At 43.9% G+C, this 57,671-nt stretch carries 47 protein-coding genes (2 of these 47 running past the window's edge); 21 read left to right on the top strand and 26 right to left on the bottom strand.

The window, feature by feature from the left end; all coding sequences use genetic code 11:
- Together G6R11_RS16995 and G6R11_RS16990 are read right to left on the bottom strand one after the other, a co-directional pair.
- On the bottom strand, positions 1–1,590 hold the 5' portion of the coding sequence (locus G6R11_RS16995) for an ABC transporter substrate-binding protein (protein WP_163134340.1). It extends 72 nt beyond the left edge of the window; the window shows 1,590 of its 1,662 coding nt (coding positions 1–1,590); the start codon lies at positions 1,588–1,590; its stop codon lies off the left edge, out of view.
- 102 nt (positions 1,591–1,692) lie between these two features.
- Complete coding sequence (locus tag G6R11_RS16990; RefSeq protein WP_163134263.1) at positions 1,693–2,589, bottom strand: acyltransferase; 897 nt, start codon at positions 2,587–2,589, stop codon at positions 1,693–1,695.
- A gap of 169 nt (positions 2,590–2,758) precedes the next feature.
- Here G6R11_RS16990 and G6R11_RS16985 point away from each other — a divergent pair, with 169 nt between their 5' ends.
- Positions 2,759–3,193: an HIT domain-containing protein gene (locus G6R11_RS16985; RefSeq protein WP_163134262.1), complete on the top strand. Its 435-nt coding sequence runs from the start codon at positions 2,759–2,761 to the stop codon at positions 3,191–3,193.
- A 37-nt stretch (positions 3,194–3,230) separates the two neighbouring features.
- Entirely contained in the window at positions 3,231–3,488 is a 258-nt protein-coding gene (locus G6R11_RS16980; RefSeq protein ID WP_163134261.1) for a hypothetical protein, read from the top strand.
- Between the two features lie 5 nt (positions 3,489–3,493).
- Here the strand turns inward: G6R11_RS16980 and G6R11_RS16975 are convergent, their stop codons facing one another.
- The 5 genes from G6R11_RS16975 to gmk form a co-directional block, all read right to left on the bottom strand.
- Positions 3,494–5,113 carry a methyl-accepting chemotaxis protein gene (locus G6R11_RS16975; protein ID WP_163134260.1) on the bottom strand — a complete coding sequence of 540 codons (1,620 nt, stop codon included), beginning with the start codon at positions 5,111–5,113 and terminating at the stop codon, positions 3,494–3,496.
- 122 nt (positions 5,114–5,235) lie between these two features.
- Positions 5,236–5,949, bottom strand: coding sequence for a tRNA (guanosine(18)-2'-O)-methyltransferase TrmH (trmH, locus tag G6R11_RS16970; RefSeq protein ID WP_163134259.1), 714 nt, complete (start codon positions 5,947–5,949; stop codon positions 5,236–5,238).
- 10 nt (positions 5,950–5,959) lie between these two features.
- Positions 5,960–8,074 carry a bifunctional GTP diphosphokinase/guanosine-3',5'-bis pyrophosphate 3'-pyrophosphohydrolase gene (gene spoT / locus G6R11_RS16965; protein ID WP_163134258.1) on the bottom strand — a complete coding sequence of 705 codons (2,115 nt, stop codon included), beginning with the start codon at positions 8,072–8,074 and terminating at the stop codon, positions 5,960–5,962.
- A 105-nt stretch (positions 8,075–8,179) separates the two neighbouring features.
- Positions 8,180–8,455 carry a DNA-directed RNA polymerase subunit omega gene (rpoZ, locus tag G6R11_RS16960; RefSeq protein ID WP_137673491.1) on the bottom strand — a complete coding sequence of 92 codons (276 nt, stop codon included), beginning with the start codon at positions 8,453–8,455 and terminating at the stop codon, positions 8,180–8,182.
- Positions 8,456–8,528: 73 nt separating this feature from the next.
- The gene (gene gmk / locus G6R11_RS16955) at positions 8,529–9,155 is read right to left on the bottom strand and encodes a guanylate kinase (protein WP_163134257.1); all 627 of its coding nucleotides are present in this window, start codon (positions 9,153–9,155) and stop codon (positions 8,529–8,531) included.
- Positions 9,156–9,409: 254 nt separating this feature from the next.
- On the opposite strand from gmk, the gene ppk2 reads away from it, so the two are divergent.
- Entirely contained in the window at positions 9,410–10,189 is a 780-nt protein-coding gene (gene ppk2, locus G6R11_RS16950) for a polyphosphate kinase 2 (RefSeq protein WP_163134256.1), read from the top strand.
- A 70-nt stretch (positions 10,190–10,259) separates the two neighbouring features.
- Positions 10,260–10,916, top strand: a complete 657-nt coding sequence (gene ung, locus G6R11_RS16945; protein ID WP_163134339.1) for a uracil-DNA glycosylase — start codon at positions 10,260–10,262, stop codon at positions 10,914–10,916.
- Here the strand turns inward: ung and G6R11_RS16940 are convergent.
- Positions 10,913–12,214 (bottom strand): GGDEF domain-containing protein, encoded by a 1,302-nt coding sequence (locus G6R11_RS16940; RefSeq protein WP_163134255.1) that lies wholly within the window; start codon positions 12,212–12,214, stop codon positions 10,913–10,915. The two genes, ung and G6R11_RS16940, sit on opposite strands and share 4 nt — an antisense overlap.
- A 185-nt stretch (positions 12,215–12,399) precedes the next feature.
- Between G6R11_RS16940 and G6R11_RS16935 the strand changes: the two genes are divergently transcribed.
- Entirely contained in the window at positions 12,400–12,687 is a 288-nt protein-coding gene (locus tag G6R11_RS16935) for a peptidylprolyl isomerase (RefSeq protein ID WP_163134254.1), read from the top strand.
- A gap of 29 nt (positions 12,688–12,716) precedes the next feature.
- On the opposite strand, the gene G6R11_RS16930 is transcribed toward G6R11_RS16935, so the two are convergent.
- The 4 genes from G6R11_RS16930 to G6R11_RS16915 form a co-directional block, all read right to left on the bottom strand.
- Positions 12,717–13,211: an LEA type 2 family protein gene (locus G6R11_RS16930; protein WP_163134253.1), complete on the bottom strand. Its 495-nt coding sequence runs from the start codon at positions 13,209–13,211 to the stop codon at positions 12,717–12,719.
- A 277-nt stretch (positions 13,212–13,488) separates the two neighbouring features.
- Entirely contained in the window at positions 13,489–13,959 is a 471-nt protein-coding gene (locus G6R11_RS16925; protein WP_163134252.1) for an NfeD family protein, read from the bottom strand.
- 4 nt (positions 13,960–13,963) lie between these two features.
- Complete coding sequence (locus tag G6R11_RS16920; protein WP_163134251.1) at positions 13,964–14,899, bottom strand: SPFH domain-containing protein; 936 nt, start codon at positions 14,897–14,899, stop codon at positions 13,964–13,966.
- A gap of 191 nt (positions 14,900–15,090) precedes the next feature.
- The gene (locus G6R11_RS16915; RefSeq protein WP_163134250.1) at positions 15,091–16,029 is read right to left on the bottom strand and encodes a LysR family transcriptional regulator; all 939 of its coding nucleotides are present in this window, start codon (positions 16,027–16,029) and stop codon (positions 15,091–15,093) included.
- Between the two features lie 142 nt (positions 16,030–16,171).
- On the opposite strand from G6R11_RS16915, the gene G6R11_RS16910 reads away from it, so the two are divergent.
- The 5 genes from G6R11_RS16910 (at position 16,172) to G6R11_RS16890 (ending at position 20,099) form a co-directional block, all read left to right on the top strand.
- A complete protein-coding gene (locus G6R11_RS16910) occupies positions 16,172–16,558 on the top strand; it encodes a DoxX family protein (protein ID WP_304503129.1) in 387 nt (128 codons plus the stop codon).
- Positions 16,559–16,566: 8 nt separating this feature from the next.
- Positions 16,567–17,406 (top strand): pirin family protein, encoded by an 840-nt coding sequence (locus G6R11_RS16905; RefSeq protein WP_163134249.1) that lies wholly within the window; start codon positions 16,567–16,569, stop codon positions 17,404–17,406.
- Between the two features lie 10 nt (positions 17,407–17,416).
- The gene (locus tag G6R11_RS16900) at positions 17,417–18,388 is read left to right on the top strand and encodes a glutathione S-transferase family protein (protein ID WP_163134248.1); all 972 of its coding nucleotides are present in this window, start codon (positions 17,417–17,419) and stop codon (positions 18,386–18,388) included.
- Between the two features lie 83 nt (positions 18,389–18,471).
- Complete coding sequence (locus G6R11_RS16895; protein ID WP_240352496.1) at positions 18,472–19,464, top strand: ABC transporter substrate-binding protein; 993 nt, start codon at positions 18,472–18,474, stop codon at positions 19,462–19,464.
- Positions 19,465–19,601: 137 nt separating this feature from the next.
- Positions 19,602–20,099 carry a DUF1456 family protein gene (locus G6R11_RS16890; protein WP_163134246.1) on the top strand — a complete coding sequence of 166 codons (498 nt, stop codon included), beginning with the start codon at positions 19,602–19,604 and terminating at the stop codon, positions 20,097–20,099.
- Between the two features lie 69 nt (positions 20,100–20,168).
- Here G6R11_RS16890 and G6R11_RS16885 read toward each other — a convergent pair whose 3' ends face one another.
- From G6R11_RS16885 to G6R11_RS16835, 11 genes are all read right to left on the bottom strand, one after another.
- Positions 20,169–22,418, bottom strand: a complete 2,250-nt coding sequence (locus G6R11_RS16885; RefSeq protein ID WP_163134245.1) for a glycosyltransferase — start codon at positions 22,416–22,418, stop codon at positions 20,169–20,171.
- A 4-nt stretch (positions 22,419–22,422) separates the two neighbouring features.
- Positions 22,423–23,652 carry a twitch domain-containing radical SAM protein gene (locus G6R11_RS16880; protein WP_163134244.1) on the bottom strand — a complete coding sequence of 410 codons (1,230 nt, stop codon included), beginning with the start codon at positions 23,650–23,652 and terminating at the stop codon, positions 22,423–22,425.
- Between the two features lie 17 nt (positions 23,653–23,669).
- Entirely contained in the window at positions 23,670–24,359 is a 690-nt protein-coding gene (locus tag G6R11_RS16875) for a hypothetical protein (protein ID WP_163134243.1), read from the bottom strand.
- A 14-nt stretch (positions 24,360–24,373) separates the two neighbouring features.
- Positions 24,374–26,446: a peptidase domain-containing ABC transporter gene (locus tag G6R11_RS16870; protein WP_163134242.1), complete on the bottom strand. Its 2,073-nt coding sequence runs from the start codon at positions 26,444–26,446 to the stop codon at positions 24,374–24,376.
- 6 nt (positions 26,447–26,452) lie between these two features.
- A complete protein-coding gene (locus G6R11_RS16865; protein ID WP_163134241.1) occupies positions 26,453–27,694 on the bottom strand; it encodes an HlyD family secretion protein in 1,242 nt (413 codons plus the stop codon).
- The gene (locus G6R11_RS16860; RefSeq protein ID WP_163134240.1) at positions 27,694–29,916 is read right to left on the bottom strand and encodes a glycosyltransferase; all 2,223 of its coding nucleotides are present in this window, start codon (positions 29,914–29,916) and stop codon (positions 27,694–27,696) included. The genes G6R11_RS16865 and G6R11_RS16860 overlap by 1 nt, the downstream gene beginning before the upstream one ends.
- A gap of 76 nt (positions 29,917–29,992) precedes the next feature.
- Positions 29,993–30,226 carry a hypothetical protein gene (locus tag G6R11_RS16855; RefSeq protein WP_163134239.1) on the bottom strand — a complete coding sequence of 78 codons (234 nt, stop codon included), beginning with the start codon at positions 30,224–30,226 and terminating at the stop codon, positions 29,993–29,995.
- Between the two features lie 265 nt (positions 30,227–30,491).
- Positions 30,492–31,991, bottom strand: coding sequence for a hypothetical protein (locus G6R11_RS16850; protein ID WP_163134238.1), 1,500 nt, complete (start codon positions 31,989–31,991; stop codon positions 30,492–30,494).
- Between the two features lie 32 nt (positions 31,992–32,023).
- Entirely contained in the window at positions 32,024–32,419 is a 396-nt protein-coding gene (locus tag G6R11_RS16845) for an SET domain-containing protein (protein WP_163134237.1), read from the bottom strand.
- Positions 32,420–32,542: 123 nt separating this feature from the next.
- Complete coding sequence (locus tag G6R11_RS16840) at positions 32,543–32,737, bottom strand: hypothetical protein (protein WP_163134236.1); 195 nt, start codon at positions 32,735–32,737, stop codon at positions 32,543–32,545.
- A 129-nt stretch (positions 32,738–32,866) separates the two neighbouring features.
- The gene (locus G6R11_RS16835) at positions 32,867–34,225 is read right to left on the bottom strand and encodes an MFS transporter (protein WP_163134235.1); all 1,359 of its coding nucleotides are present in this window, start codon (positions 34,223–34,225) and stop codon (positions 32,867–32,869) included.
- 358 nt (positions 34,226–34,583) lie between these two features.
- Here G6R11_RS16835 and G6R11_RS16830 point away from each other — a divergent pair, with 358 nt between their 5' ends.
- From G6R11_RS16830 to G6R11_RS16795, 8 genes are all read left to right on the top strand, one after another.
- Complete coding sequence (locus G6R11_RS16830) at positions 34,584–35,627, top strand: DUF2804 domain-containing protein (protein WP_163134234.1); 1,044 nt, start codon at positions 34,584–34,586, stop codon at positions 35,625–35,627.
- 18 nt (positions 35,628–35,645) lie between these two features.
- Positions 35,646–36,506 (top strand): sterol desaturase family protein, encoded by an 861-nt coding sequence (locus G6R11_RS16825; protein WP_163134233.1) that lies wholly within the window; start codon positions 35,646–35,648, stop codon positions 36,504–36,506.
- Between the two features lie 77 nt (positions 36,507–36,583).
- Complete coding sequence (locus tag G6R11_RS16820; RefSeq protein ID WP_163134232.1) at positions 36,584–37,348, top strand: DeoR/GlpR family DNA-binding transcription regulator; 765 nt, start codon at positions 36,584–36,586, stop codon at positions 37,346–37,348.
- A 22-nt stretch (positions 37,349–37,370) separates the two neighbouring features.
- Complete coding sequence (gene glmS, locus G6R11_RS16815) at positions 37,371–39,203, top strand: glutamine--fructose-6-phosphate transaminase (isomerizing) (RefSeq protein ID WP_163134231.1); 1,833 nt, start codon at positions 37,371–37,373, stop codon at positions 39,201–39,203.
- A gap of 684 nt (positions 39,204–39,887) precedes the next feature.
- Positions 39,888–45,272 (top strand): ImpA family metalloprotease, encoded by a 5,385-nt coding sequence (locus G6R11_RS16810; RefSeq protein WP_163134230.1) that lies wholly within the window; start codon positions 39,888–39,890, stop codon positions 45,270–45,272.
- A 296-nt stretch (positions 45,273–45,568) separates the two neighbouring features.
- Positions 45,569–46,315: a hypothetical protein gene (locus G6R11_RS16805; RefSeq protein WP_163134229.1), complete on the top strand. Its 747-nt coding sequence runs from the start codon at positions 45,569–45,571 to the stop codon at positions 46,313–46,315.
- Positions 46,316–46,429: 114 nt separating this feature from the next.
- A protein-coding gene (locus G6R11_RS16800; RefSeq protein ID WP_163134228.1) for an IS3 family transposase occupies positions 46,430–47,658 on the top strand; the annotation gives its coding sequence in 2 pieces (ribosomal slippage) (positions 46,430–46,781 and positions 46,781–47,658; 1,230 coding nt in all).
- 239 nt (positions 47,659–47,897) lie between these two features.
- Positions 47,898–48,365, top strand: a complete 468-nt coding sequence (locus G6R11_RS16795; RefSeq protein ID WP_163134227.1) for a carbohydrate-binding protein — start codon at positions 47,898–47,900, stop codon at positions 48,363–48,365.
- A 76-nt stretch (positions 48,366–48,441) separates the two neighbouring features.
- Here G6R11_RS16795 and G6R11_RS16790 read toward each other — a convergent pair whose 3' ends face one another.
- Together G6R11_RS16790 and G6R11_RS16785 are read right to left on the bottom strand one after the other, a co-directional pair.
- On the bottom strand, positions 48,442–49,476 hold the full coding sequence (locus G6R11_RS16790; protein WP_163134226.1) for a carbohydrate-binding protein: 1,035 nt from the start codon (positions 49,474–49,476) through the stop codon (positions 48,442–48,444).
- Positions 49,477–49,682: 206 nt separating this feature from the next.
- On the bottom strand, positions 49,683–51,443 hold the full coding sequence (locus G6R11_RS16785; RefSeq protein WP_163134225.1) for a diguanylate cyclase: 1,761 nt from the start codon (positions 51,441–51,443) through the stop codon (positions 49,683–49,685).
- Between the two features lie 554 nt (positions 51,444–51,997).
- Between G6R11_RS16785 and G6R11_RS16780 the strand changes: the two genes are divergently transcribed.
- From G6R11_RS16780 to G6R11_RS16770, 3 genes are all read left to right on the top strand, one after another.
- Positions 51,998–53,635 (top strand): methyl-accepting chemotaxis protein, encoded by a 1,638-nt coding sequence (locus tag G6R11_RS16780; RefSeq protein ID WP_163134224.1) that lies wholly within the window; start codon positions 51,998–52,000, stop codon positions 53,633–53,635.
- A gap of 205 nt (positions 53,636–53,840) precedes the next feature.
- On the top strand, positions 53,841–54,254 hold the full coding sequence (locus G6R11_RS16775; protein ID WP_163134223.1) for a glycine zipper 2TM domain-containing protein: 414 nt from the start codon (positions 53,841–53,843) through the stop codon (positions 54,252–54,254).
- A gap of 1,049 nt (positions 54,255–55,303) precedes the next feature.
- Positions 55,304–56,194: a hypothetical protein gene (locus G6R11_RS16770; protein ID WP_163134222.1), complete on the top strand. Its 891-nt coding sequence runs from the start codon at positions 55,304–55,306 to the stop codon at positions 56,192–56,194.
- Between the two features lie 372 nt (positions 56,195–56,566).
- Here G6R11_RS16770 and ilvC read toward each other — a convergent pair whose 3' ends face one another.
- Positions 56,567–57,671: the 3' portion of a ketol-acid reductoisomerase gene (gene ilvC / locus G6R11_RS16765; RefSeq protein ID WP_163134221.1), read on the bottom strand. The gene runs 377 nt beyond the window's last position; the window shows 1,105 of its 1,482 coding nt (coding positions 378–1,482); its start codon lies off the right edge, out of view; the stop codon is at positions 56,567–56,569.

Raw genomic sequence — 57,671 nt, 5'->3', positions numbered from 1 at the left:
TGGCTTGGGTGAACCTGGATGAGCCAGCCATAGATCAGCTTGCTGGGCAGAAATCAGTTTAGGACTACAAGGGCCGGGGCTTTCTTTACCAATTTTAGCTAGGGCTAAGTCCATGCTTTGTGCCAGTTCCTGCATAATTTGTGGTACTGCCTCACCATGATCGCTGGCGCGACCGATGTATTGCCACCATAAAGACGACAAGGCCGGATAGTTGGGCACATTTAGCCCAGTGGGGGTCCATTCATTGCGCGCATTGCTTTGATAGAACTCTACCAAGCCACCCAGCTCTTGTGAGCGCTGGCTAAAAGCTGGTGACATCACATCACTTTGGCGAATCGGCGTTAAACCTACCATGGTTTTGCGCAATGATACGGTTTTAGCCACATTGAATTGGGCATATAGCCAAGCGGCTTGTTGACGTTTTAAAGGCGTAGACTTTACCAGGGTCCAAGCGCCCACATCTTGATAACCAGATTTCATGCCAGGCTGCCAGTAAGCGCCGCGTGGTGACGGAGCCACTCGCCATAAGGGTAAGCCGTTTTCATCGGTAACTGCTAAATCAGGCTGGCTTAAATCGGCGATAAAGGCGGTATACCAAAAAATCTGTTGGGCGATGTGGCCTTTAGCTATTTCGGCACCTGCTTGGCTAAAGGTCATTTTTTGCGCCTCTGGAGGGGCATAGCGCTTTAGCCAATCAACATACTTTTGAATGGCGTAGATCGCCGCAGGAGAGTCCAGAGCGCCGCCCCGCCTCATACTTGCGCCAACGGGTCGGCAGCCGTGGCGGCGAATGCCCCATTCGTCTACCGGTACGCCATTGGGCAAACCTACATCGCCCATGCCTGCCATAGACAGCCAAGCATCAGATATTCGCCAACCGAGTGACGGGTCGCGCTTGCCATAATCCATATGTCCATAGACTTTTTGGCCATCTATTTCTTTTACGTGTTCGGTAAAGAACTCGGCAATGTCTTCGTAGGCCGACCAGTTAACTGGCACTGCTAAAGGATAGCCGTAAATGGCCTCAAATTGCTGTTTCAGCTCTGGGCGTTCAAACCAGTCTTGACGATACCAATATAAGTTGGCGAATTGCTGGTCAGGGAGTTGCAACAAATCGCCGTAAGGGTCGGTGGTAAAGGCCAGGCCAATAAAGTCTTGAATATCGAGAGTAGGCAAGGTGACATCTTTAGCTTGGTGTTGCATAAACTGGCTTAAATTGACGATCTTGCGAGAGCGAAAATGGCCACCGATTAAGTCACTGTCGCTGACATAAATATCGTAGTAATTTGTGCCTAGCTCCATTTGGCTTTGCAGCTTTTTTACTACGTCATCTTCGCCGCTGATTTCATGGATAACTTTGATGCCGGTGAGTTGGTAAAATAGCGGCGCTATAACTGTGGCTTCGTACCAGTGGGTATTAATTCGCTCTGAAATAGCGCGAATGGTCATGCCTTGATAGGGTTGTGCGGCTCGCTTGAACCAATTTAGCTCTTCTATTTGCTGCTGTTGGCTTAGGTTAGACGGCTGAAATTCTTCTAGCCAAGGGCTAAAATCTTCCGCCCAGCAGCAGCCTGCTAGCCAATAAAGTATCCAAAGCGATCCCCGCAACACATCTCTCCATCATTTTTGCTCCTATAAAAATAGCAGTAAAATCAGGCTGTCAGGATCTGGCCTTGGATATTGTGAACAGAGTTAGTCTTTTAGAACGCTTTGTAGATATTGATCTTTATTTTGCCAAGTGCCATCGAGCCAAAGCTTAAAGTGGCGCTTAAATTGTTTGTCTTGCAGATAGTCGCCGCGTAAGTCTTGGTTAATCGCTATGGTATCGATTTTCACCACCACTTTATCGAGCTTTCCAGATAATAAGGCTTTAAAAGGCGGCAGCGCTTCGGTGGTGCCTGGATAAGCCAAAGTAACATCAATAATCTGGTCAAACTGCTCACCCAGCGCTGAGAGGGTGTAAGCAATACCTAGCGCCTTTGGGGGTAATAGGTATTGATAGTTTGAGTGAGATTGTTGCTGCTTCTGTTGAGTGAAGCGGGTGCCTTCTACAAAATTGATGACGGTGGTGGGGTTGCTTTTAAACTTCTCACAAGAGCGCTTGGTAGATTCTAAGTCTTTTCCGCGTTTCTCTGGATGCTTGAGCAAGTATTGGCGCGAGTATCGGCGCATAAAAGGCATGTCTAAAGCCCAACAGGCTAAGCCAACAAAAGGCACGTACAATAGCTGCTGCTTTAGGAAAAATTTCGGCATGGGAATACGCGAGCCAAACAACATACACAGTAGTACTATGTCGGCCCAGCTTTGATGATTACAAATCATCAAGTACCAGCTTTTCTTGCTGAGTTGACTCTTATCTTCAATCACAAACTCGGTGTTGTTAACCAGCCTAAATATGGCGCGATTCATTTCGCTCCAGCACCACATTAAAAAGTTGGTTAATTTGCCTACCCAAGGATAAAGACCTTTAGGTAACAACAGCTTAATGATTCCACAAACAATGATTAAAGAGCCCACCATGGCGGTATTCAAAATGGCTAAACTGGCAGAAAGAATCATTAACAAGGGTGCTGGAAAAAAACGTAACATAGTGGTCGATATAGCTCTTTAAACAGCCAAAGGCTGGTAGTTATTGAGATTTAAATCAGCTTAAATTATGGTTGGCGCCATTCTAGCACTTTTTTTGATAAGCGAAACGCTGACCACTGTATAGTGTCTGTCACCGAGCTGCCAAATTATCACCGCAAGGAACAATACAATGAGTGAATTTAACTTACATCCACAACTTAAAAAGGATGGCATTTGGCTGGGAGACTTTGAGTTATCACGAGTATTGCTGATTAACGATAGCCAGTTTCCTTGGTTGGTGTTGGTGCCAATGCAAAATGATATTGGTGATATATATCAATTGGATAGTTGCCAACAAGCGCAGTTTTGGCGAGAATCTAAACGCTTAAGCGAAGCGGTAATGGCGCTTTATAAAGGCGATAAGCTAAACCTAGCTGCCATTGGTAATATGGTGCCACAGCTGCATGTGCATCACATTGTGCGTTTTCATGATGATGCTTTATGGCCGCAGCCTATTTGGGGCAAGTTAGCTGCCAAGCCCTATAGTGAACAACAAAAACAACAACAAATAGCTCAGCTACAACAGGCTTTACAGCCTTATTGGCAACATGTAGTTGAATATTAATCGGTAATTTAGTCGCAAATTTACAGTAGGAAAAACTATGGACGGTTTTTGGAAGTGGTTATTTATCATCGTTATGGTGATGGTAACCGTAAGGTGTGAAACCAACAGTTCACTTTACAAGGCAGAAGAAAACGGTATTCGTTTTGAAGCGCCGCGCTTTTTGGTTACCCCAATCATATGGGTGGATAAACAAGTGGGTGAATCGCTTGAATGGGGCTTCAACTCACCCTTTGCCGATGATTATGAGTTTAAGTTTGCTAAAGCCAGAGAGGAATCCCCTGCTCTGGCTGAATAGCTAGCTTAATTAAAGCGGAGGTTTTTGAGGTGAATGCTCAAAGCCTCTGCTACACCAGACAAGTGGCTATGTACTTGTTTTCCTTGCTCTGCTGCGCCTGCGTTTGCTTCGCTGCCATCACGTAGAGTGAGTACATTTTGGTTAATCTCATCACTGGCTAAGCGTTGTTGCTCGGTGGCTACCGCTGTTTGCTGGTTACGCTGCTCCAAATTGTTCACCATATTTTCAATGCTTTCAATTTGTTGAATGTTTTGCTGCGCTTGCTCAGCCTGCAGTGCTAAACCTTCGGTGGTACTAACAATTTCTGTTTCTACAGTGACCGATACTTGTTGAAGTTGCTCGATGGTTTGCATTATCTCTTCGGTAGACTGCTGGGTGCGCGAAGCTAGGCTGCGCACTTCGTCGGCCACCACGGCAAAGCCTCGACCTTGTTCCCCTGCTCGGGCGGCCTCAATAGCAGCATTTAACGCCAGTAAGTTAGTTTGTTCAGAAATCGAGTTAATTACGTCAACCACCGAACCGATGTTTTGGCTGCAATCGCGCAATTCGGCCACAGCTGGTTTTGCTGAAGCCATTTGCGCCGACAGGGCGCTCAAGCTTTTAACTGTGTTGAGCTGTTGCTGCAGGCTTGCACCAGCTAGCTCTAAGGCTTGCTTAGAAACCTTGGCAGTCTCTGCGCTATTGTTGGCCACTTCTTCTACAGTGCTGTTCATTTCGGTCATCGCAGAAGCAATTTGGTCAATTTCAGAAAACTGCCTTTGAGTATTGCCGTGAGTGGCATCAGTGGCTGATGCGAGCTCTTCATTGGCATCGAGTAGGTTATCACTCGAATGTTTTACGTCTTGCAGTAAGCCTTGAGTTTGCAGGCGCAGGCTTTCAAGTTGCTGGCCAATATTAGAAAACTCATTGTGGCCACTTACTTTAATTGTCTGTTGGTAGTTACCTTTGGCTAAGCCTTTAATGGCGCTATCAAGTTCTTGCATTTGGCTAGCCAAACTGCGACTAATTAGCCAAGTTACTAGGCCAAATAAACCGAAGGCTAAAGCCAAACGCAGCAATGTGTAGAAATAGATACTGTTAAGTTGGCTATCTATTTGGTCGATGTAAACGCCAGTTCCAATTATCCAATTCCAGCCTTCAACCTTTTTAACGTAAGACAGTTTGGCATGCATTACTTGGGTTTGTGGATGCAAAAAGTGATATTGCACAGCACCTTCGCCCTGCTGATTTACGGTATCGCGCATGGCTTGCCAATGCGCCAAGCCTTTTGCGTCACGCACCTGGCTCATATCTTTACCAATACTGCTAGGGCGGATGGGGTGCATTAGCAACTTAAGGTTTAAATCGTTTACCCAAAAGTATTCGTTACCTTGATAACGCAGTTCAGCTAAAGCCGCTAGCGCTTGTTGTTGGGCTTGTTCACTGCCCAGGGTTTGTTCTTGTTGTTGGTAGTGCTTAACTAAACTAGTGGCTAGATCCAGGTTGGCAGCCAATTGGGTTTGATAACCTTGGTACAAAGTCTCTTTGATTTGCTGGGTATTGTTCCAAGCCTGAATGCACACCACGATTAACACCAGTAGCGAACTTAACAGAAAGAGTTGCGGAATTTTGATTTTGTTGAACATAGTTTTATTTTTAAGATGGGGTAAAACTATGTTCAGTTAAGAATGAGGTTTTGAGCTTAATTAAGATCAAATATCTTGGAGGAAAAAACTCAAAATTAAAGCAATTGCTCTATTTTTGTCATTTATTCCTGATCTAGCTTGTCCCAAGCATCTTTGTTCATCTGCATTTTGGCCCACCACTCATCGCTTGCCACAATTTGCCCTTCATCATCTACTTGAGGAATGGGCAAACCTTTGCGCCTGCAGGCTTCAGCAAAAATTGGGTGACCACCTTCAAACAAAATGCGATTTTGCTCTGTTTTATCAACCATGCTTGGCGCTTGGTACATGCCGGCGATTTCGCGTTGGCGTTGTGCTTCATACAAAATTAGTGCGCTAGCTACCGATACATTTAGTGATTGCACCATGCCCACCATAGGAATAATGATGTCTTGGTCGGCCAAAGAAAGAGCTTGGTCGGAGATCCCGTACTTTTCTTGTCCCATCAAAATAGCTGTGGGTTTGGTATAGTCTATTTCACGAAAATCTACTGCGCTATCAGACAAGTTAGTCGCAAGAATTTGCATGCCGCTATTACGCATTGCCGCTACTGCGTCATCAATGTTCTCGTGATTATGTACTTTTACCCAGTTTTGGCTGCCAGTGGCGGTGCCGCGACGGATTTCATCTTGGTAGTTTTCCCATACTGCATGCACGTGGTCTACACCTACGGCATCACAAGTACGCACAATGGCCGACAAGTTATGTGGTTTGTGTACATTTTCCATGCACACGGTGAGGTCGGTTTGGCGAGCATCTAACATTGCACGAATGCGTTGATAGCGTTCAGGAGTCATGGTTTTCTCGTTATTTATTGCGTAAGCGAACGACACGTAATACTTCTGGCATTACGCGAATTTTTCGCATGATATCGGCAAGATGAATACGGCTATGAGTGGTTACCAGTAGGTCAACGGTGTATACCCGACCTTCTTTTTCTTCGGTAACAATATTCACAATGTTAGCGCCGGTGGAGGCTACCACACTGGTTAGGCTAGCAAGTATGCCTTGGTGGTTAACCATATCAATGCGCATTTCAGTTTTGTATTCAGCTACTTCGGCAGCATCTTTAGACCAATCAACATTGATGTAGCGATCAGGCTCTTTTTGATAGCCGCTAATGTTCTTACAGGCTTCCATGTGCACCACCAAGCCTTTACCTTGGCTTATGTGGGCAACTACTGGGTCACCAGGTAATGGGCGACAACAGTTAGCGTAAGTGAGCAACAAGCCTTCGGCGCCTTGAATAGCAATCTTGCCTTTGCCTTCGAGATTGCTTAGTTCGTCGGTATTACCTAATAAGCGGCGTGCCACTACGATGCTCATGGCATTGCCCAAGCCAATTTCAGCGAGTAAATCGTTGAGTGAGTCGGCTTTTAGATCTTTAAGCACCTGTTCTAGTGACTCTGGCTTAATTTCGTCTAACTTAACGCTGCCCAAGGCATGATTAAGCAAGCGGCGGCCAAGGTTAACTGATTCTTCGCGGCGCTGGTTTTTAAGTAGCTGGCGAATTTTGCCGCGAGCCTTACCGGTCACCACAAAGTTTAGCCATGCGGCGTTGGGGCGAGCCCCTGGCGCGGTAATAATTTCTACGGTTTTACCATTGCTTAGCGCTTTACTTAGCGGGAAGGGATGGCGGTTAACCCGCGCGCCTACACAGGCATGGCCTACATCGGTATGCACCGCGTAGGCAAAGTCTACCGGGGTGGCACCAGTGGGCAACTCAATAATTTTACCTTCAGGGGTAAATACATAAATTTCGTCTGGGAAAAGATCGGTTTTTACGTTTTCGATAAATTCGAAGGAAGAGCCGGCGCTTTGTTGTAGCTCTAACAAGCTTTGCATCCAGCGCTGAGCGCGAATTTGTGCGGTGGTGCCTGGGCTTTCGCCAGCCTGTTTATAAGACCAATGTGCGGCTACACCTTTGTCGGCCATTTGATCCATGTGTTCAGTACGAATTTGTACTTCCACAGGCACGCCATGTGGGCCCACTAAGGAGGTATGTAGGCTTTGGTAACCGTTAGCCTTAGGAATGGCGACATAGTCTTTAAATCGGCCGGGACGTGGCTTGTACAAGCTGTGGCTTAAGCCTAATACTCGGTAACAAGTATCGAGGCTGTCTACAATGATGCGGAAGGCATAAATATCCATTACTTCATGGAATTGCAGCTCTTTGTTCACCATCTTTTTGTAGATGCTATAGAGATTCTTTTCGCGGCCGGTTACCGAGGCCTCAATACCCGCTTCTTCAATACGTCCCTGCAGCTCTTGGTGTATACCGTTGATCAGTTCAGTGCGGTTACCACGGGCATTTTTTACCGATTCTTTGAGTACTCGGTAACGCATTGGGTACAAGGCTTCAAAGCCCAGCTCTTCCAATTCGTTTTTAATGCTGTGAATACCCAAGCGGTTGGCGATTGGCGCATAAATTTCTAGGGTTTCGCGAGCAATGCGGCGGCGTTTATCGGGGCGTAAAGAGCCTAGCGTGCGCATATTGTGAGTGCGGTCAGCCAGTTTGATGAGGATAACGCGAATATCTTGCACCATCGCCATCATCATTTTACGAAAGTTTTCTACCTGCGCTTCTTTTTTGTCGCGAAACTTAATTTTATCAAGTTTACTCACGCCTTCGACTAAATCGGCTATTTCGCTGCCAAACTGCTCTTGAAGCTGCTCGTAAGTTACTGGGGTATCTTCAATTGTGTCGTGCAGAACAGCCGCCACAAGTGTTTGATTATCAAGCTTTAGTTCGCCAAGGATACGGGCCACAGCTAAAGGGTGAGTGATATAAGGCTCACCGCTTGAACGGAATTGTCCCTCATGGGCGTCTTTGCCCAAAATATAGGCATCACGTAATAGGTTTACGTGTTCTTCACTTAGGTAGCTAGAGGCGACTTCACGCAGGCTTTCGAATAAATACAAACATTACCTCATCAGCGGAGGAGCGCAGAAATAGATATGATTGAATTATGGGAGTTTTACCGTGCAGAGTAAACCCAGCACGGTAATTTTATAGACGGGGACGAATTAGATGCGTTTATCGGCGATAGCGGCAACGGCTGCCAATTCGGCGGCTTCACGTTCCTGACGTTCCTGACGGTCTTGAGCATCCATTGTTTCGGTGGTGATCAAACCTTCTTCAATTTCACGCAAAGCGATAACGGTTGGTTTGTCGTTATCTACTTCAACTAGAGGGTCTTTGCCTTCTACTGCGATCTGACGCGCGCGACGTGCGGCGATAAGGACAAGATCAAAGCGATTGCCGACTTGTTCTACTGCATCTTCTACTGTTACTCGTGCCATGCACAGCTCCGTTGACTAAAAATGACGCAAGATCCTAGCCGATCTTATCAAGATTTACTAGGACTTAGCGTGATTATTTCGATAAAAGTTCATCTAACAAGCCGCGATGTTTAGCCGCTTGCTGGCGGGTTTGTAATCTTTGTCCGGTAATAATGGCAGTGAGCTCACTTAAGGCTTCGTCAAAATTACTGTTAATGATTAGGTAGTCGTACTCATTATAATGAGACATTTCACTTTCTGCTTCGTCCATGCGTTTCTTAATAACATCGGGGCTATCTTGACCACGCATGTGCAAACGGTTTTCTAATTCTTCGCGACTTGGCGGTAAAATAAATACCGATACCGCTTCAGGCATCATTTGTTTTACCTGGCGAGCGCCTTGCCAATCAATATCTAAAAATACATCAATGCCATCGGCAAGGGTTTTTTCGATCGTGTGGCGAGAGGTGCCGTAAAAGTTGCCAAATACTTCGGCATATTCAAAAAAAGCCTGTTCGCTGATTAGCCTTTTAAATTCATCATGGTCAACAAAGTGATAATGGTTACCGTCTATTTCACCGGGGCGTGATGCTCGGGTAGTGTGAGAAACCGATACTTGAGCAGGATAGGCACGATGGCGTGAAAGGTACGCATTAATCATGCTGGATTTGCCGGCGCCGCTGGGCGCTGAAACTATGTATAAAGTGCCGGTGATTGCCATGTTGAATTCTAAGCGAATGTATAAAGGCGCCTAAGGTTACCATTTTGTGGTTTTTTTTAAAGAGTCAGCGCTTGGAATTTACACCTGTAGTTTAGTAAATCTTGTTGTTTTTGCTCAAGTTTGCAGTTCAAGGCTACCGTTTTATGGCAACTTTGGGTTTTACTGCTACATTTAACTCATTGTATTGATTCGTTTTTGTTTTCAATTAGCACGCTGCTCAAGTGTGTTTATCAACATTAAAGGTGAGTTCGTTTATGGCAGGTAAAATTGATAAGAAAGCCTATGAAAAACGCTTAGAAGAATTGCAAACCGAGTTAGTAAAATTGCAGCAATGGGTAGTCGCTAAAGGCCTTAAGGTGGTGGTGATATTTGAAGGGCGCGATGCTGCCGGTAAAGGTGGGGTCATTAAACGTATTGCCGAAAAGCTTAACCCACGGGTATGTCGAATTGCGGCTCTACCCGCCCCTAACGAGCGTGAAAAAACTCAGTGGTACTTTCAGCGCTATGTGGCACATTTGCCTGCGGCCGGAGAGATTGTCTTATTTGACCGCTCTTGGTACAACCGAGCGGGAGTAGAAAAAGTGATGGGTTTTTGTAGTGATGAACAGCATCAAGATTTTCTACGCGCCTGCCCTGAGTTTGAAAAAATGCTGATCCGCTCTGGCACTATTTTGATTAAATATTGGTTTTCTGTGTCTGATGAAGAGCAAGAAAAACGCTTTTTAGAACGCATCAATAACCCGCTTAAGCGCTGGAAGTTTAGCCCAATGGACTTAGAATCACGCTCTCGTTGGGTGGCTTATTCACAAGCTAAAGATGAAATGTTTGCTTATACCGATACTAAGCATTCGCCTTGGTGGGTGGTGAATTCCGATAACAAAAAGGCGGCGCGACTTAATTGCATTAGCCACTTCTTATCGCAGATTGATTATCAAGATATTGAGCATGAAGAAATCATTTTGCCAGATATTGACAAGAAAGATTATGTGCGGGTACCGATTAACGAACAAAGCTTTGTGCCCGAACAATATTAGCCAACTCCAAATCGTCACGTTGTGGCTATAATAGCGGGCTACTGTGCCCGTTATTAGGTTTGATATTGTGATGAATTGGCAAAGCCTGTTTGCTGAACAGCAGCAGCTTGATTACTACCCGCGTTTAATCGACAAGGTAGCCGCTCAGCGCGCCGCATCCAAGGTGATTTACCCGCCTGAGTCTGAGGTATTTGCTGCCTTTGACAGCTGCCCATTGGAGCAAGTTAAAGTGGTGATTCTTGGACAAGATCCCTACCACGGTGCTGGTCAAGCCCATGGTTTAAGTTTTAGTGTGCCTGAGGGCGTAAAAATTCCCCCTTCACTGCGCAATATCTATAAAGAGATAGCTACCGACATCGAAGGTTTTAAGATTCCAGAGCATGGTAATTTAAGTGCTTGGGCTAAGCAGGGCGTATTGCTGCTGAACACCGTGCTAACCGTTGAGCAAGCGAAGGCGCATTCTCATGCCAAATATGGTTGGGAAACCTTTAGCGATGCAGTGATTGCTTACATCAGCCAGCACTGCAGTGGCGTGGTATTTTTGTTGTGGGGTGCGCATGCTCAAAAGAAAGGACAAGTTATAGATAAAAGCAAACACCTTGTTTTGCAGAGTGTTCATCCCTCACCGCTGTCAGCTCATCGAGGTTTTTTCGGCTGTGGGCATTTTTCGCAGGCCAACCAACTACTCGAACAGCAGGGGAAAACAGCTATAAATTGGCAAATTTAGCTGGCTAACTGGGTGCGGTTTCGGCCGCTGCCTTTGGCTTGATAAAGTGCACTGTCGGCTCGGTTAAAGGCGGTGTTAAAAGCTTCATCTTTATCAACTAGGGTTAAGCCGATGCTCATACTCAACTTAATGTGTTGTTGATTGCCCTCAAATGACAGCAAGAAGTCTTGTTGGTGAATCAGTTTACGCAAACGCTCGGCAAAATTATAAGCATCTACTTCATGCTGCTGCTCAGAGAGTAAAATAAACTCTTCACCACCCCAGCGGGCAAATAAATCTTGGCTGCGAATTACCGAGCTTAATTGGCGAGAGAAAAAACGCAGCACTGCATCACCGTTATTGTGGCCATAACTGTCGTTAATGTGTTTGAAGTGGTCGATATCAAAAACAAATAAGTAGTAGTTATTACTGGCGATCGGTTTCTTTTCCAGTGCTTCTAATAAACCTCGGCGATTAAGCACTCCCGTAAGTTGGTCGTTACTGGCGCTGTGTTTGAGTTCGTCAACGTCTTGCTCAAGAGTATGAATAGACTGGGTTAAGCTTCTCTTTTGGTGCAAAACATAACGCAGCAACTCGGCTGCAAAATAGCTTAGCCAGACAGCGATGATAGTGGCGTAAAGGGTTTCATTGCTGACCCATTTTCCTTCTGCCTCAACTTTATTGAGGGTTATGGTGTATTCGCCATCGGGCGAGGTTGAAGGGATATCAAAGGCGATTTCTTTAATCTTCGAAAAATCTAAGGTGAAGTCATCTCGTGATTGGTAATAACTGTTTAGCCACCAAGCGGGAATTGAGAACTGGTTAAACTGAGCTCTGGCTTGTTGCTCTGCCAGTTCTTGCTGCTCAAAATAGGTGAACATAAATTTTGCATCAGATAAATCGTGGCCACTGATCGCTTCTGTGCTGCGCATAAAAAAGCGTAGTTCGCTAGAAGGCCCTTCGAACTCTGCGTCCACAACCAACTGTTTATAGCCACTTAAGTCGAGGTTTTCTAGGGAAGAGTATTTGTCTGATGTGCTAGCTTCGCTTGGTTTATGGAATTTGATGCTGATTCCACAATACTTGGCCGGCAAATGGCTGCTTTCTATATGACATACAAATTTTTGGTTGCTGGTGAGCCAGTATGCACTGGAGTTGCCACCTTGACCTTTGTCTGAGTACAAATCCACCAGCATATTTTCGTTTGGAAAGATCTGTAGGCGCTTGGCTGGTATCCATTGGGCAGCTACCAGCACTAGCACGGTAAGGACTAACAGAAAATTGCGCAGCCATGCCCAAGGGAGCGAGTTTTGTTTCATTTATGCCTATGAAAGGTGAGTAAATACTTTTGTTTCTTGTTCAAATAGTAGCTCGCTTGGTGACAAATAAATGTGAGCTATTTGGGCATCTTTACTTTTGTCTTATGTTTTTTTGCTTATTTTAAGCAAAGGCTTTGGTTGGTTTGATGCTAGGTGTATAACAGGCAAAAACTCGAGAGGCAGCAATGGCAAAAGCACAAGCGCGAGCACAACACATTATCGTGAGTTCAGAAAAGAAAGCTTTAGAAATACTAGAGAAGCTTAACAAAGGTTCAAGTTTTGAGGCGATGGCATCTCGTTATTCGTCTTGCCCTTCTGCCAAGCAAGGAGGTGATTTAGGTGAGTTTGCTAAAGGCGATATGGTAAAAAGCTTTGATAAAGCCGTGTTTTCTGGCCCGCTTAATGAGGTATTAGGGCCAGTAAAAACTCAGTTTGGTTATCACTTAATTAAAGTGACAGAGCGTTGGAGCTAAAGCTTTTAATATCGCTATCAGCGCCTGTTTTAGAGAGACTGAACGCTTGAGCTTATCTGTTGGCCAAGATCTTCTAGCTTAAACGTGCCTTTCTCAGTCAGGTTTACCGCTGGCCACAAGCTTCCGATGTCCAGTTTTACATCTACTTTATAATCTAGTTCCGGGCTTTTTAAGGCCACAAAAGAGCTTAATAGGCGGAAGGTGGCAATTAAGTTGGCTTGGGCGGGCAGCGTGAAATTGGCTTCGCCATAGCCGGGCACTTCGGGTAAGTCGCTGGTGGCACCAGTAACTATTTCATGGCCGTTCAGTGACAAGGTATAAACCGCTCCAGCTAAGCTGAGCGCTTGTTTATTGGGGTTAACTACTCGCAGGTTAATATCAAAGCTCGGTGTCATGCTGTCACCCGCTGTAGGCACTACCGATACTAAGTTTACTTTAGGTGGGTCGTTGGGGACCATGCTGCTACAGGCTATCAGCCATAAACTGGCAGATAGAATAAAGGTGTTAATAAGTGCTTGCCGCATGATGAGAAACCTAAGCGAAGAAATAAACTACAGCTAGTTAAGCACAATCTGTAGGGCTTTGCATTGTTATACCAATCGAACTAAGTAAGTGCTTATTCTATCTGGTTAAAATACTCGATAACTGCGTTGTGATTTTTGATTGTAGAATAACTACTTATTGAAAATCCTGCCTTATTCTCGAGTATTTTTCCTGCGTTATTTCTGATCACTGACTCAGTGTGATTGGCATTAGAAAAATCAACAAGCCAGCAGAGCGCTGGCTTGTGAAACAACTATTTTAGCTATTGCTTGGTTCTACGGCTTCCACCCAAAAGGTGCCTACTTCGGCGCGTATCACCGTTACTTCGCTACCAGCAGTAATGGTTTGCTCGCTTTTTAGTGTCCAGCTAATGCCAGAATACTTATAGCTGCTTAAACCACGCTTATCGATGTCTTGTTCACAGAAAAAGCGATGGCCATCAAAGTCACTGCTTACTTGTTTATTGTCTGAGCTGTTTTGCAGCTTGCGCATCGGTTTCCACAATACGCCGGCGAGTAAACTACTGACGATGGCGTTAGCTAACAAAATGCTATTCCAGGTTTCGGGTAGCACATTTAGCCACACCAATGAGCCAGTAATGACTAAGGACAAGCCAATAAAAAACAAGATGAAAGTGGCAAAACCGATGATCACCACTTCAAAGGTAAGCAAGATGATGCCTAGGGCAATCATTAACTGTGGAATGTGGTTGGCAAACAGTTCCGCCATGGTATTAGCCCTTATTTAACGCATTAAGAATGGTGGTAGCTTGAGCCACTAATGAGCCCGCTTCGGTGCTGCTGTCGGGCAGCAATACCACACTCGACTCTTTAGCAATGGCGTGTTTAGCTTCAATTGCTTTAGTCGCAAGATCCAGCTGAACCGCTTTTTGACCTTCTGGCGTAGCAGCCGATTGACCCACTGTGGTTAAGGCTTTTGCTTGTGCATCGGCAACTGCAATAATCGCTTCTGCTTCACCTTCTGCGCTAAGTACTTGCTCGCGTTTTTCGGCTTCAGCTTGTAATACGCGGGCTTGTTTTTCACCTTCAGCAATGTTGATGGCCGCAGCTTTTTCACCCTCAGACTCTAGGATTTTAGCGCGACGTTCACGCTCGGCACGCATTTGCGATTCCATGGAATCCATAATCGATGCTGGAGGAGTAATATCTTTAATCTCATAACGCAATACAGCTACGCCCCAAGAGGCCGATGCTTCGTTAATTTGAGTAACAATTTTGGCATTAAGCGCATCACGTTCTTCAAAGGTTTTATCCAATTCAATTTTACCAATTTCAGAACGCATGGTGGTTTGCGCCAACTGAGTTACCGCAAATACGTAGTCTTCTACGCCGTAGGTGGCTTTGTATGGGTCTAATACACGGAAGTACAATACGCCATCTACTGATAAGGAGATGTTGTCTTTAGTAATTGCCGCTTGGCTTGGTACATCAAAGGCCTGTTCTTTTAGTGAACGGCGAGCCGATACTTGGTCAACAATGGGGATTAAAAAATTAATACCCGCTTCTTTGGTTGATTGGTATTTACCAAATCGCTCAACTACCCAAGCTGAGTTTTGTGGCACAAATTTAATCGAAGATTTAAGTACAAATACTGCAAAAATTAACAGCGCAACTTGTACGGTGAGTAGATAATCAAAAACCATAGGCATAACACTTTCCTTACCAGTTAAAAACGAATCTAAAACGCGAATATATCGTTACGCTGCAAAGCTTATGGGTCACCTATACAATTTGTTAGGGACCTTTTATTTAGCAGCAAGGTAATCATAAAAAGCCCAGAGAATACAGCGCTTTTTGACCAATAAGTGATTACTGTTGGCTGCTTACAATTAAATACTAATTAATTTGTTGGCTTAGTATTTAAGTGCTGGCTTAAGGCTTGATCCCAATAAGGGTTTAAACCGAAACGCTGGGCTAAAAAATCTATCATTACTCGGCTGCGGTGTGGCAAGTAGCGGGTATTGGGATAAACCGCCCAAGCGTGCAATGCTGGCAAACTATACTCTGGTAGCACTATTTCTAGCTCTCCTTTGGCAATGGCCTGCCAGGCTATAAAACTAGGCGTATGGGCAATGCCATGTCCGGCAATCGCTAAGTCTTGCAAAAAATCACCGTTGTTGGCGCTAATATGTGGTTGGTAGGCTACTTGATGAACGCGCCCTTTATTGTCACTTAGTTGCCAACTAGCACTACCACGTAAGCTGTAATGTAGTACTTGATGTTGGCTTAGTTGCTCAGGCTTGGTGGGGCGACCGTGTTTGTCGAGATAGCCCGGTGATGCCACTAAAGCAAAGTTGATCGGGGTAATTTTTTTGGCTTTAAGGCTAGAGTCTTTTAGCTCGGCAATGCGCAGCGCTAAGTCTATGCCTTCTGCCACTAAATCATGTTGGCTGTCGGCTAGGCTTACTTTAAGTTTAAGTTGTGGGTGCAGTTGCATAAAGGCAGCAAAAGCGCTGCTTAAGTGTGCCTGGCCAAAGGATAAGGGCACCGCAATATGTAAGCTGCCAGTTAAGGTTTGTTCTTGGCAACTGGCGTCTTGGTTAAGCTGATCAACTTCGTCGATTATGCCGAGGCTGCGTTGATAAAACTGCTGACCTGCATCACTTAAGCTAAGGCGACGCGTGGTGCGCTGCATTAGGTTGCTGCCTAGGCGCTTTTCCAAGGCACTTAAACGCCGACTCACCACCGATTTAGCCACCCCGAGTTGCTCAGCGGCTCGGCTAATACTGCCTGCCTCAACCACCCGCACAAAAATTTGCATCTCTTCCAGCTGTCCCATCACCGTATTCCATGTTCGCTAGCGACTATTGTTGCCATTATAGGAACAATGATTTGCCAAGTGCACGGTTTATCGTTCTTCATAACAACATTAATCTGTTCTTAAGCAAATGGCCTTAAGCCAAAATGAAATGGAGAACACAATGATGAATTTACTACAACAACTAAGCCAACCAACTGCACGAGTATTTTTAGCGCTGATTTTTATCCTCTCTGGTTACGGAAAAATTGCTGGCTACGCCGGAACTCAGGGTTATATGGAAGCCATGGGCGTTCCGGGTGCGCTATTACCCTTGGTGATTGCCTTAGAACTGCTCGGTGGTTTGGCGATTTTAGTGGGCTGGAAGACTCGCCCTGTGGCATTTCTATTAGCCGGTTTTAGTCTGCTGTCGGGTCTGTTATTCCACTTTAACCCAGGCGATCAAATGCAAATGATTATGTTGATGAAAAACATAGCCATTGCCGGTGGATTCTTATTATTAGTCGCTCATGGTGGCGGTGCATACTCGCTGGATAAACGCAGCGCATAGGACTAGAGATGACTAGCTTAAAACAACTACAACAAGTGGTGGCCGGTCAGGCCACCAGTGACGGCGCTGGCGTAAAACTTACCCGCATGCTGGGCAATAACCAGCTGCGCCACTTAGACCCTTTTTTGATGTTAGATTGCTTTGAGTCAGACAAACCCGATGATTACTTAGCGGGTTTTCCAGAGCATCCGCATCGCGGTTTTCAAACGGTCACCTATATTCTTAATGGCCGAATGCGCCATAAAGATAATGCTGGCCACGAAAGTGTGATTGAAGCCGGTGGCGTGCAATGGATGAATGCTGGACGTGGAGTGATTCACTCAGAAATGCCCGAGCAACAAGACGGCCTGCTTAAGGGTTTTCAACTATGGGTTAACTTAGCTGCAGAGCACAAAATGTCAGCGTCAGATTATCAAGAGCTGAGCGCCGAGCAAATACCACTGAGCCAAGATGAGCAAGGCAACGTAATAAGAGTGGTTGCCGGAGAGCTGCCTAACGGGACCGTTGGCGCAGTGCAAACTAGCCACACTGCCGCCAGTTTTTTTGATATTAGTTTGGTGGCAGGGGCAAAGCTAAGCCTCGACTTACCCGCTCACCATCACGGCTTTGTTTACGTGATTGAAGGCGAAGTGACGGTTGCTGGTAACCCGCAGGCCATTGCTGCCTATCACTTGGGTGTACTTAGCGAAGGTAAACAACTGGTGTTGCAAAGTCAGCACGCTAGCCGAGTGCTAGTGGTGACCGGAGAGCCGCTTAAGGAACCTATTGCTTGGGGCGGCCCATTTGTGATGAACACTCGCGAGCAAGTACTACAAGCATTTGAAGATTTTCAAAATAACAAATTTTAGGAGTAATACCATGGGACTGTTAGTCGATGGGAAGTGGCAAGACAAGTGGTACGACACCAAACAAAGTAAAGGTCGCTTTGTGCGCAGCGAATCGCAGTTTCGCAACTGGGTAACAGCAGACGGTAGCGCTGGGCCCAGCGGTAAAGCTGGGTTTAAAGCCGAAGCAGGGCGTTATCATCTTTATGTCTCTCACGCCTGCCCTTGGGCGAACCGCACAATGATATTTCGCAAGCTAAAAGGCTTGGAAGAGATGATTGATTATTCGGTGGTGCATTGGTTTATGGGCGAACATGGCTGGACCTTCGCTCCCGGCGAAGGCGTGGTGAGCGATCCCATCAATAGCGCTGAGTATTTGCATCAAGTCTACACCGCTGCCGATCCTAACTACTCTGGTCGAGTGACTGTGCCGATTTTGTGGGACAAGCAACAACAGACTATTGTTTCGAATGAGTCGGCCGACATTATTCGTATGTTTAATTCTGCTTTTGACCAACTTGGCGCTAAGCCTGGTGATTACTACCCGGAAGCATTGCGCGAAGACATTGATGTGATTAATCAGCGCGTTTACAACAACGTAAACAATGGTGTGTATAAGGCGGGTTTTGCTACTAATCAAGAAGCCTACGAAGAAGCCCTGCATCCATTGTTTGTAAACTTGGACTACCTAGAACTGCTCCTAAGCGAAAAACGCTACCTATTGGGCGACACACTGACCGAAGCAGACTGGCGCTTGTTTACCACCTTGATCCGCTTTGATGCGGTGTATGTTGGCCACTTTAAATGTAATTTGAAACGGATTGTCGACTACCCCAACCTAGATGCCTACATGCGTGAGCTTTATCAAATCGATGGCGTGGCAGAAACTATTCATTTCGATCATATTAAGCGTCACTATTATGAGAGCCACAGCACCGTCAATCCCACTGGTGTAGTACCTGTAGGGCCGATTTTACACTTAGATAAACCTCACCTTCGCGGCTAAGCTAAGCAAGATTTAGTGAATAGTCAGTGCCTTAATGTGGCATTGACTATACTTAGCCTAAGCGCTTAAAAATGAGATGGTTAGTGAATGTTTTAGCTCGATTACTCTGTGGGTTTTTATTGCTGTTTATGCCCCTTGAGGGACTATCCAAGCAAAAGATTTTGGTGATAGAAAGCTATCACCAAGAATACTCATGGGATAAAAGCTATATCGAAGGCCTAGAGTCGGTACTTGGCGAGAACTATCAACTCACTTACTTTGAAATGGACACAAAACGGATACCCGTTTCCCGCCATCGCAGTCGCGGTGAACTAGCTTGGCAGCGCTACCTAGATGTGAAACCCGACCTGGTGATACTGGGTGACGATAATGCACTTAAGTATCTTGGCTCGCGGTTTGCCAAAACACCGCTGCCGGTGGTGTATTTAGGCATTAACAATAATCCTCGTCGTTACCACGTTCATCAGCGTCACAATATTACTGGCGTATTAGAGCGGCCCTTAATCAAGCGTTCAATCTCAAGCATTAAGCCAATGTTTCCTGAGGGGCTTAACCGTATGTTGATTTTGTTTGACGACGGCACCACGGCTAAAACGGTTCTACAGGAAGAATTTGGGGGCGAATCTCAGCTATCGGTGTCTGGCGTTAAGCTCGATTTGCGGCTAATTAGTCGTTGGGATGATTGGCAGCAAGCGGTAAGTAGTGCGAAAGAACAAGGGTATGATGCCATTGCGTTTGGCCTTTACCACACACTAAGAGACAGTAAAAATAAGTATGTTGAGGCTAGCGAGGTGATCGAATGGTCGTCGCAGCATACGCCTGTTCCCCCCTTTGGGTTTTGGGACTTTGCGGTGGGCAAAAATAAAACCATCGGCGGCTTAGTATTATTTGGCTTCGAGCAAGGGCGCATTGCCGGTGAACTCGCCCACAGCATACTAACCACCGATGTAGAACCGCACACCCTCGGCCCCATAACCGCCGAAAAAGGCCGCTACTTATTTAGCCGCAGCCAGTTAGAGCGCCATCACTTGACCCTACCTAGAAAAATGGCGAACAAAGCCAGCTTTGTTGAATAGTTCGCTTAAGCTTTCTCCTTTGACTACGCTCAATAAATAAGCGGCTAGGGCGCTATCTACTTGGTGCTGGATAGCGTAGAATCCTGCTGGTTTTTCAGCCTCTTGGCTGTGGGTTTTATTTTACTTGGGACTAATCCATGACTAATAACGATATTCTTCGTCGTCTTCGCTATTGCTTTAACTTTAACGACAACAAGATGATTGCCATTTTTGCGCAAGCTGAACTAACAGTGAGCCGTGCCGAAGTGAGCGATTGGTTGAAGAAAGATGATGACGCTGCTTATCGCAATCTTAACGATAGAACCCTAGCGATTTTTCTTAACGGCTTAATCAACGAAAAACGCGGCAAACGTGAAGGCCCGCAGCCTGAGCCAGAAAAGCGCCTAAACAATAACCTTATTTTGATGAAGCTAAAAATTGCGTTAAACCTCAAAGCAGAAGACATGTTAGAGGTATTGGGCCTAACCGGTTTTCAATTGAGCAAGCATGAGCTAAGTGCTTTTTTCCGCAAGCCAGATCATAAGCATTACCGTGTATGTAAAGATCAAATCATGCGTAACTTCTTGCATGGCATGCAGCTTAAATATCGCGCCAACCCAGACGAAGCACCCGACTTTGAGTGGGATGAAGAATAAGCCTTTATCAAAGAAAAAAGCCGAGCTAAGCTCGGCTTAAAGTATGTTTTTGGATTTATTGGTGTCCAATTAAAGTTCTCTAGAAGAAAATACAGGTGTGAATAGCTCTGTTGGTTTGATGTTATTTTTCATTGCTTGCTTGAATTTAATGGAGTCTGTTGCTGACATATCTATTACAGGAGGCTGAGATATCATAGAGCGTATCTTGTCGCCCATTTCCTGAACTTTCACTCGCAGTGCTGGCTTATCTATTACACATTGGTTTTTGCCATTGTTTGTTTTCTTTAGCTCCTCGTCAGTCAACATATCGCTAATAATGCTTTGCCATACGTCAGCAACAAGTTGGTATTCGTTGATGATTTTGAAAGAAAATTCATCGCTAAAATAGGATAGAAAGCCTGCCCTCGCTCCAAGTAATGACCAGTAGCCATTTTCGATATCGGCACCCGCTGACATCCATACTGCCATACGGCGTATTTCTGGGTTATTGGCCTGTCTTTGTAATTGCTCTAGAGTTTTTATGTTTCCATTTAACCTACCTAACTTAACTGTTTCTCTAAATCCAGAACGAAAAGCTTGAAACGGTGAACCGTTGGTATAATTGATCGAGTGAACACTATGGAAAACTTGGTAGGAAGGTTGATTCCAGAAATCAATTGCTAAAGGATTACTATTATCTTCACAATTTTCGTGGGTTCGCATTTCTTCGATAACTTCTTTGGTCCAAATTTTCACACCACCAAAGGCATAAACAAGACCAGTGACATGATTAATGCTACACCATTGCCATACTGAGTGTTCTAAATGAGCAGGAACATGAATGCTAATTTTTAGAAAGTCGGGATCAATTTGGTTGTCAGCATCAACAAGAATAAAACGCTCCGTTTCTGCGGCTTGTCCGGCTGCTTTGTGCGCAGCATCAAACCCTTTTACACCGTGTACTCGTTTTGCCTTTGGAACGATTTTTTTAAGCTGTTCCCAATTAGTATCGGCATTAGGCTCATCATAAGAGAGAAATACCACATCATAATCAGCAAAATGGGCCAGTTTAGCTGGCCGCTGTAACTCAAGTTTTTCAATCCAATGAGGGGGTTGACTACTCATTGGTATCGTTTCAATTTGGTCTACGATTTCATCTATATCTAAGGCTTGGTGTTTACAGCTAAATTGTCTCGCTTGAACTTGGTGGAATTCACTCTTAGCTACTTTTTTTACATAACTTTGAATAAGGTTCATATTGAGAGTTTCTGGCAGTTGCAGAGCTGCGCCTTGCTCTACTGCCCGATGTGTATTCAGAAGTTGCAGAAAATTTGTTGGTTCTAGCAGCAAGGGCTTACCTTTTAACATTGATTCTGCCACCAAATTGCTCCCGCCATGGCAAATAACTATATCAGCCTGGTTTAGCACATCTTCAATATCGAAAGGAACGTGGCTGATAGATATGTGTTCTCGAGTAAAATGCTGTGCGTAGTTGCGGCTAAGGCCAAGCATATGCACCAAAGCATTTAACGAAGGGTCAGCCACTAATGCCTCAAGAATTTGGTTTGCTCTAGGTGTGTTTGCGTATAAGTAAACAAACACCTTTATTTGGCGGTTGTTTGAGTTGGGCCACTGGGCCTTTATTCCACCATTGCTTGTTAATGGTTTACCCAAAAAGTCCGATTGGTGAAGATGTTTAATAGGGTTTAGTTGTCGGTAGTTTAGCCATAAGGTTTTGTTGGCTTCGAATACTTGTTGCAGGCAATCGACTGGCTTGGCTGCTAGTTTGAGCAGAGCATTGTTTATTATATTGAGTAGCTTTTTCTCAGCTTTGACTTCTGTTTCATGATTAACCGACGTGCGTTTATGATTGGGAAGTTGTTCCAAAAAATGCGGTAAGTTGCCTGAGCTCTCAGGACTAAAGAACCCATGCTCTATATTTACAGTTGGAATGGCGAGTAGTTTTGCTGCCATTAATCCGCCAATAGAGGAGGAGGTAATTACTAAGCTGGGTTTATCTTCATCCAATACACTTAGCCATGACCGAAGGGTAAAAGTAAAAGCGCTACAGTCTTGTAAGCCGCTTAAACCTAATAGTGATGAAGCATGGCTATTTCCCTGTATGTTCTTTACTAAAGTAGGAGAGCCTGGACACCTGCTGTAATTGAGACGGTTTGTGTCGAGTAGCTTTTCAATATCTTTGATATATGCCTTAATTGACGGAACGATGAACTCAACTTTCCATCCTCTATTTTTGAGGTTTTGGGCGACTGGTATCAGGGTGTTGATTTGGCCTATCCCCGTTCCGTATTCCCATATTATTTTTGCACTTTGCATCATGTGATTAAACCTTGGTTAATTCCATTTCAGCCAGTTCGGGGAATAGGCGTCTGTAATCTTCTTTACGGCGTTGGTCTAGAATAGTAGTGGTGCGTAAAAATTCTCTAAACTGCTGCTGATGAAGGTCTTTTTGGTCTAAGAAGTTTATAATTCCGACCATTGCCTCACGGATGTTTTTAGCTGTGGCTTGATGCTCTGAGATAGCCACTAAACGCTGTTTCGCTTTTTTCTTTAACTCAGGAGAAAGAACTTGAATGCTCAGGTGTGAAGGCCTATCTAAGCATGTAAATCCAACATTGAGTTGCTTGGTTGCGGGATCTCGAAACTCATTCACATCTTCTATCTGTTGGATATGCCATTGAAGATCCAAAATGTTGAGTATTGATACAACAAAATGAATATCTAGCTTAGCCTTAGGGAGGCTTTTTCGTAATAAGCGTAAGTTCTTTAACCAGCGCTTCCAATTTAGCCCTTTTCTTATGTACTCTCCTTTTTCCCCAGCACCGTCTAAGCTGAGATGAAAAACTACATTATGGAATGGCTTGAGCATTTCAAGAATGTTCCAGTGCTTATATTGAATAATACTGAAGTTTGTGGTGTAAGTTATTTTGCTATCAAAGGCTTTTATCGATATTAGCTTTTCTAGTAATTGATAGTGCTTATCAGATAAGAGAGCTTCTCCCCCAGCAAAATGCCACTCCTTTATGTCGCCAAGTTGACGTTCATCAAGTTGATCCCAAAATGAAGTGTTACCTTCAATACCTTGAATAGCGCGATTTTTCGTTAAATCTTCAACGCTAATGTTATTAGGGTAGATAGCTTGAAAGTCATCTCGCCAAGCGTTAGAGAAGCTTACTGAGCAAGAGCGGCATTTAAAATTGCATTCGTTAGAAATTCGTAAATCTAGGCTGCTCAGTTTAACCTTGTCTTCACTAGGATCTTTGGTAAGTTGCTGATAGCTTTGAGGATCTCTATTGATGATACCTGTCCGGTGAGACTCTAAGCCCAAGAGCTCAGCTTTTTTGCAGCCACCACACTCTACGGGCCACATTCCCATTAGCATTTGTTTTCTAATGTGTGCCATATAGCGAGAATCAACAAATTCGCTCACTGGGGTATCTATTAGGTTACGCTCCTTCAGGGCCGGTTGCGCTACACAGCAGAGTTTTACATCACCGTTCATTTCTACGTAAGCATGATTCCACGGGAGCGGGCAAATACAATTAGAAGCCACTTTGATTTCCTTAATGTTTAGTTTCTGCCAGTGATTGCCTGAAGTTTCATGTAGCCTTCAACACGGGTATCTATGAAGTTATCTTCCCGCCAAGTAGCCACACCTTTTTGCACGGAAGTTTCACAGCTATCGAGGTCTCCTACGTGGTGGATGATTGGACGGCTATCTCCTGAAAAGCTCAGTAGCACATCATCCATAAATCTGGTGGAGTTTATATCTTCGTAGCCTAGTTCTTTGGCTAACTCTAGAGTGCGTAAAACTTGTTGTTTAGTGAAAAAGTACGTTCTATTTAGAATGTCGATTTCACAATTTACTCGTCCAACATCTGAGTCTAGAAATGGTTGGCCATTTCGATAGCACTTAAGTTGGCCCACCACTCCATGAGGAACAGAAGGGTTGGCGAATAGCTCCTCAATTAACTGGTCGATTTGCGAACCGGTTAAATATAAATCATCATCTGGGCAGAAAAAGAAATCATGTTGTTGCTCAGAGGCAACTTGCCAACGCATGGTGTACAACGTAGGAATAGGTTGATTGATGATTTCTACTTCATAGTCATCCAAGTTTAACCATTCTTCGATGCATACCTCAGGGTTATTGTTACTTAGTACAATTTTGTCTATGTATTTTGAATCTAAAATTCTGCGAATGATCTTGTCCATGTTTTGTGGACGTTTGTAGCTCAATAAAACAGCGCATACTGACATAAGGTTCCTTCCTATTAATTGGCTGAGATTTCTATTTTTCTGTCTGCGGCAGCAATGGTTTGGGGCCGGTGTGCGATAGTGATTCTGGTGATATCTAAACGTTTGATGTTTTCATTGATACGTTTTTCTAGCTCGACATCTAGGGCGCTTGTAGATTCATCCAAGACTAATATTTTAGGTTGAGCGTACATGGCTCTGGCTAACAAAATACGTTGCTTTTGTCCCCCAGAAAGTGCTGAACCCATATCACCAATAATGGAGTTGTAGCCCATCTTCATGGCAATTATTTCTTGATGCATTTCCGCTAGCTTGGTGCATTCTTCAATGCGATCCATATCTGGTTCGGAATCAAAAAAGGAGATGTTTTCTAGCAAGGTTCCTGAATACAGCTCATCATCTTGCATTACACAGCTAATCAGTTTCCTAGCCTCTGAACCTAAGTTTGTTAAAGGCACTCCACCAATCAGAATTTCCCCCTCTCCAGGTTGCTGTACGCCTGAAATCAATTTGGCGATAGTACTTTTCCCTGACCCAGAAGGACCAACAATAACAACATGTTCCCCAGCTAATATTCTTTGGTTAAAGCTGTTGATTATGTAAGGTTCGTAATCGGAATAGCGAAAGCTAACGTCTTTAAGTTCAATGTTGGGAGTAATGTCGTTTTCACCTATGTAGGGTAGCTGGGGCTCTTCTTCAGGAGCTGTTCCCATGATGTCCCAAAGGCGTTCCACCTCAAGCTGCACCATACCAAGTGCTACAGCTTTCTCGATCAGTCCGTTCATCCGGCCAACAAACTGATCTTTATAGGCCAAAAATGCTAATAAAAAGCCCACAGTCATTGAGCCTTCAATCACCAGTTGAGCGCCTAAATAAATAACTAAACCTCTCTCAAAACCTGAAATGATGGCACCTATCTGCCCATATTTTAGGTTCAAAATTGCTATATCTACGTCTTTGTTATAGGTGTCGTATAGGTTTCTATACCATTGGTCACGGCGCACGCCTTGTTTATTAAACAGTTTGATTCCGCGAACACCGCGGATGGTTTCTAGAAAGTGGCTGTCTAGTAGAGCTCTTGCGACGAGTTGTTCTCGCACTGCAGTTTTAAAAGGTAAGTAGCGTAACCAGCGAATAATGCCGTATAGAACGACAAACCCAAGCGCAATAGACGCGAGCATTTTGCTATAGATGAAAATGATAGTGCCAACAAAAATACACATGATTCCATCGAGTACTGAAGACACAAAGCTGGTGGTTAAAGCCCCTTGAACAGCGTTTAGAGAGTGATATCGAGAAACCACGTCACCGATGTATCTTTGCTCGAAGAATGAGCAAGGTAGCTTAAGTAAGTGAGTAAATACCCGAGTTTGGATATTGGCATTGATTATTATGCCAAATCGAAGCATTACCCAAGAGCGAAGTACTCCAATTGCTGCTTGAAATAAGATGACAAAAATATAGCCAATAAACAGGATAGTGAGTAAATCGTAATCAGCAGTTGTGACAACATCATCGATAACCCATTGGGTATACAAGGGTAATAAGTTAACAAAAAGCTCTAAGGCTAAGGAGATGAGGAAGATATAAACAAGCCCTTGTTTTACGTCCACCATGCCTTTAAACAGTAAGAACATCGAAGGCTTGTCGCGCTCTTTCCCCTTCTCAAACTCTACCGTAGAAGAAAGCTCCATGGCATAACCTTGAAAGCTTTCTTCTACTTCCTTCATTGGTACTTTTACTACCCCAGAGGAGGGGTCGTGAATAATGATGTACTTGCGATGAACCTTTTTAAGCACCACGAAATGCATGTTTTTCCAGTGAAGAATGCAGGGCTTTTGAAGTTTGTGAAGGCTTTGTAAGTCAACTCTGACACCGCGTGATGCAAAGCCAAGTTTGTCCGCCACGTTACGTAAATCAACAAAGTTCATTCCTCGTAACGAAGTGGCAAATCGAGATCTAATAGTATAAAGGTCAATATCTTTACCGTGATAGCCTGCGATCATTGCAAGACACGCTAAGCCGCATTCCGACATGGTAGTTTGGCGTACAACTGGAAGCTTAGAATTGGATAAACTAGATATATTCATTGTGGCTTAAAGCTTCCCTTTGATGGTGTAAAGTGGATCTAGCGCCCATTCAATTAGAGTTCTACGCTCGGTTTCTATACTGGCCGTTACACCCATACCCGCTTGTAGGGGTTCGCACTTTCCGTAAGCCAAAATACATTGCTCATCTAGCTCAACGGTTACTTTATAAAAGTATTCTGATGCAGGGAGTCTGGAGTCGATTGAAGAGCCTTTTATAGCGGCTTTAGAAACATGCTTGACTGAACCGCCATATAGACCAAAACGTTGATATGGATAAGCGGCGTAACGAAGCTTGGCTGGGTTTCCTGCTCTAATAAAACCTACGTCGGTACTAGTGGCGTAGACCTCAACATGCCATTTCACATTTAAGGGAATGATTACCATTGCCAATGTGTCTGATTGCACGCTTTCTCCTGCGTTTATTGACAGTGCAGTAATGACGCCATTTTCAGGAGCAATAACAATTTTTTCGTTTTGAATTTCAAGCTCAAATAGTTTTTGTTGATAACTTGATATCTCCCGTTCAATACGCGCTATGTCATTTTCATGTTTGAGGGTAATGGATGAAAGGTTTTCAGCCACGCTACGACGCTCTTTTAGCATCGCTATTTTGCTATATTTGAGCTCGGATAAGTCGGTAAGTGCGCGAGCATATTCTTGCTCCTTGGTTTGCATTTGGCTGGCACTTATGAACTTTTTGTCGACTAGCTCTCGTTGGCCTTTAACTAAGCCCAGTAACATGTTGGCTACGTCTTGCTGCAACTGAAGCTGGTTATCTAACTCTTGCTGTTGGTTTTCGAGAAAAACAGCAAGCTGGTTTAGCTCTCTAAATTCGCTGTTGTATATTTCTGTGGAGCGGCTTATTTCCAGTTTTAGGCTTTCAATACTGGTTAGTATCTTGTTCTTCAATTCTGCAATTGAATCTCCACTTTTGGTGTGCACCTCAGCAGTAACTTCGAATAAGCGTTGCCCTTTGGCTACTTCCATTTGCTCTGTCACCCAAGACTGGGTGACATAACCACTTTTAAGCGGATAGACATTAAACTGTCCAGCCACAGAGTTGACCATTCCAACTAATGTTACTTTTCGCTTAAAATCAGCATTGAACATTAGGATAATGACTGTGACAGCAATCGCGCACATTAGCCAAATGGCCGCTTTGGAGCCTAAAGGCGTTATTTCTAAAGGCTCACCAAGTGACTCTGAACTGGCTAATAACCCGTTTTCTTTAGACTTTTCGTCCGCCATTATAAAGCCGCAGTTATTGATGACGGGCTAAACAAGTGATGATCATCTGCTCGATTAGCCATTAGAGTTTTCTTAAAATTGCTTGCAGAGTCTTGATCCATATCTAAAAGAGGTGGACGCTGATGTGCGGCGCGTATTTTGTCACCTAGATATGTAGAAAGCTCAATCAATTGTTCTTGATTTAACTGTAACGGCGAGTCGAGTTTTAGCTTGGCATACTCTAAAGCGTCGCTAATAAACTGTTCGGTTGTTGCAGGAGTGATCAAGTCAAAACCTTTCTTAAACCGTATGAACTGATTAACAAAAGCCAACCTGGCTCCTATTGCGTAATAGGCTGGGTTTTGACTGCTATATTCAGCTGACATGTGAATAAATAGTCTTCTCACTAACATTGACGAGGGGTATTGAATGATTCGAGCGATATCTCCAGAAAAGGCATCTATCATTTTTAATGTTGTTCTATAGCCTTGATAAAAAGCAGCTTCTGCATTGCTAACTTGGCTAGATTGGCTCAGCACTTTAGCGAAGGGGCTAAACTCAGGGCGACGCAGAAAGGTATGCATCTCTACAGGGTTGTTCGAGTAACCGAGATTAGCAAACGTTTGTGCCTTTGCTGCTCGCGTATTCCAACAGGTAACATCAGACGAGCCAAATACTAGACCTGTAAACTTATCTAGCTTGTTCCAATACCAGTGAGCATGTTGTTGGCCTGTAGGATACTCCGCTTCTGCAATAAACAAATATGGGTCGAGCTTACATCCCTGTTTAATGGTGATGAAGCGTTCTGTTGATGCTTGTTTAGCAGCGTTGTCTATACCTGACCAAAAGTCTTTATAGAAGATAGCTTTAGCGTGAGGTACAAATTGTTGAATTTGTTGCCAAGTTTCATCGGCTGCAATATCCGTGTCAATTAAGTAAAACCAATCTAGTTCACTCAGGCTAACGAAGTGGTTGCTGGCATTTAGTGACTCTCTACTATTTTCTAGGGTGCTTGGTACGAGAGAAGTTATTTTGCTTACAACTTCGGTAATTTCAGCGGGTTTATGATTTAATTTAAACTCTCGTGCTTTAGCTAAATAGATTTGATTGCCAAGAACTCGTTCAATGGTGGCGGCAACTTCTTTTTCGGAATAGTAGTAAGTTATCACTTCACCGGCATATAGTTGCTGAACACGTTTCGCATTAAATTGTTGTTCTGTCCACTGTGGTAGCATAATCATTGGTATGCCTGCCAATAAACTTTGATTAATTAAACCTACCCCCGCATTTGATATTACTAAATTTGTCGTATCTAGCAGCTCAGGTAGGTTAACAGCCTTATTGCTAAACACCATATGGTCTCGTTGATAACGTTTAATAAATGCTGGGTTTACCCCTGGAATATAGGCAATAACGTTGTAACTTTCATTGCTGGCTAAGCTAGATAGAACGTATTCTAGTACTGGTGTATTTCTTTTTAAGTAAACAAATATATTGGGTTTAGATAGTTCTGGATTGGGCCATTCAACTGAGGAATTATGGCTTTCTTGTTTAAAACTTCCAATGAAATTATTTACTTTTTGATGTTCTAAAGATGAAAGCTCTGGGAAATTATTAAGAATAAGTTCGTCGCAACGATAAATGTCAATAAAATGCTTTAAGTTAGTAAGGTTACGGGCACTTAATTGGCGATTCATTATATCTAGTAGTTCATTTTCTTTCTGAACAATATCAGGGTCGTCTATATGATTTTCAACAGAAGCAGCACCTGAAAGAAGTTTATGAAATGGCTGTTTTGCTTGAGTAGCATTCAAATCAGGTACAAACCAACCTTGATCTAGCAAAACGGAAGGAATACTTAAGCTATTTGCGGCAATCAAACCAATAATTGAGTAATCACATAATACTAAGTCTGGTTTTTCTCTTTTAAGGGTACTAAGCCATGAATCGAGGTAGAAACCAAACTCCTGCTCATCTCTTAAGCCTGTCAATTGGCGTAACATATCAACATGACAACTGCTCTTTAAACTGTCTGAACCTATTATCGAAGAGCCAGGCGTGGAAATGCATTGAGCCCCTAAGCGCTGTATTTCAATTTTAGCTGCTGCAATGCCTGCTACGTGTTCAGGAATGGCAAATATGAGCTCCCAATTTAGCTCACAGAGTTTTTTTGCTATAGGTAGAAAGCTGTTAATGTGGCCCAAGTCAGAACCGTATTCCCAAATGTATAAAAGGCGAGGCATAGTAAAATCCATATTCAATAAACAAAATTTGTAAACTCGGCTAGTTAGGCTAGCCGAGTTTAGCTAGTGCTAAGGCTTAGCCACCATAGCTAGTGCCGCCACCGCCATTGTTAACTGGGCGGGACACCCAAGAGCCACCAGGACCGTAAGGATTTGAAACCCACACGTCTTCATATACAGTATCGTCAACACCAGTACCTGTCCCTGGCGTTGTAGGCTCTCCGTAGCCACCAGCAATTGAAATCATTTCATCTTCTGTTAGCTCTTGAATTCCATTCAATAGAAATTCTTGTTCCTTATTTAAGTCCATTAGATTTTCCTAATCCAAATATTTGTTTCCTAAATTAATAGGGCTTTTGCATTAAAATGCGAAGGGATGATATTTCTTTATTTATATTTGGATCAATAGGTGTTCGTCACTCATTTGGGTTAATTTATATGAATATTATTAGTGGTGTGACTGAAAGGGTTTTCTTGTTTTTATAATATTTTTACTGGTTAATTAATTGGTCGTAATGCTTGAAAGGCTTTTCTTGAAGGCGGGCCAGACTCGGATAAGCCTGGCTTTTTAGTATTTACGCGTCGTTTTCTAACTGATTAAACCTTGATGCTTCTTGCTGTTGCCGGGTTTTATTTCCCTTTGTTTTGAACCAAGCTATTAAGCGTTTTGGTTGGAATGCTTCGCGAAACTCCCGCCATTTTTCTGCTAATAAACGACGATAAATATAGGTAATAAAACAGAGGTTAATGCCGACTAAAAACAGCGGTAGATATAGGTTAAACACGTCGAAGGTTTCGTTTTCTACAAAGGAAAACTTATTGGGCAAGTTGGTTGAATCCAACAGGTCAAAATAGTCTTTAAAGAAGCTTACAATAGTGAGCATCTGAATCAGCGTTATCACAAATAGAATGAAGGATTGGCGCTGTTCAATGTTTTGAATATTGTAAGATATTTTGCGCTCAACAAATTCTTTATTGGTGGCCATTGAGCTTTTTAGCTGCTCAAAGGTTTCGCCTAATTGCCAGTATCTTTCCACCCATTCAAAGGCATCAAACTGCCATGGTTTTAGCGCACCTTTGTATTGAGAGTGTTTGATCAGTGAAATCTCATGTGCCATTACTAAGGAATCAAACTGGCGAGACTGTTTCTTTAACTCGTTGCTACTTAGGTCATCAGACAGCTTAATCATCGAGTCCAATAGATACTCTTTAAAAAAGCCCGCCAAGAACCAGCAAGCTTGCAGATACAGCATAAAGGGTAAACACATGGTGGATTTTTCTTTTGGCAATCCGTAAACCGTGGAATAACTCCAACCGAAATGGGCAAATGAGCCTGGGTGGTCGTTAATTAGGTCAATCTCAGAAGCGATGTTGAAGTTAATCTCTTCCTGCTCGTGGATTTGCTTTACCACCGCTTTTTCGCTTTCGTTTACTTCACTGCCAAAATCAACCAATACATGGCCGGTATGCGGTTTAATACTTACACTCGCCAGTTTGGAAGACTGCCCTGTTAGCTTTGCAACGGCCATTTGAGTATTTCGTATGGCTGTTTCTCTGGCATGCTGGTTCCAACTGCCATTCCGCTGGTCTTCCACCATTGCACGTAGGGCAAAGGGGACTGATTTAAGTAGCTCTGCTGGTGGCGTTTTATCAGCTTTTCGTTGTAAGCGAATGTGAAATACCAACATAAATACACTGCGGTTTACTAACATCAACTTCATTGAGCTATGGTCGGGATCTAGGTTGTAGTATTGAAATACTTCCGATTGATCTTGGTGGTAAGTCACTAGATCTTTTTGTAGCAAATTAATGTTTTGTTGTTGGCTGAGGTTACAAACCAGCAAGTCGAGAAATTGCCCTTGAGTTTCTTTGGTATAGCTACTTAGCCAATGGTCGTTATTGCTAATGCCTTGTTGAGTAAGGTGCTCACTCATGCTTGACCAGTTGCTTGAACGCAGGGTACTGGCCCCTTGGTTTTTACGAGCTACTCGATTGATTTTAGATAGGAAGTTGATCCAATGCTCATCATGTATAAGCAGGGGTTGATAACAATAAAAGTCGATGTGGTCGCGCATACGCTACTACTTATCCTTGTAAAATGAAGGTACTACAAATAGCCGCTACCGTGGCCTTGTTGGTAAGTTTTCGGTAAAGGTTCTTTACGATAGTCTAGGGTGAGCTCCTCGCCAGCTTTAATATCCTTAAGGGCGGTGACTCGCAGAGGGTGGTATTCAAGTTGTAAATTAGGTGTACGGCTATGGTTTATGTAGCTGTATTTAGTGCGCAAAGGGCGAATAAGCAATTGGCTTTCGCTTATCGCATTCCATTCAAATGCTGTGGAAAATTGCTCATCCCACGGTACTAACTGTCCGTCGAGAATTCCCAATATGCTATTGGCATTAATGCTGTTGGTGGCAAATAAACCATCGCCGTGAATGGTGCTGGGGCGAATCTCAGAAAATAGTAGATTGTCTACGATGGGATAAGCACTTGGTTGCATCATTTTGCGGAACACTCAAAAAAATTTAGTTATTCCAGCAATATACCGTTGTTTACTATGTTTAGTCTGCGCTTATTATCAAAAAAAAGCGCCTTGTTGGGCGCTGTTTTGTTTTTACTTACTGGCTTAGTAGTAAGTATCGCTTTCGCTGTGAAACTGGTCATCATCGGGATAGAGGTCATTGTAGGCGCGGGTATGTAGATTACCGGTATGTTGGTCGCGAACTAGCGCTACATTGTTTTTGTCGTCTAAGGTGTCAACGAGGGCTTCGCCGTTGTCGTAAATACAGCGCATACCTACTTTGAAAACATGGTGGTTCATGATGCTCGCTCCTTGATTAAGGGTTCACCTTATATAACGTAACAGCGCTACTTTTAGATCTATTTTGGCTGAGTTTTCCCAATAAAAAAGGCGAGCCTTAGCTCACCCTTTTTTAGATCTGCCACTAATTTATGCGGTTTGCGTTTGCGTTAACTCAGCGTCTTGGTTGGCTAACTGTGGGTCGTCACGGTCGGTTACGGTTAGTGTAACCAGTGCGGCAATTACCATAGAAGCGCCGCCCAATACTAAAGCCATCATTGAGTCACCACCAAAGAATTCGCGGGTGAAGTAACCTAGGATACCGGCCGCTAAAATTTGTGGAATAACAATGAAGAAGTTAAATACACCCATGAAGAAGCCCATTTTTTTGCTTGGCAAAGATCCAGCTAAAATGGCGTAAGGCATACATAAAATACTCGCCCAAGCGAAACCAATACCTACCATGTTAAGCATTAACATTTTTGGGTCATTAATGAAGTACATACCTGCAAGGCTCACTCCACCTAGGGTTAAGCACAGTGCGTGTACAACTTTACGGCTGCTACGTGCGGCTAACCATGGCAAGGCAAACGCGGCTAGAGCACTAACACCGTTATACATAGCAAAACATAAACCTACCCAATCGGCACCTTCGTTATATAAAGCTGAAGACGTATCGGTTGCGCCGTACACGCTGCTGGTTACCGCAGAGGTGGTATAAATCCACATGGCAAATAAGGCAAACCAAGAGAAGAACTGTACAACCGCTAATTGGCGCATGGTTGTAGGCATTTTCTTCACATCGGCCCACACTTCTGCAAAACCTTCGCTTGTTTCTTGGTCCTGTTCTGGCTCTGCACCCTCAAAGCGCTCCATTTCTTCTGGGCTGTATTCTTTAGTTTTTAGTACTGTCCATAAAACAGCGCCAAAAAATACCACGGCACCAGCATAAAATGAGATTTTAACCGACGGCGGAATAACACCTTCAGGTGCGGTGTTGGCAATGCCGAACCAGTTTGCCAGCACATACGGCATAGCAGACGCAATTACCGAACCTACACCAATAAAGAAGGTTTGCACTGCAAAGCCTTGAGTACGCTGTTCTGACGGAAGATTATCAGCAACTAGCGCGCGAAATGGTTCCATTGAAACGTTAATCGAGGCATCTAGTATCCACAACATGCCTGCTGCCATCCAAAGATAAGGCGAGTTAGGCATAATGATTAATGCTAGAGAAGACATGATCGCGCCCGCTAAAAAGTAGGGGCGACGACGACCTAAACCATTCCATGTTCTGTCACTCATGTAGCCAATAATCGGCTGAATAAGTAATCCAGTTACTGGCGCAGCTAGCCACAAAATTGGGATTTGATCGATGCTAGCGCCTAGGGTTTCAAAGATTCGGCTTACGTTGGCATTTTGTAAACCGAAGCCAAATTGAATCCCTAGGAAACCGAAACTCATGTTCCAGATTTGCCAAAAGTGCAGTTTTGGTTTGTTTGTATTCATGAACTTACCTGATGGAGAAAGGAGTGTTTATCTGGTCTAACCAGATGGTTTGAAAGTTGCCGAGATTGTGAACACAAAAGGTGATTTAATCCACAAAATTTCGGTGATCTGCGTCACATTAATGGTTGAAAATGTTTTCATTGTCACATTATTGTGGGTTTTTGGTCTTTGTTTTGTGTCTATCTTGAATATAAATTCTAGATAGGTGCTCTTATTTAGCGATTTATTATGCGGCTTGGCTTTGTGCAGCCGATTTCTTGCAGGATGGCTCACAAAGCAAAAACATCTTTTTAGAATATTTACTCAAACTCTGCTTAGCTAGTGAATGTTAATAAAATGTAGCTAAAAGGATTGAGGGATGCGCAGCTCCCAAACATTAAAACCAGCGCCTAGCAGTTTGGTGGCCACTAACGGCGAACTCAGCTTTGGTCATTTTAGTGGCCCGGTTAGCCACTTGGGCTTAGCGCATTTTGTTTATACCAATACCATGGACAAGCCTGCCTCGGCCTGGGCCAAGCATTTTCACTATAAGCAGTTTCAGTTTGTCAGCATAAGGAGCGATGACTATATTTTGGGCTTTGCTCTGGCGGATATTCGCTACCTTGGCAGCGGTTTTTGTTATGCCTACCATATTGCTAGCCAAAGCTTGCAAGAGTGTACTTGGCTAAAACCCTGTGGCGTGGGCTACGGCACTCAGCCAAGCCCGGTTAACAGCTTAGCCTTTATAAAAGGTAAGCACTCGCTGCAATTGCATATTTCCGAAGGGCAATGGCAGCTCATTGCCAATACGCCTTTTTTAGAAGCCGATTTACAATTGGCACCGGCCAACCAGCAACAGTGCATGGCCATGTGCAGCCCTACAGGATATTCCGGTTGGACCTATACCCAAAAACACAATGCCTTGCCGGTGGCTGGGCACTTACAGGTTAACGGTAAGGCGCAAAACCTTAACTCAGCCCTTGGCGGCTACGACTTCTCTGCCGGTTATATGCGCCGAGAAACCTGCTGGCGTTGGGCTAGCCTGTCAGCTCGCCTAAATCAGACCACCATTGGCTTAAACCTAGCCGCTGGCGTTAACGAAACCGGTTGTAACGAAAATACCCTATGGATTAACGATCACAAGCAATTGCTTGGTCCAGTGCATTTCATCTTTAAGCGCAGCTTGGCAAATCAACGTAGCGGCCAGCCTCAAGTTTGGCATATCTACTCAGATGACGGTCGGGTCAATCTGCGGTTTACCCCACTAAATAGTCGCCAAGAACGGCTCAATTTGCTGCTGCTTAAGAGCAACTTTCGCCAATATATCGGACATTTTAGCGGCAGTTTAATTGATGAACTTGGTCAAACGCACCAGCTAGATCAGGTACTCGGTTTAACTGAAGACCACTTTGCTCGCTGGTAGCTAAGCTAAGGAATGCAAATGGATTTTGCCATACTCATTACTCATCCCGAATATTTACTGATGGCCTTAGCGCCGCTGTTTTTGTTATGCATGGGGCTAGAATGGTATTGGGGAAATGTGCGCCAAAAACTGCCTCGTTCTGCCCAGTATCAGGCCAAAGAACTCCTATGCAATTTTGCCTTAGCAGGCATGCATCAGCTCAGTGATATTTTAATGGGCTTGCTGGTTAGCCAAATTTACTTAAGCCTGTTTGGCTGGCGCTTGTTTGAGATAAACATAGGTTTAGTCAGTTTTATTGCTTTGTTTATTGCCCAAGACTTTTGCTATTACTGGTTTCACCGCGCCAGTCATAGAGTGTGCTGGATGTGGGCTGCTCATGTGGTTCACCATAGCTCAGAGAACATGAACTTTAGCACCGCATTTCGACAAAGCTTAATGTACCCCTTAGCGGGCATGTGGCTATTTTGGTTACCGCTGGTAATTATAGGATTTGCGCCGCACTGGGTCGTGTTTGTTGTACTGCTTAACTTGGGCTTGCAGTTTTTTGTGCATACTCAAGCAATTAAAAAGCTGGGCCTACTGGAATGGATTTTTAACACCCCTTCCCACCATCGCGTGCACCATGGGCGCAATCCTCAATATATTGATAAAAACTACGCTGGCGTACTGATTATTTGGGATCGCTGGTTTGGCAGTTTCGAACCGGAAGTCGAAACAGTGGATTACGGCATTACTCAGCCTGTGAACAGTTTTAACCCCTTGGTGGTTACTTTTAGCGAGTGGCAAAGTATGTTTAAACAGGCTTGTGCACCGGGCTTGAGCATTGCTCAGCGCTGGCGATTGTTGTTTGCTCCACCCGCTAAACAAAGCGAAGACTAATTTTTTAACAACTCGGCTTGATCTTAAGTTTCGCTTAACTATAATAAGTTTCGATTCGAAACTTATCTAATGGCATTATGATCAAACGAAACACTCAGCAGCGCCGTCGCCTTATCTTAGATCGCCTCGCCGAACTCGGTGAAGTAAAGGTTGATGAACTTGCTCACGCTTTTGAAACCTCAGAAGTTACGATTCGAAAGGATTTAGCTAGTCTAGAAGCTAACGGCTTGTTGCTAAGACGTTACGGCGGCGCAGTGCCTATTCCCAAGGAATTGATCAACGAACCGCACGACGAGCAAGTGTCTGAGCAAAAACAAGCAATTGCCAAGTCTGCTGCCGGGCTAATTCGCGATCATAATCGCATTATTATCGACAGTGGCAGCACAACTGCCGCCTTACTGCCCGAGCTATCTGAGAAAGAAGGTTTGGTGGTAATGACTAATTCGCTAAGCATTGCTGGCGCTTTACGCGAGCTAGAAAACGAGCCAACACTTTTGATGACCGGTGGCACCTGGGATACGCATTCAGAAGCATTTCAGGGTCAAGTAGCAGAACAAGTATTACGTGCTTACGACTTCGACCAATTGTTTATTGGCGCAGACGGTATCGATGTGGCACGTGGATCGACTACCTTTAACGAACTAGTCGGTTTAAGCCAAGTGATGGCAGAGGTTGCCCGCGAAGTAGTGGTATTAGCCGAGTCCAATAAAATTGGCAGAAAAATTCATAACCTAGAGTTGGCATGGTCGAAGATCTCAACTTTGGTTACAGACAAGCAGCTAGACGCTAGCGTGGCTGAGCAAATTCGTGCTCAGGGCGTGAATGTAGTCATAGCAAAATAACTTTATCGACAAGGAATTAACTATGTGTGGAATTGTAGGAGCTGTTGCTCAACGTGATGTAGCGGATATTTTAGTCGAAGGGCTACGTCGCTTAGAGTACCGTGGTTACGACTCATCGGGTGTAGCAACCATCACCGCCGATGGCGAATTAAGCCGCGTACGTCGCCTAGGCAAAGTGCAAGAGTTGGCCGACGCCCTAGAAGGTAACCCGGTACTTGGCGGTACTGGCATCGCGCACACCCGTTGGGCTACTCACGGTGAGCCTAGCGAGCGTAACGCTCACCCACATGTTTCATGTGAAACCATTGCCGTTGTGCACAATGGCATCATTGAAAACCACGCAGAGCTTCGCGAGCAGTTAATTGCTAAGGGTTATACCTTTGCATCCGATACCGACACCGAAGTGATTGTTCACTTGGTTGAACATAAAATTAAGCATCACCAAAGCTTGGTTGAAGCAGTGCAATCTGCAGTGGCCGAGTTAGAAGGTGCCTACGGCATGGTGATTGCCGATAAACGCGACCCAAGCCGTTTAGTGGTTGCTCGCTCTGGTAGCCCGCTGGTTATTGGTTATGGTGTAGGTGAAAACTTCATTGCGTCTGACCAACTTGCGTTACTGCCGGTAACTCGCCGTTTTGCCTTCCTAGAAGAAGGTGACGTAGCCGAAGTAACACGCCAAGGTGTTAGCATTTTTGATGAAAATGGTGAGCCAGTAGAGCGCGAAATTAGCGAATCTACCGCTTCTCACGATGCTGGCGACAAAGGCCAATATCGCCACTACATGCTTAAAGAAACCTACGAGCAACCAATTGCGATTCAACGTACTTTAGAAGGCCGCTTGCAAGCAGGCAAAGTACTCGACAGTGCTTTTGGTCCTAAAGCCGCAGAGATTCTACCAACCATTGAGCACGTGCAAATTATTGCCTGTGGTACCTCTTATAACTCTGGCATGGTAGCCCGTTATTGGTTTGAAGAGTTGGCAGGCATTCCATGTAATGTAGAAATTGCCTCAGAGTTTCGTTACCGCCGGTCATTTACACCTAAAAACAGCTTGTTGGTTACCCTTTCGCAAAGTGGTGAAACCGCCGATACGCTGGCGGCTTTACGCTTAGCTAAAGAACAAGGTTATACCTCTAGCTTAACCATTTGTAACGTTGACGGTTCATCACTAGTACGCGAATCAGACATGGCTTACTTGATGAAAGCAGGCACCGAAATTGGCGTAGCTTCAACTAAAGCCTTTACGGTTCAGCTAGCTGGTTTGTTGATGTTGGTTGCAGCGATTGGCCGTAATAAAGATGTATCAGCAGACTTGGAAGCGCGCATTGTAGGTGCATTACAAGCCTTGCCAGCAAAAATTGAGCAAGCCCTAACGCTAGATGCTGCCATTGAAGAACTCGCAGAAGACTTTGCCGACAAGAATCACAGCTTATTCCTTGGCCGCGGTACTCAATACCCAATCGCCATGGAAGGTGCGCTTAAGCTTAAAGAGATTTCTTACATTCACGCCGAAGCTTACGCGGCTGGCGAACTTAAGCACGGCCCACTAGCTTTGATTGACGCCGAAATGCCAATCATTGTGGTAGCGCCAAACAACGAATTGCTAGAAAAGCTTAAATCGAACGTGGAAGAAGTACGGGCCCGTGGCGGCATTTTGTATGTATTCGCCGATAAAGACGCCAAGTTTGAAAGTGACGAAACCATGCGCGTGATTAATGTTCCACATGTAGACGAGCTAATTGCGCCGATTGTTTACACCCTGCCTATGCAGCTATTGTCTTACCACGTAGCGCTAATCAAAGGCACCGACGTAGACCAGCCAAGAAACTTGGCAAAATCGGTAACTGTTGAATGAAATCAATGGCTTAAGTTGTTTTATTGTCGGCGGTCAATAAAGTTTGATCGTACTTTTTACCTCCTGTTAAGTTGTCTTGGCAGGAGGTTTTTTATGTCTGATGCGGATAGACCACTTAACAAGAGAGACCGTTCAACTGAGTAGTCGCTTTTATGATTATTTTAATACACTTTGCTCGTTTGATCATTAATGCCCATACAAATCCGTATTTTTGTAAAACTGTTGCAAAGACTGTTTGAATCTACGAGCACTTTCTTTAGTAAATCATTTTCAATGATTACCTTGTTTTATTTTATTTTATTTTATTTTGATTTGCAGTTATGCACTCTTTTTGATTTCAGAAAGACTATTAGGGCTGTTTAGTTTTGCTCCACCCTCTATTAGATTTAATTTCCTCTGCTGATAAGGTTTTTTCCACAGATTTAATTTGAATTTTACCGAGTATTGCGGGGTGTTTTGCTTTTTCACAAGCCTACAAAAATATCTCATCTTGCCTGAATGAAGCACCGATTTAATCGAATCAGCTGAAAAAATAACATAAGGTAGATTTTTAGTTCGACTTTGGTAGGGAAATAAGATGATATGCGAATTTTAATATCTCGCGTATTACTTTTCAGCTTTATCATTCCACCTTTATAAGCAAGCACTGTTCATAATAACCACAAATAAAATAAGTATAATTTTATGAAAAAAACACAAAGCAAAGCTATTAGAGCTTTGGGGAGCATTGTATTCCTCGCTTCTCAAACAGCTTTAGCGTCTACCCCTGAATTGCCATATACCATTAACGATAATGACCCTATTCTAAATTACTCTAGTCGCTGGTGGTCTGATGTTGGGCGACCATGGGGTAATGTGAATGGCGATACAACTCGAACAGAGTTTAAAGATGAGTCTCTGGCCTTTGAGTTTGATGGTCAAGATACGGTCACCATTTATTCAGAGATGAGCCCTATAAGAAGCAATGCTCATGTATTTGTTGATGACGTTTATGTTGGTGTTTTAAAGCTAACCAATGACCATAAACACTTCCAATCTGAGGTATATAAGCTTAGTGGCTATCCTGCTGGAAAACACACCGCAAGAATTGTCACTTTAGAAAGTAAATACTTCATGATCGATGCGCTGCGTATTCAACCTAATACTCTTAATGCCGCCAATTTTGTCGCTAGCATCAATTCACTCGCTGAGCAGGGATTTATCTCGGACTTTAATAAACAAGCCTCGATTACTGCAAATTCTAGTGACTCCATGTTTTCCGGAGTTGGTGGTCGTGCTCAAGCAAAAAAGCAACTCTCTGACGAATATGCTCAACAAGCAAAAGATGGTTATTCTCTAAAGTTCACTGCTCAAGTTAATTCTGGAAGCCACAACGTGGCCTATTTAGCGAATAATGGTCGTCGCTTCTTACCAAGATTGAAGCTGAGCGACAGCGGTGAACTTGTTGTTGAACTTGTAGGGGGCAATACACATACTTTAGTCTCCGTTAACGGTGATGCTAATTTCCACAATTTTGAAATTAACTATAATGCTGCGACTGGATTTGCTGATTTTGTTTTTGAAGGAGAGATCATTGACTCTTGGGCTGGTGATGCCACTTCAAAACAAGAGCTAGTTTTTGGTAATGGTAGTACCGGATCTGACGGCGCTATTAGCTTTAGAAGTGTAAGCTTAGATCTCGCTCGCTCATTACCAGATAACGATAATGACGGTATACCAGACCTTGATGATATCGATGACGACAATGATGGCGTCATAGATACCGAAGATGCCTTCCCATTTGATCCTACCGAATCAGTAGATAACGACCTAGATGGTATTGGCAATAATGCCGATAGCGATGATGATAACGATGGCGTGATTGATGGTGAGGATGCCTTCCCGTTAGACCCAGCGGAGTCTCTCGATACCGATCTTGATGGTATTGGTAACAACGCCGATCCTGATGATGATAATGACGGTGTGATTGATGGTGAAGATGCTTTCCCATTTGATCCTACCGAATCAGTAGATACCGATCTCGATGGTATTGGTAATAACGCCGATACCGATGACGACAACGACGGTGTTCTTGATGGCGAAGATGCTTTCCCGCTAGACCCAACTGAGTCACGCGATGCCGATCAAGACGGAACTGGTGATAACACCGATGCCGATGATGATAATGATGGTGTCACAGATAAAGAAGATGCCTTCCCGTTTGATCCTACCGAATCAGTAGATACTGATTTCGACGGTATTGGTAACAACGCCGATAGAGATGACGATAATGATGGGGTTATAGATAGCGACGATGCCTTTCCACTAAACCCAGAGGAATCTCTCGATACCGATCTTGATGGTATTGGTAATAATGCCGATAGCGATGACGATAACGATGGTGTGATTGATAGCGAAGATGCCTTCCCGTTAGACCCAGCGGAATCTCTCGATACCGATCTCGATGGTATTGGTAACAATGCCGATAGCGATGACGATAACGATGGTGTGATTGATAGCGAAGATGCCTTCCCATTGGATTCGGCGGAATCTCTCGATACCGATCTCGATGGTATTGGTAACAATACCGATACCGATGATGATAACGATGGCGTGATTGATGATGAAGATGCCTTCCCTTTAGACCCAGCAGAATCTCTCGATACTGATCTTGATGGTATTGGTAACAATGCCGATACCGATGACGACAACGACGGTGTTATTGATGATGAAGATGCCTTCCCGCTAGACCCTACCGAGTCCTCTGATAGCGATGGTGACGGTATAGGGGATAACAGTGATCCTGACTTTAATATTGATGATCCTGTTTTGGCTTATAAAGCAATCAAGCTACAGAATCATTCATCAAATAAGTGTATGAGTTTTGATGTTAATGAATCTATCTACCACCAAAACTTGTTTTCAATTGATTGTGCTCAGGCAGGAGCCATTTGGCAGTGGACAAAAGCCGGTCAAATACAGCCCACAATAGACCCAAGTTACTGTCTTGATAGCTCTCTCACTGCTTGGTGGGGAGAACTGCGTTTGAACCGATGTACTGATAGCAATACGCAAATTTGGTCATATGATGAGCTAACTCAAAACATTTATCTTGTTGCTGGGAACAACGTAGTACTGGTTGAAAACAAGGGGGCGAGCATTGCTATGTATGGGAACTGGGAGACGGCCACACAACGTTGGACGATGCTCTTTGATCCTGACTCGGACGGGGATGGTGTAACTGACACTATAGATCAACTACCACTAAACCCAGCTGAATGGCTTGATACTGATGGGGATGGCATAGGTAATAATGCAGATAATGATGATGACAATGATGGCATAGTCGACGAAGAAGATACCTTTCCATTAGATCCAACAGAATGGATAGATACAGACGGTGATGGAATCGGCAATAATGCGGATGATGATGATGACAACGATCGTATTCCAGATGATGTAGATAAAAGCCCATTAATCCCAAATAACCCAGTCACTCCAGAAGAATTAATCGAGGCGGCATTATTGACTGGCGACCCTTCATTACTCAACCTTGAATCTGCTGATTTAGAGCAGTTCATCATTAATGATATAGGCTTAATCAACAACAAATATGCACAATTTTTGTTTGAGATCTATGGCGATGAGCCGATCAATTTCGCACCGGGTAATAGCCAATCGAGCTACTTTGATGTCGAAAAATTTAATGAAGAACAATATCCATTAGTTGTTGGTCAAAAAGGGCTGCATTTCGCCATAGCCAATGAGCAAGGGTCTGTTCGACATGTCGCTTTCGGTAATTTACTTTTTGCTCAAGTGCAAGATGAGATGTCTGCCTATGACTTATCGACAAAACAGGTGATCGCGTGGTTGATGGGGCGCGATGTTGAGCAATTAGATCAAGCCGCCGTGGTTCGTTTGGTGCTCACAAATAAAAGCGCCAAGAACCATACCCTTAGCTGGATTGAGCAACACTATCCACACTGGGATGTCGATATTTGTAATGATGCGCAAGCGATTGACGCATGTTTAACAGGTGATATCGATCTGGTGATCACCGCTGGCGAAGGGGAGTCCGTTGCTGACGTTGAGACGATTATGGCCGCAACCACGCCATTTAATAAAATGTTCATCAATGCCCAAAAGTGGAATACAAGTGTATACATCAACGAGACGTTAAAATATTTAAATATGTCAGGCTTAGGCTTACCAAATGGTAGCAGTGGTAATTGGCATGCGAACGATGCTGCAAACTGGGATCATTACAGTGATATGCTCGATAACACGTTTATGTCGAAAGTCGCGCTGTTTATTGAAGCAATAAAGCAAGATAGCTTTAGCTTTGAACTCAGAGACTGTGAGCAAGGCTGGTATTATAAACCTTGTGTCGGCAACGATAGTTATTACACCGAATTTAGGGATATCGTGTTCGACATTCGCGATGAATTAGCCGTCTATGATAACAACGCTATCGACATCTTTAGCTCTAGTGACGATCGTATTTTGTCTTTATTAGTACTATTGGGTGATCGATACCGACAAGATGTGACCTTTCCTATGGATGTGATTGATACATCTAGACAGGCATTTTTACAGGCGCTATACAGTGATTACAGTGTGTTAAGTGTGAGACAGAACAACCCCGTGTATGCGGATCTGGGCTCATTTAGCCGCACCGACTTTTCTCATATTCCTCTGAACGATAAGCACGTCTCCTTGGTGGTAAAACCGCCTTTCCGCTCAGCTAAGGTTTATGCCGTTCCAGGTCAAACCTTTGAGGTGTCCAGAGAAGACAACAATGAAGGTACGGTGACTATCATTATAAATAGTATTCGTGAAGGCGCTGTGTATGAGTTTGAGCGACAGGGCTATCATAGACCGGATATGGTGACGTCACATGCTATCAACATCAAGCAAGGTGAAACCATCTACGTGACCTCCCCGATTGGCGGGCCTATCCACATGGGGGCCGGTACAAGTGAGAAAGACGCAAATGTTGAGTTGCTGTTCAAAAATGTAGCACAACATCCTGTTTGGACTGGACCACAAGATGATATCGCTTTTGCAAAAGCGCTGGAGGCTGGTCACTTTGATTGGGCTGAGCTACTGACACCACGCTTTGAAATCCACAGTACTCTGGAGAAAATGCATGAAACAATGGAGTCTGAACTGTGGACTTATGGATCAGAAGTAGCGCCTTATATTGAGCGATATACGGTAGACCTGCCTCAGCAACTTGCGGGCATAAAAGGGCCATATATAGGTAACGAATTAGAAATGGCAGCTTATGTGGAGCACTCTAGCTTTGAGCGCCGTGAATTAGATGAAATTCAACATATGAACGCAGATATTTCTGCTTGTGTACCGGGTAGTGGCGGCTGTTCAGGCAATCCATACGACGCTAATTGGGCTTTTTCGCCACTTAGTCATGGTGACTTGCATGAACTAGGTCATAACATGCAAAGCCCTATGTTCCAGTTGAGCGAGTACCCAGTTGGTCATGGAGCAACTAACTTTTATTCTTATTATCCTAAGTCGGAATATTTTAAAGACACTGGTTTTGCCCACCAGTGTCAAACTGCGGTATTCACTGAAATAGTTCAACAGCTTAAAGACAGTCGTTTAAGTAATGACCCTTATGCATATATGGCGGATACCCACGATAATACGTCGAAAAGAAATAGTACGATGATCATTAGTGCTTTGATGTCGGCACAAAGTGTTGGAGCTGTAGAGAATGGCTGGCACGTTATTCCTCGCTTACATATCTTTGAGAATGCTTTCCAGCAGGCGATTATATCTGATGAGGCATGGCAGGAAGGTAAGCAATCACTTGGCATGAGTAATTACACTCGAGAATCGGCCAAGTATATGCTTAGGAATGACAAACTACTTATTGCGTTAGGAAGTGCAACACAGTTCGATTACCGTGACTGGTTCTCTATGCTGGGCTTAAAGCTATCGGCCCGAGCAATTGAACAGATACAAAGTCATTCTTATCCGATATTGCCACAGGAGTTTCATTGGTCTGAGGATAACGTTAGCTACTGTGAAACTCTTGAGCAGTCTGTTTTACGCTTTGACCAGTAGGTGATTTAGCGCTTTAAATAGGTATGCAAAAGGAAGAGCATACCTATTTCGTTGCATTAATTGGTTTACTAAAATCTGTAGGCTTTTCTTTTAGTTGGGCTGGCCATCGTTGCATCTTACCGTTAGAAATGTCCTCTCTGATACAATAGTAAGCTGATGCCAAATAAATCAGCGCGATTGTTCTGGCTAAACTCAGTGCTTGCCTGCTAAGTTTTGGCTACAGAAACTTAGAAATTACCAACAAAAAGATGTACTCAACTATCATTAATTACTTGGGTGTTTTTTAGGTAGTGGTTATGAGCAAAAAACTAGCAAATGCGACCAATTTATATATGGAAGGTATTCGTGATGGAAACGCACTTGAGGCAGTCACAAAGTATACCGGCCAGCGTTATACTCAGCATAGTACCGGTGTACGCAATGGCGTTGATGGGTTTGTTGAGTTCTTTGAGCCTTTTGTCAAACGCTGCCCCGTTAGGGACATCAAGATCATTCGCTCGATAGTCGATGGCCAGTTTGTGTTTGTTCAAGCGTTTCAGGATATTAATCATGGTGAGAACAAATGGGTCACCACTGATTTATTCGATACCGATGTTGAAGATAAAATTATTGAACATTGGGATGTAATATCCGCCTTCGAAACTCAAGCATCCTCAGAAGGTGGCCGGCTGGACGGTCCAACAAAGCATACAGACATAGAGAAGACGGAAGATAACAAAAATCTAGTTCGGGATTTTTTATGTGATGTGATGGTGTTAGGGCAAAAAGAAGAGCTGCCAAAGTACTTGAATACCGAAGAGTTACAAGTCTACTCGGCCTCTGATGTAGGTCCACTGAATAGCTATATTGGTGGCTATGACCATGTATTTAAGATTATCGGCCAAGGTGATTTTGTGGTTGCTTACAGTCGAGTTATAGAGAACAGTAAAGAAGTCGCTCGCTTTGACCTTTTCCAGATTAAAGAGGACCAAATTAGACATATTTGGGTTAACCAAGAACCCGTGCCACCGAAAAAAGAATGGGTAAATGGTGGGAAGTTTTAGCTTGGGCTTGTTCTCACATTAGAAATTGAAATAATAAAGGCCGCTTTTAGAAGCGGCCTTTTTATTAGTACTTTGTCCCGTCCGGAAATAGGTTGACATAAAGAGGACTTCTTTATGACAACACCCATTAACTCAAGCCCTAAGCGCACACAACGAGATTACACCTTAGCCTTTAAATTAGGTGTCGTAGAGCGCGTCGAAAAAGGCGAAATGACTTACAAACAAGCTCAAGCCCGATTTGGCATTCAGGGGCGTTCAACAGTACTGGTTTGGCTCAGAAAACATGGTAGGCTTGATTGGTCAAAACCATTTCAGCATCCCCTTATGCCTAATTCAAAAGAAACGCCAGCCGAAACAATCAAGCGCCTTGAGCGTGAGTTAGCCGAAGAGAAGCTACGTAACCAAATCCTCAATGGTATGGTCGATATCATGGACAATGAATACGGAGCGGGCCTTAGAAAAAAGTACTTATCCGGTACATCTGGCAAGCGAAAACCGACAGCGAAATAAACCTAGCTGCTGCATGTCGCGCGGCGGGTATTTCACGGCAATCTATTTATCAGGCGGTCGCCCGAATGGAAAACCGTAGAGCGACGTTATCGGTCATCAAAGACTGGGTACAGTACTGGCGTAAATATATGCCGCGATTGGGTGTACGCAAGCTCTACGTGTTGATAAAGCCTAAACTCCTTGAGCACGACATTAAACTTGGACGAGRTGGGCTCTTTGCCTATTTGAGACGTGATGGTTTGCTGGTTAAACCAAAGAGAAGCTTCACCAAAACGACATTCAGCAAGCACTGGATGAAGAAACATCCTAACCTGCTGAAAGAGGAAGGGTTACATGATGCAGAGCATGTACTGGTTAGCGACATAACCTATCTTGAATCAGACCAAGGTGTACACTATCTGTCGCTGGTGACCGATGCTGCTTCTCGTAAAATAGTCGGTCATCACTTGAGTGAGGACATGAAAGCTGACAGCGTAGTGAAGGCCCTGAAAATGGCGGTTAAAGATAAGCGCTATATCGCTAACACGGTACACCACTCAGACCGAGGCTCACAATACTGCTCGGCAGTTTATCAGGATGAACTGTTGATAAACCAAATTCGACCCTCGATGACAGACGGTTATGATTGCTACCAAAATGCGTTGGCGGAAAGGATAAACGGAATACTGAAGCAGGAGTTTTTACTGTACCGATGTAAAACGCTTAAAGAAATGAAGATACTTGTAAAAGAATCGATAGCGATATACAACGCTATGAGGCCGCATCTGAGTTTAAATATGAAAACGCCCAATCAGGTGCACAATAGAAAAGGCCAGCTACTGGAGCTGGCCTAAAAATCGTCAACCTATCTTAGGACGGGTCATCTTCCATGCCGTTTTCTTATAAGCCCTAACTAAATTAAGCAGTGAGTGTGAGCGCTAACATAATCTTCGATAAATAAATTTAACTGATGAAATAAATCTAGGTAGTTTGGATCTAGGCCGAATTTTGAACACTCGCTTAATGCTGTATCAAGCCACAACAACAATTGGCCAGTAAGCAATTTTCGAAGAGATAATGAGGGAGCAAATCTATGAGCATTTTACCTAAGCAAATTAAAAACCTAATGCTAACAAGCGCCTTGGTGGCTATGGCTGGCTTAAGCACGGCTGCAAATGCAGCGATAAAAGTAAAGGCAGAAAACTATAGCCAGCAAAATGGGGTGCAAACCGAGCCTACAGCCGACGCTGATGGCGGCAACAATGTTGGTTATATTGAAAATGGCGATTGGGTGGAATATACCATTAACGTTCCAGCGGCGGGCGAATACACATTTACCGTGCGAGTAGCCAGTGATACCAACGGTGGACGCATTGCGGTGCTAGCCAATGATGCCGAAAAAGCCACGGTTAAGGTAAAAGGCACCGGTGGTTGGCAAAACTGGGTAAGCCTTGAAAACAGCTTGAGCCTCGAAGCCGGCGAGCAAACGCTGCGCTTTAATTTTAAAGGTTCGTCTGGTTATTTATTTAACATTAACTGGTTTGAGCTAAACCTAAAATAGCTCCTTATTAGCTAGCAAGACAACGACTTGAAGATATAGCCTCGCCATAGTGCGAGGCTTGTTTTTACTAGTGCTTCTAGTGCAATAGCGTTGCTTGATAGGCGCCACTTAGGCTATTAAAGGTAATTCTCGTGGAGCCTGCGCTGTTTACTGTTAAGTTAGCGCCGTTTAAATCTGCAATACCGTCATTGTTATTGTCACCAAAGTTACGTGACCAGTCATCGTAGACATCAAACTTATAGTCGGTGGTGCCATCAAAATACACCACAATAGACCAAGTGTAATCGTCGATTAGGGTCATCGGAATCGAGTTCCAGCTAGTGGGTCCGCCGCGAAAATAAACTTGCGGGTAACGCTGCAATAGTGGGCCTTGGCCGAGTTTTTCGCCGGTATCAAACAGTCGATAGTTTTTGCCATAATAGTTATCAACGTGGCTGGTTTGCCCGTCGCTATACTCTAAATAAAAGGAAATATGACGGTAGTATTCGATGTATTGCTGACCGCTCCAAACCCCACTTAGGCCATGTTCGTCGGCTACAATGTGGCTTAAGCTCAATTCTTTTCGATAGCTTGTTTGAAAATTGTTGTCGGAGTAAACCATTGTTACCTTGTCTTCACTACTCTGGGATCTAGCTCTGGCTGTAAGGGTAATCAAGCTGCTTGCTCTGTAGGCGTCATCTAGTGCTACCGCTTGATGAGCTAGGTTGGTTTGTTGGTAGTCATTAAATTGATAATTTTGTTGCTGGTTATTGTCCCAGTAGATTTGTCCATTTACTTGATACTTAATGGCAAACTGGGTAGCAGCTACCGAGCCTTCCAGCGGTAATCTAAAAGCAAAGTTCTCGTAGCCGCTATGGCTGGCCCCCACATAAAAGGCTGGGTGATCTAGCCACTCACCGCTGGCTGTTTGGTAATGCAGCCAAACCTGCTTATTAGGGCCAATATTTTTCACTTCTACCGCGCCTTCTAGCTCTGCGCTATCAAAGCCATTTTCGAAGTAAGGGGTGAAGTGAGCATGCTTTAGTCTTACTTCTTCAGCTGCTTGCGCAGCGAAGCTGATGACTGAAACCAATAACCAGCTCGTTATCACTTTTAGTGATTTATTTTTCATGTTGCCTTCCTTGGATTGTTTTTGAGATGAACTCGCTTTACTTACCGCTACGAGCAAGTTGAATATAGCAACGTGAAACTGACTTGCTGGTTAAATCATCAATAAGTGATGATTGTTATCGCACTCTGGTGCGAGAACGTCAAAATGAAGTTGCTGGTGCTTAAGCCAGTATGTTGATTAATACAGCTTTAGTAAGATAACGCTTCTTAAGTTTTGCTGTGGACTTGTTCACTAAGCTCGTTTGGCGCGGCTATCACCCGATTACGGCCTTGGCTTTTAGCTTCATATAAGGCTAAATCTGCTCGATGCACAAAGTGGTTGGTGGCTTCGTCACTGAGGTATTGAGCTACGCCAAAACTGGCAGTGATTTGCTTATCAGGTAAAAACAATTTGGTTGCGATAGCGGCGCGTAGTTTTTCTGCCAATTTGTATGCACCTTCAAGATCGGTAAGTGGGCAGATAACCAAAAACTCTTCGCCGCCCCAGCGGCCAACTTCATCAATTTGCCGACTGGTTTCCTTTAAGCTACTTGCCACTTCTACCAGAACCTTGTCTCCCGCTTGGTGGCCATAAACGTCATTGATTTGTTTAAAGTGGTCAATATCGATGATGATAATGGCAAAATCTTCATTAGCCCGCTGATAGCGCTGAGCTTGCTGTTCTAATAGTTGGTCTAGCTTTCTTCTGTTATGCGTTTCGGTAAGGCTGTCGGTGCTACTCAAGGCTTCCATAGCTTTGCGTAAGGTTATGTCGTGGGAGATTTGAGTGAAGCCGCATATCTTACCTTGATCGTTTTTCCTGGGGGTAATGACTGTTTCTATCCACAGCGTTTTTCCTGAATTAGTTTGGTTTTTTAGCTCGCCTTGCCAAGGTTTGCCCGACAATATTGAGTCCCAAAGCTCTCTATGTACTTTAGTTGAGGTATCGGGGTGGCGAATTGCGCTGTGGGTTTTACCTATAATTGTTTTTCTTTCTACTTCAAAGGCTTGTGCGGCAGCACTGCTAAATTCGGTGATAACGCCGTTACTGTCGGTGGTGCTAGACATAATGTGCTTATCTAGCAGTTTGCGGCTAGCGTGCAGCGCATAAAGTGCATTGCTTAATCTGCTTTGTAGATTAGTGGGGTAAATAGCAACTAACCAAGCTAGGGGAAGGGCAATAAGTAAAATAATCAGGGTGCTGGTTAGCACCGCATAGCGACTGTTTTGATAGAGCTCGGCAAGGGTTTGAGGCTTGGGTTGTTTTAGTACCCATAAGCCCTGTCGATTATTAAAGCTGTTTTCTAAGTCCATTCGGTAGCTGTGTTTAGCAGCCATTTTTGCTGGATTTAATTCACTAATGAGTTCTGGGTATACCTCCGTTAATCCTCCCCGTTCAGGAAAGTAGGCACTCCAAGATTTAGTGGGATCAGGATGGCTTAATAATTCTCCTTGAGCATCAATTAAGGTCACGGTGAAAACCGAGGAGTATTCAAGTGCAGCAATCAGAGGTTTGGCGTCGACGTTTAAGATGATGATGCCACGAAATAGTTCGTTTACGTAAACCGGCGTTGCTACCCGTATGGTGGGTTGTAAGGGTTGGTTTAGCTTACCGTTTTCATAGTTTAAATCTAAATGGGAGTACCAAATCTCCCCTTCCTTTAAAACTCGAGCTTCCTGAAAGTAATAACGCTGAGATTTGTCTTGTAATTGCTCGTCTAGCACAACGTAAAACTCGCGGTTTTGCGGGGAATGATTAACTCTTACTTGCTCTAAGCCATGCTGGTCAATATAGCGTAAGTGCAGCAGTTCTGGTCGCGCCTTGGCTAAAGCGATAAAAAGTTGGCGTAGCTTAAGGCGAGGCAAAGTAGTGGCGCGGTTAGCCGTTAACAATGTGTCCAAGGCATTACTGGAGCTAATAGCGATTAGGGTATTTTCGAAGCTAGAGGTAATCTCTTCAATAGCCTCTAAAGTGTGATTTTCTTCCAATTGCTCCCGCCCTTCGAGTAGTGACGAAATCGCTAGTTTTTGGTAGTGCCAACTTATTAATGATGAGCAAAACGTTATTAACAAACTGAAGAGAACAAACACCAAGGCGATGCGTAGATGGATGGTTTTTCGCTTGGATAATAGTCGCACTAATGATGTCTCGCTAAAAAAATAGCTTTGCTTAAGTGTTAACCAATAAGCCTAGATTTTCTATGTGGTTTACGGTTTTTGTGACAGTGAATACTGAGTTAATACCTAGCAGAGATTGTTGATAAAATGCCTAGTGTACTCCCGCTGATTATGGCTACAACAATGGCCTAATGGCGGTTGTACCTGGCTACTCAGATTAGCAAAAAACGCGCTTTGTAGGTTTTCTATACCAGTTCCGTTTAATAAGTAATCATGTAAATGAATTATATGACTATTGAGTTTTCATACCCTCATTATGTTATTAAAATGCCGCCAACCTATTAAAAGCATCACCTAAAAGATGCGATTTGAAGCTAATCTGCTTCGATTTTCGGTAAAAATGACAACTTAAAACAAGGTAAGTAATGGAATACTTTAAATCTTTTTCTATACGCCAGAAACTGTTTATGCTGGTGGGCTTAGCCATATCGGTATTAGTAGTTTTACAACTGCTGTCTATGCAAGAACTAAAACGCAGTTTACTCGCTGACCGTATCGACAAATTAAAAGCGCTGGTTGAAGTAAGCGCCGACAGCGTTGAGCACTATCGCCAGCTCTCTATAAGTGGCCAACTCAGCGAGCAAGAAGCAAAAAGCCAAGCCTTAGCCTTAATTAGAGGGCTACGTTATGAGGGCGACCAATACTTATTTATTGTAGATAAAAGCATGAAAATGCTGGCTTACGGGGTTAATTTAAAAAAGGAAAATACTGATTGGTCTCAAGTTAAAGATCCTAACGGTGTGTACCTCATCCAAGAGATGTGGCAACAAGTTAAGGCCACAGGTGTTGCTCAAGTTAACTATCAATGGAACAAGCCTAATCAGACAGCATTAAGTGACAAGGTCACCTATGCCAAAAGCATCGATGGCTGGAATTGGCTAGTGGCTACAGGTATTTATGTTGATGACGTTGATGCTATTTTCCAGCAAAAGTTATTGTCTTCGCTAGTGTATTGGCTGCTTACCCTAGTGGCATTGGGCGGTGGCGCTTGGGTGATTGGCAAGGGCATTTACCAGCCCGTGCAAGGTTTGTTGGCGGTGATGCAACAAGTGGCACAAAACAAAGATCTTACCGTTCGTGCTGCAGAAACTGGCGGGCGAGAAGTAAGCGCCATGGGCAAAGCCTTCAATAACATGCTCGACAGTTTTAACCTTAGCCTTCAAGAAGTGTCTTCTGCGGTAAGCCAAGTATCTAGTTCATCGGAAGAGCTTTCAGTGATTACCGACAGCTCTCGAAAAGGCCTAAAACAACAAGCAGCTGAGATTGACCAAGTTGCCACCGCGGTATCGCAATTGAGTGTGTCGGTGGATGATGTTGCCGAACATACCAACAATACTTCTGATCAAACTAAACAGACCATGGACCAAGCCAATCAGGGTTTTGATACCGTAGTTGCGGCACGTTCTTCGGTGAGCCAGTTGGCTGATGATGTAGAGCAAGCCGCCCAAGTTATTCAAGGTTTAGAACAAGAGAGCGATAACATCGGCTCAATTCTTACGGTGATTAGCAGCATTGCCGAGCAAACCAATTTGCTGGCGTTAAACGCCGCCATTGAAGCTGCCCGTGCTGGCGATCAAGGCCGCGGATTTGCAGTAGTAGCTGATGAAGTTAGAACTCTTGCTAAGCGCACTCAAGACTCGATTGGTGAAATTGAGGCAATGATTAAGCGTTTACAAAATGGCTCGCAAAATGCCGTTAAGGTGATGATGCAAAGCAAAACCAATGTTGACCAAAGTGTGGCGCAAATGGAGCATGTGAATACCGCCCTTGATGGCATGAACCAAGGGGTTAATGTGATAAGCGATATGAGCGAGCGAGTGTCTAGCTCCTTGTACGAGCAAACCCAAGTCGCCAACGACATTAAAGAAAACGTGGTAGCGATTAGCTCGGTAGCTGAACATACCGCAGTAAGTGCAGAGCAGATTTCAGCCGCCAGTAAAGAGCTATCAAGCTTGGCGGTACACCTGCATCAAGTCACTAGCGCCTTCAAAGTTCAGCAGTAAGCGGTTGTCACTGTTAGCATAATCGCGATTTCAATGACCTTTGATGGTAACAATAAAAAGCCCAGCTAAGTTGCTGGGCTTTTTATTTTAGCCGTTGCCATAACATGTTTTGTTTTGAGCCTAGGTGAGCTAAATATGATTATTGTTTGCCTTTCTTGGTTTTTGGCTTGGGTATAATTGTGCCAAAAATTTCTTTGGTAACATTATGAAAAATTTAGTTTTATTGCTTATCTCTAGCTTTGTTCTTGCGGGCTGCGCCTCTGAGCCAATCACCGTGCTGCGAACTTCCTACGGTGAGGTAATTAGTGAACAAAGTGTAACTAAAAGTAAATCCAATGGCTTAGCTACCGTGGGCGGCGCAGCGATTGGCGGCTTGTTAGGTAACCAAGTTGGCGGAGGTCGCGGTAAAACCGTCGCCACTGTTGCAGGCGCAGTAGCTGGTGGCGCCGCTGGGCACCAAGTATCTAAAACGGAAGAAGTGCATTACCAATACATTGTGCATATGGACAGCGGTGAAAAGTTCATATTAGAAACCAAGACAACACGCCAGCCAATTGGTGCAAAAGTAGTGGTAGAGAATTTGTCGAACGGGCGAGAGCGGATTAATGTATTGCCGTAATAGTTAGGGTGGTTATGTTTCTAACCTTTGCCCTTAGTTGGTTAACTGGCTTATGGGGAACGGTGATGTTGTTAATTCATAAGCCTTAGTTATCTGGCATGTGGCTAGCTTTGATTTCGCCTTGACGGCGATGTACTTTTCTTTGTGTGGCCAAAGAAAGCGAAGCAAAAGAAAGGCTGCCCCGCACCTTCTTAATTCCTGCGTTGCGCATCAAACAACGCGCTTGAGGTTAGCCTAATTTTCGTCTAGACGGCGACGTTACTTTCTTTGAAATGCCAAAGCTTAAGTTGCAAAAGAAAGGCTGCCCCGCATCTTCTCAATTCCTGCGTTGCGCATCAAACAACGCGCTTGTGGTTAGCCTAATTTTCGCCTAGACGGCGACGTCATTTTCTTTGAACAGCCAAAGCTTACGAAGCAAAAGAAAGGCTGCCCCGCATCTTCTCAATTCCTGCGTTGCGCATCAAACAACGCGCTTGTGGTTAGCCTAATTTTCGCCTAGACGGCGACGTCATTTTCTTTGAACAGCCAAAGAAAACGAAGCAAAAGAAAGGCTGCCCCGCATCTTCTTAATTCCTGTGTTGCTCATCAATCAGCGCGCCTGTGCAACTCGCTTCGCTCAAACAATGCTCGGCTCAGTCGCTGATTGACTGCGCTACTCGGCGAAGATGATGGGGAATGATCCGCGAGGTTAAATTTAATGTTTCTTTTGTTAGAGTTGTTCCGTGTGGTTACAACTAGCTCTAATTCAGCTTTCGAGTAAAAGGGACTCACAGTTCCGGCTTTTAGTACCTTCATTATCGCTGAGTAGCGCAAGTGGCTAAGTGATTAAGTCGAAACCTGTTTGAGCGCAGCGAGTTTTTCGACGCACTTAGACACGAGCAACGCAGGAAGAAGATAATGCAGGGCGGGTTTTCTTTTTGCTTCGTTTTTCTTTGCTCGTCAAAGAAAAATGACGTCGCCGCAGGCGAAAGCTCTTTGAGCCCTGATGAAGAGAGCCAAAGGTGGTAATCTGCTTAATCACTAATAGTTATGTTGTTATGAAGGCAGGTATGGAAGATACACAACGTTATAGAGTTGGCCATTATTCCAAGGGCTATCAAGGCAAAGTCGATGTTGCAATTCATCAAGATGACTTTCCAGCAGCGTGTTATGAAGAACTACAAAAAGAAACTAAAGTTATTTTTGACTTGCAGCCGATTTTAATGATGTATGGAGCCGCCAAAGATAATTTTGAAGAGTTTTTGGGTTCCATTGCTGAGTGCGTTTCTTTTTGGCGAGATGCAATGCCACAAAAGGGGTTAGCTTATAATCAGTTAAACCATTTGGTTCTTATATCCCAACGCATCAACAACTTTCTTTCTTCTGCTAGTGCTTTTTTAACTAGCGCCGAAATAAAGTTAGGTAAAGTTTTTGGCGTTGATTCTCTTGAAGTAAATGAATGGAATAGGTATCGGAGAAATCTGCACAAAAATTCGTTTTCATATCGATTCTTATACGAACTAAGGAATTATTCTCAGCATAATAACCTTCCAATTTCATCATTAAGTGTAAATGCTGAAAAAATGTCGGGTGACATTAATTTATCAGTGAATGTGTATCGAGATGAGATACTAGACTCTGGCTTTAAATGGAAGAAGCTCCGACCTGAAATTGAACAGAAGAATGTTAGTTTTGATTTGTTTCCATTTATAAAGGAATACATGCTGTTAATAGATGAGCTCATGGACAAGTACTTTGAAGCTAATAGTGAAGTCATTGACTGCTGTAGTTTATATCTCAATATTCTGAGTCAAAGGTTTAGGTTTCCTAAAAATGCTGTACCTGTCATATATAAGGGAGATACACCCTATGGACTTCCGGTACCTGAAGATTTTGAACAAATTCCTATTGAGCAATTTACATGGATTTTGGAGAAGCGAAGAGCATCTAGTGGTGGTTAACGAGTGGGTTAGATCGCTACATTATCGCTGAGTAGCGCAAGTGGCTAAGTGATTGAGTCGAAACCTGTTTGAGCGCAGCGAGTTTTTCGACGCACTTAGGCACGAGCAACGCAGGAAGAAGATAATGCAGGGCGAGTTTTCTTTTTGCTTCGTTAAGCTTCACTCGATCAAAGCTTAATGACGTCGCCGCAGGCGAAAGCTCTGCTTTTAAAAAAGTGATTTCGATTGATTACAAAAGCGGGTAGGTGAAAGCTTTTAGTTGCCAGCGCAGGCGAAAATTTTAACACGTCCACAATCAAAAAAAGCCCTGAGTAATACTCAGGGCTTTTCAAATTCAACGCTGGTGAGTCGTCACTCACCAAACATCAAAGATTAACCACCAACGGCGATCTTCTTCATGTCAGTCATATAGCCGCGTAGTTTAGTACCTACAACCTCTACAGGGTGGCTGCGTAGTGCTTCGTTTACTTCGATTAGGCGAGCGTTATCAACGCCGTTGCTTTGCTCGTCAAACCCTTTACCGATGTACTCTAGGCTGATGTTGTTCACGGTGTCGCGCAATAGTGGCACAGCAGCGTGAGAGAATAGGTAACAACCGTATTCTGCAGTATCAGAGATTACAACGTTCATTTCGTATAAACGCTTACGTGCAATGGTGTTAGCAATTAGCGGAGTCTCGTGTAGTGACTCGTAGTATGCACTCTCTTCGATGATGCCTGCAGCAACCATAGTTTCGAAGGCTAGCTCAACACCGGCTTTAACAAGAGCAACTAAGATGATGCCTTTGTCGAAGAATTCTTGTTCGGTGATTTCTACGTCAGATACTGGTGCTTTTTCAAAACCGCTTTCGCCAGTTTCTTCACGCCATTTAAGCAAGTTAACGTCGTTGTTTGACCAGTCTGTCATCATAGTGCGAGAGAACTCACCTTCAATGATGTCGTCCATGTGCTTTTCGAACAATGGGCGCATTAGGTCTTTAAGCTCGTCGGCTAGGTCAAAACACTTGATTTTAGCTGGGTTAGATAGGCGATCTACCATGTTGGTAATGCCACCGTGCTTAAGTGCTTCGGTTACTGTTTCCCAACCAAACTGGATGAGTTTAGCGGCGTAACCTGGCTCAATGCCTTCGGCTACCATTTTGTCGTAACCTAAGATGGCGCCAGTTTGTAGCACACCACAAAGAATAGTTTGCTCACCCATAAGGTCAGATTTAACTTCAGCTACGAATGAAGACTCAAGTACACCAGCGCGATCACCACCGGTTGCAGAAGCGTAAGCTTTAGCAATCGCAAGGCCGTTACCTTGTGGGTCGTTTTCTGGGTGAACAGCGATTAGGGTTGGAACACCAAAACCACGTTTGTACTCTTCACGTACTTCAGTACCTGGACACTTAGGTGCAACCATTACTACAGTAATGTCTTCACGTACTTGCATGCCTTCTTCAACAATGTTGAAGCCGTGTGAGTAAGCTAGGGTA

The organism is Agarivorans sp. Alg241-V36 (genome assembly GCF_900537085.1).
GTDB lineage: Bacteria > Pseudomonadota > Gammaproteobacteria > Enterobacterales > Celerinatantimonadaceae > Agarivorans.
The sequence above is the reverse complement of the archived record's forward strand: the minus strand, read 5'-3'. Positions and strand labels throughout refer to the sequence as shown.

Bases quoted from the DNA above. Each gene is read 5' to 3' on its own strand.
- G6R11_RS16990 (WP_163134263.1), bottom strand. From the start codon at position 2,589: ATGTTACGTTTTTTTCCAGCACCCTTGTTAATGATTCTTTCTGCCAGT.
- G6R11_RS16985 (WP_163134262.1), top strand. From the start codon at position 2,759: ATGAGTGAATTTAACTTACATCCACAACTTAAAAAGGATGGCATTTGG.
- G6R11_RS16980 (WP_163134261.1), top strand. From the start codon at position 3,231: ATGGACGGTTTTTGGAAGTGGTTATTTATCATCGTTATGGTGATGGTA.
- G6R11_RS16975 (WP_163134260.1), bottom strand. From the start codon at position 5,113: ATGTTCAACAAAATCAAAATTCCGCAACTCTTTCTGTTAAGTTCGCTA.
- trmH (WP_163134259.1), bottom strand. From the start codon at position 5,949: ATGACTCCTGAACGCTATCAACGCATTCGTGCAATGTTAGATGCTCGC.
- rpoZ (WP_137673491.1), bottom strand. From the start codon at position 8,455: ATGGCACGAGTAACAGTAGAAGATGCAGTAGAACAAGTCGGCAATCGC.
- gmk (WP_163134257.1), bottom strand. From the start codon at position 9,155: ATGGCAATCACCGGCACTTTATACATAGTTTCAGCGCCCAGCGGCGCC.
- ppk2 (WP_163134256.1), top strand. From the start codon at position 9,410: ATGGCAGGTAAAATTGATAAGAAAGCCTATGAAAAACGCTTAGAAGAA.
- ung (WP_163134339.1), top strand. From the start codon at position 10,260: ATGAATTGGCAAAGCCTGTTTGCTGAACAGCAGCAGCTTGATTACTAC.
- G6R11_RS16940 (WP_163134255.1), bottom strand. From the start codon at position 12,214: ATGAAACAAAACTCGCTCCCTTGGGCATGGCTGCGCAATTTTCTGTTA.
- G6R11_RS16935 (WP_163134254.1), top strand. From the start codon at position 12,400: ATGGCAAAAGCACAAGCGCGAGCACAACACATTATCGTGAGTTCAGAA.
- G6R11_RS16930 (WP_163134253.1), bottom strand. From the start codon at position 13,211: ATGCGGCAAGCACTTATTAACACCTTTATTCTATCTGCCAGTTTATGG.
- G6R11_RS16925 (WP_163134252.1), bottom strand. From the start codon at position 13,959: ATGGCGGAACTGTTTGCCAACCACATTCCACAGTTAATGATTGCCCTA.
- G6R11_RS16920 (WP_163134251.1), bottom strand. From the start codon at position 14,899: ATGCCTATGGTTTTTGATTATCTACTCACCGTACAAGTTGCGCTGTTA.
- G6R11_RS16915 (WP_163134250.1), bottom strand. From the start codon at position 16,029: ATGGGACAGCTGGAAGAGATGCAAATTTTTGTGCGGGTGGTTGAGGCA.
- G6R11_RS16910 (WP_304503129.1), top strand. From the start codon at position 16,172: ATGATGAATTTACTACAACAACTAAGCCAACCAACTGCACGAGTATTT.
- G6R11_RS16905 (WP_163134249.1), top strand. From the start codon at position 16,567: ATGACTAGCTTAAAACAACTACAACAAGTGGTGGCCGGTCAGGCCACC.
- G6R11_RS16900 (WP_163134248.1), top strand. From the start codon at position 17,417: ATGGGACTGTTAGTCGATGGGAAGTGGCAAGACAAGTGGTACGACACC.
- G6R11_RS16890 (WP_163134246.1), top strand. From the start codon at position 19,602: ATGACTAATAACGATATTCTTCGTCGTCTTCGCTATTGCTTTAACTTT.
- G6R11_RS16885 (WP_163134245.1), bottom strand. From the start codon at position 22,418: ATGATGCAAAGTGCAAAAATAATATGGGAATACGGAACGGGGATAGGC.
- G6R11_RS16875 (WP_163134243.1), bottom strand. From the start codon at position 24,359: ATGTCAGTATGCGCTGTTTTATTGAGCTACAAACGTCCACAAAACATG.
- G6R11_RS16870 (WP_163134242.1), bottom strand. From the start codon at position 26,446: ATGAATATATCTAGTTTATCCAATTCTAAGCTTCCAGTTGTACGCCAA.
- G6R11_RS16865 (WP_163134241.1), bottom strand. From the start codon at position 27,694: ATGGCGGACGAAAAGTCTAAAGAAAACGGGTTATTAGCCAGTTCAGAG.
- G6R11_RS16860 (WP_163134240.1), bottom strand. From the start codon at position 29,916: ATGCCTCGCCTTTTATACATTTGGGAATACGGTTCTGACTTGGGCCAC.
- G6R11_RS16855 (WP_163134239.1), bottom strand. From the start codon at position 30,226: ATGGACTTAAATAAGGAACAAGAATTTCTATTGAATGGAATTCAAGAG.
- G6R11_RS16850 (WP_163134238.1), bottom strand. From the start codon at position 31,991: ATGCGCGACCACATCGACTTTTATTGTTATCAACCCCTGCTTATACAT.
- G6R11_RS16845 (WP_163134237.1), bottom strand. From the start codon at position 32,419: ATGATGCAACCAAGTGCTTATCCCATCGTAGACAATCTACTATTTTCT.
- G6R11_RS16840 (WP_163134236.1), bottom strand. From the start codon at position 32,737: ATGAACCACCATGTTTTCAAAGTAGGTATGCGCTGTATTTACGACAAC.
- G6R11_RS16835 (WP_163134235.1), bottom strand. From the start codon at position 34,225: ATGAATACAAACAAACCAAAACTGCACTTTTGGCAAATCTGGAACATG.
- G6R11_RS16830 (WP_163134234.1), top strand. From the start codon at position 34,584: ATGCGCAGCTCCCAAACATTAAAACCAGCGCCTAGCAGTTTGGTGGCC.
- G6R11_RS16825 (WP_163134233.1), top strand. From the start codon at position 35,646: ATGGATTTTGCCATACTCATTACTCATCCCGAATATTTACTGATGGCC.
- G6R11_RS16820 (WP_163134232.1), top strand. From the start codon at position 36,584: ATGATCAAACGAAACACTCAGCAGCGCCGTCGCCTTATCTTAGATCGC.
- glmS (WP_163134231.1), top strand. From the start codon at position 37,371: ATGTGTGGAATTGTAGGAGCTGTTGCTCAACGTGATGTAGCGGATATT.
- G6R11_RS16810 (WP_163134230.1), top strand. From the start codon at position 39,888: ATGAAAAAAACACAAAGCAAAGCTATTAGAGCTTTGGGGAGCATTGTA.
- G6R11_RS16805 (WP_163134229.1), top strand. From the start codon at position 45,569: ATGAGCAAAAAACTAGCAAATGCGACCAATTTATATATGGAAGGTATT.
- G6R11_RS16795 (WP_163134227.1), top strand. From the start codon at position 47,898: ATGAGCATTTTACCTAAGCAAATTAAAAACCTAATGCTAACAAGCGCC.
- G6R11_RS16790 (WP_163134226.1), bottom strand. From the start codon at position 49,476: ATGAAAAATAAATCACTAAAAGTGATAACGAGCTGGTTATTGGTTTCA.
- G6R11_RS16780 (WP_163134224.1), top strand. From the start codon at position 51,998: ATGGAATACTTTAAATCTTTTTCTATACGCCAGAAACTGTTTATGCTG.
- G6R11_RS16775 (WP_163134223.1), top strand. From the start codon at position 53,841: ATGAAAAATTTAGTTTTATTGCTTATCTCTAGCTTTGTTCTTGCGGGC.
- G6R11_RS16770 (WP_163134222.1), top strand. From the start codon at position 55,304: ATGGAAGATACACAACGTTATAGAGTTGGCCATTATTCCAAGGGCTAT.